General features: G+C 48.2%; 31 protein-coding genes and 3 pseudogenes (2 of these 34 cut by a window edge). 28 read left to right on the forward strand and 6 right to left on the reverse strand.

Going from position 1 to position 57,671, the window contains the following annotated elements:
* The 16 genes and pseudogenes from GQF01_RS00240 to GQF01_RS37025 form a co-directional block, all read left to right on the forward strand.
* On the forward strand, window positions 1-366 hold the final stretch of the coding sequence (locus GQF01_RS00240; protein WP_161404615.1) for a non-ribosomal peptide synthetase. It extends 5,532 nt beyond the left edge of the window; 366 of the gene's 5,898 nt are visible here — the last part of the coding sequence; the start codon falls outside the window, past its left edge; the stop codon is at window positions 364-366.
* Window positions 356-2,788, forward strand: coding sequence for a non-ribosomal peptide synthetase (locus GQF01_RS00245; RefSeq protein ID WP_268894307.1), 2,433 nt, complete (start codon window positions 356-358; stop codon window positions 2,786-2,788). The genes GQF01_RS00240 and GQF01_RS00245 overlap by 11 nt, the downstream gene beginning before the upstream one ends.
* A gap of 108 nt (window positions 2,789-2,896) precedes the next feature.
* Window positions 2,897-8,473 (forward strand): type I polyketide synthase, encoded by a 5,577-nt coding sequence (locus GQF01_RS00250; RefSeq protein WP_161404621.1) that lies wholly within the window; start codon window positions 2,897-2,899, stop codon window positions 8,471-8,473.
* A complete protein-coding gene (locus tag GQF01_RS00255; protein WP_161404624.1) occupies window positions 8,470-25,725 on the forward strand; it encodes a non-ribosomal peptide synthase/polyketide synthase in 17,256 nt (5,751 codons plus the stop codon). Before GQF01_RS00250 ends, GQF01_RS00255 begins: the two co-directional genes overlap by 4 nt.
* Before the next feature lie 73 nt (window positions 25,726-25,798).
* The gene (locus tag GQF01_RS00260) at window positions 25,799-26,311 is read left to right on the forward strand and encodes a MauE/DoxX family redox-associated membrane protein (protein ID WP_161404627.1); all 513 of its coding nucleotides are present in this window, start codon (window positions 25,799-25,801) and stop codon (window positions 26,309-26,311) included.
* A 14-nt stretch (window positions 26,312-26,325) separates the two neighbouring features.
* A complete protein-coding gene (locus GQF01_RS00265; protein WP_161404630.1) occupies window positions 26,326-26,847 on the forward strand; it encodes a thioredoxin domain-containing protein in 522 nt (173 codons plus the stop codon).
* Window positions 26,848-26,861: 14 nt separating this feature from the next.
* Window positions 26,862-28,154: an MFS transporter gene (locus GQF01_RS00270; protein WP_161404633.1), complete on the forward strand. Its 1,293-nt coding sequence runs from the start codon at window positions 26,862-26,864 to the stop codon at window positions 28,152-28,154.
* 34 nt (window positions 28,155-28,188) lie between these two features.
* Window positions 28,189-28,863, forward strand: a complete 675-nt coding sequence (locus GQF01_RS00275; RefSeq protein ID WP_161404636.1) for an MBL fold metallo-hydrolase — start codon at window positions 28,189-28,191, stop codon at window positions 28,861-28,863.
* A 232-nt stretch (window positions 28,864-29,095) separates the two neighbouring features.
* On the forward strand, window positions 29,096-29,797 hold the full coding sequence (gene sigK / locus GQF01_RS00280) for an RNA polymerase sporulation sigma factor SigK (protein ID WP_127452517.1): 702 nt from the start codon (window positions 29,096-29,098) through the stop codon (window positions 29,795-29,797).
* 70 nt (window positions 29,798-29,867) lie between these two features.
* A complete protein-coding gene (locus GQF01_RS00285) occupies window positions 29,868-30,542 on the forward strand; it encodes an ABC transporter ATP-binding protein (protein WP_161404639.1) in 675 nt (224 codons plus the stop codon).
* Window positions 30,543-30,719: 177 nt separating this feature from the next.
* A complete protein-coding gene (locus tag GQF01_RS00290; protein ID WP_161404642.1) occupies window positions 30,720-31,622 on the forward strand; it encodes a class I SAM-dependent methyltransferase in 903 nt (300 codons plus the stop codon).
* Between the two features lie 533 nt (window positions 31,623-32,155).
* Window positions 32,156-32,671: a GrpB family protein gene (locus GQF01_RS00295; RefSeq protein ID WP_161404645.1), complete on the forward strand. Its 516-nt coding sequence runs from the start codon at window positions 32,156-32,158 to the stop codon at window positions 32,669-32,671.
* Window positions 32,672-32,748: 77 nt separating this feature from the next.
* Complete coding sequence (locus GQF01_RS36135) at window positions 32,749-33,039, forward strand: hypothetical protein (protein ID WP_161404648.1); 291 nt, start codon at window positions 32,749-32,751, stop codon at window positions 33,037-33,039.
* 242 nt (window positions 33,040-33,281) lie between these two features.
* Window positions 33,282-33,700, forward strand: a pseudogene (locus GQF01_RS00305) (ABC transporter ATP-binding protein); the annotation flags it as partial.
* Between the two features lie 168 nt (window positions 33,701-33,868).
* A complete protein-coding gene (locus GQF01_RS00310; RefSeq protein WP_161404651.1) occupies window positions 33,869-34,402 on the forward strand; it encodes a DUF1572 family protein in 534 nt (177 codons plus the stop codon).
* Window positions 34,403-34,459: 57 nt separating this feature from the next.
* On the forward strand, window positions 34,460-34,606 hold the full coding sequence (locus GQF01_RS37025) for an Imm53 family immunity protein (RefSeq protein ID WP_407945380.1): 147 nt from the start codon (window positions 34,460-34,462) through the stop codon (window positions 34,604-34,606).
* 193 nt (window positions 34,607-34,799) lie between these two features.
* Here the strand turns inward: GQF01_RS37025 and GQF01_RS00320 are convergent, their stop codons facing one another.
* Complete coding sequence (locus tag GQF01_RS00320; protein ID WP_202555936.1) at window positions 34,800-35,699, reverse strand: LysR family transcriptional regulator; 900 nt, start codon at window positions 35,697-35,699, stop codon at window positions 34,800-34,802.
* Window positions 35,700-35,844: 145 nt separating this feature from the next.
* Here GQF01_RS00320 and GQF01_RS00325 point away from each other — a divergent pair, with 145 nt between their 5' ends.
* The 6 genes and pseudogenes from GQF01_RS00325 to GQF01_RS00345 all read left to right on the forward strand — a co-directional run bounded on the left by GQF01_RS00325 (window position 35,845) and on the right by GQF01_RS00345 (window position 42,523).
* Entirely contained in the window at window positions 35,845-37,077 is a 1,233-nt protein-coding gene (locus GQF01_RS00325; RefSeq protein ID WP_161404657.1) for an MFS transporter, read from the forward strand.
* Between the two features lie 412 nt (window positions 37,078-37,489).
* Window positions 37,490-38,173, forward strand: a complete 684-nt coding sequence (locus tag GQF01_RS00330) for a response regulator transcription factor (protein ID WP_161404660.1) — start codon at window positions 37,490-37,492, stop codon at window positions 38,171-38,173.
* 292 nt (window positions 38,174-38,465) lie between these two features.
* Window positions 38,466-38,696 (forward strand): annotated as a pseudogene (locus GQF01_RS37030) (histidine kinase dimerization/phospho-acceptor domain-containing protein); the annotation flags it as partial.
* Window positions 38,697-38,858: 162 nt separating this feature from the next.
* Window positions 38,859-39,176, forward strand: a pseudogene (locus GQF01_RS37035) (sensor histidine kinase); the annotation flags it as partial.
* A gap of 96 nt (window positions 39,177-39,272) precedes the next feature.
* Window positions 39,273-39,956: an ABC transporter ATP-binding protein gene (locus GQF01_RS00340; protein WP_161404666.1), complete on the forward strand. Its 684-nt coding sequence runs from the start codon at window positions 39,273-39,275 to the stop codon at window positions 39,954-39,956.
* Window positions 39,953-42,523, forward strand: coding sequence for an FtsX-like permease family protein (locus GQF01_RS00345; RefSeq protein WP_161404669.1), 2,571 nt, complete (start codon window positions 39,953-39,955; stop codon window positions 42,521-42,523). Before GQF01_RS00340 ends, GQF01_RS00345 begins: the two co-directional genes overlap by 4 nt.
* 267 nt (window positions 42,524-42,790) lie before the next feature.
* On the opposite strand, the gene GQF01_RS00350 is transcribed toward GQF01_RS00345, so the two are convergent.
* Together GQF01_RS00350 and GQF01_RS00355 are read right to left on the reverse strand one after the other, a co-directional pair.
* Complete coding sequence (locus GQF01_RS00350) at window positions 42,791-43,999, reverse strand: MFS transporter (RefSeq protein ID WP_161404672.1); 1,209 nt, start codon at window positions 43,997-43,999, stop codon at window positions 42,791-42,793.
* A gap of 120 nt (window positions 44,000-44,119) precedes the next feature.
* Window positions 44,120-44,881 carry an SDR family oxidoreductase gene (locus GQF01_RS00355; RefSeq protein ID WP_161404675.1) on the reverse strand — a complete coding sequence of 254 codons (762 nt, stop codon included), beginning with the start codon at window positions 44,879-44,881 and terminating at the stop codon, window positions 44,120-44,122.
* Window positions 44,882-45,106: 225 nt separating this feature from the next.
* On the opposite strand from GQF01_RS00355, the gene GQF01_RS00360 reads away from it, so the two are divergent.
* Complete coding sequence (locus tag GQF01_RS00360; RefSeq protein ID WP_161404678.1) at window positions 45,107-45,976, forward strand: helix-turn-helix transcriptional regulator; 870 nt, start codon at window positions 45,107-45,109, stop codon at window positions 45,974-45,976.
* Between the two features lie 311 nt (window positions 45,977-46,287).
* Here GQF01_RS00360 and GQF01_RS00365 read toward each other — a convergent pair whose 3' ends face one another.
* A complete protein-coding gene (locus GQF01_RS00365) occupies window positions 46,288-47,325 on the reverse strand; it encodes an aldo/keto reductase (RefSeq protein WP_161404681.1) in 1,038 nt (345 codons plus the stop codon).
* A 240-nt stretch (window positions 47,326-47,565) separates the two neighbouring features.
* Here GQF01_RS00365 and GQF01_RS00370 point away from each other — a divergent pair, with 240 nt between their 5' ends.
* Window positions 47,566-48,492 (forward strand): AraC family transcriptional regulator, encoded by a 927-nt coding sequence (locus tag GQF01_RS00370; RefSeq protein WP_161404684.1) that lies wholly within the window; start codon window positions 47,566-47,568, stop codon window positions 48,490-48,492.
* Window positions 48,493-48,737: 245 nt separating this feature from the next.
* Entirely contained in the window at window positions 48,738-49,328 is a 591-nt protein-coding gene (locus GQF01_RS00375) for an NAD(P)H-dependent oxidoreductase (RefSeq protein WP_161404686.1), read from the forward strand.
* 356 nt (window positions 49,329-49,684) lie between these two features.
* Here GQF01_RS00375 and GQF01_RS00380 read toward each other — a convergent pair whose 3' ends face one another.
* Window positions 49,685-50,185 carry a Rossmann-fold NAD(P)-binding domain-containing protein gene (locus tag GQF01_RS00380; RefSeq protein ID WP_235958662.1) on the reverse strand — a complete coding sequence of 167 codons (501 nt, stop codon included), beginning with the start codon at window positions 50,183-50,185 and terminating at the stop codon, window positions 49,685-49,687.
* Window positions 50,186-50,238: 53 nt separating this feature from the next.
* Between GQF01_RS00380 and GQF01_RS00385 the strand changes: the two genes are divergently transcribed.
* Window positions 50,239-50,598: an ABC transporter ATP-binding protein gene (locus GQF01_RS00385; protein ID WP_328803368.1), complete on the forward strand. Its 360-nt coding sequence runs from the start codon at window positions 50,239-50,241 to the stop codon at window positions 50,596-50,598.
* Between the two features lie 175 nt (window positions 50,599-50,773).
* Here the strand turns inward: GQF01_RS00385 and GQF01_RS00390 are convergent, their stop codons facing one another.
* Window positions 50,774-51,904, reverse strand: a complete 1,131-nt coding sequence (locus GQF01_RS00390) for a glycoside hydrolase family 88/105 protein (RefSeq protein ID WP_235958664.1) — start codon at window positions 51,902-51,904, stop codon at window positions 50,774-50,776.
* A gap of 149 nt (window positions 51,905-52,053) precedes the next feature.
* Here GQF01_RS00390 and GQF01_RS00395 point away from each other — a divergent pair, with 149 nt between their 5' ends.
* Both GQF01_RS00395 and GQF01_RS00400 read left to right on the forward strand, forming a co-directional pair.
* Complete coding sequence (locus GQF01_RS00395; RefSeq protein ID WP_161404690.1) at window positions 52,054-52,890, forward strand: AraC family transcriptional regulator; 837 nt, start codon at window positions 52,054-52,056, stop codon at window positions 52,888-52,890.
* Window positions 52,891-53,437: 547 nt separating this feature from the next.
* On the forward strand, window positions 53,438-57,671 hold the 5' portion of the coding sequence (locus GQF01_RS00400; RefSeq protein WP_161404692.1) for an S-layer homology domain-containing protein. The gene runs 2,369 nt beyond the window's last position; only the first 4,234 of its 6,603 coding nucleotides appear in the window; it begins with the start codon at window positions 53,438-53,440; its stop codon lies off the right edge, out of view.

The following is a 57,671-nucleotide window of genomic DNA, read 5'->3' on the forward strand; positions in this document are numbered from 1 at the left end:
TTGAAGGGAGATTTACTGCATCATCTGTTTGTGTTTGAGAATTATCCGCTTCATACGGGGGCGGATGGGCAAGCTGGCGAGGGTGAAGGGACAGTAGGGACAGTAGGGACAGTAGGGACAAAAGCGGCTGAAGCGGGATTTGTCATCCGCGACTTGGATCTGTTCGAGCAAACGAACTACGATTTCACGCTCGTGGTGATGCCGGAGGCTGAGCTGAAGATCNCTAACGTTGGCGGGGCATGTCACGCAGAGGCCGGAAGGGAAGCTCAGCGAGCTGGGCTTGCTGACAGAGGCGGAGCAGCGGGAAGCGGCCTCAGCTTTAAGCGCGATGGATGTTCCGTATGCGGACAACATGATGCTGGATGAACTGGTGAGCGAGCAGGCGAAGCGAACACCGGCGCAGATCGCGGTGATCCACGGCGAAGAGCAGATGAGCTACGCCGAGCTGGAGGACTGGTCGAACCGCTGGTCGCATCATCTGGCAGAGCGGGGCGTCCAGCCGGGCGACCGCGTCGGACTCAGTGTGCAGCGAGGCATGCTGTCTGTGATCGGAATGCTGGCGATCCTCAAGGCGGGGGCGGCTTATGTGCCGCTTGATCCCGAGGATCCGAAGGAGCGCAAGCAGGATGTGATGCGCCGTGCGGAGCTGGTGGCGGTGGTCACCGATGCGGAAGCGGACTTCGCAGACGAAGCGGTTGCGGTCGTGCGTCTGGATCACAGCGCGACCGCGCTGCGCTGCGCGAACAGTCGGCCTAAGGTGCAGCGGAGTTCGCGGGATTTGGCGTACATCATCTTCACCTCCGGCTCGACGGGCGTGCCCAAAGGCGTCATGATCGAGCATCATGCGGCTGNGTGGATCACGTCACTGAGCTTCGATCTGTCCGTGTACGACATTCTCGGCGTGCTGGCGGCCGGAGGCAGCGTGGTCGTTGCGCAGAAGGATGCTGTGCGCGACCCGCAGGAGCTGAAGAGACTGCTCGTGGCAGGGCGCATCACGCTGTGGGATTCGGTGCCGACAACGATGAGCTATTTGGTGCAGAGCATCGAGAATGAGGCTGAGGCGGCACCTTGGCAGCAAACCGATCTGCGGCTTGTCTTGGTCAGCGGGGACTGGATTCCGGTTAACCTAAAAGCACGCATGAGCGGGGTATTCCCGCAAGCGCAGCTCATTGGGCTTGGGGGCGCGACGGAGGCGACAGTCTGGTCGAACTACTATCCGATTCATACGGTAAGTGAGGAGCAGCGGAGCATTCCCTACGGGAAGCCGCTGGCGAACAATGTGTTCTATATCCTCGATCCGTTTGGCCTTCCGGTTCCTGACGGGGTGAGAGGGGAGCTGTTTATCGGGGGCGTCGGTGTGGCGCGAGGTTATGCGGGCGATCGTGACAAAACGGAGCTGGCGTTTGTGCCGAACCCGTTCCGTCCCGGTGAGAGCATGTACCGGACGGGCGATTTGGGACGGCTGATGCCAGATGGGAATATGGAGTTCCTTGGGCGCAAGGATCACCAAGTGAAGGTAAGGGGCTTCCGCGTAGAGCTGGGCGAAATCGAGTACTGGCTGAGACAGCACGCGGATATCGAAGAAGCGGTTGTGCTGTGCATCGATAGCGGAGGACGCGAGCAGCTGTGCGCGTATGTCGTGCCGACGCGTGACGTGGAAGCGGTGGAGGTCCGCGAGCATTTGGCGAAGCATCTGCCGGCCTATATGCTGCCGTCACATCTGCTGTGTATCCCAGCGCTGCCGCTGACGGCGAACGGCAAAATCGACCGCAAGGCGCTGCCGGCGCCGGAGTCGGTGCAGCGAGGAGCTGTGCTGGAGCCGCAAAGCGAAGTGGAGAAGCAGCTGACGGCGATTTGGCAGGAGGTGCTGGGCGTGAAGCAAATCAGCGTGGAAGACGACTTCTTCCTGCTTGGCGGGCACTCCTTGTTGGCGGCAACGCTGGTCGCGCGCCTAGCAGCGGAGACTGGCGTAGAGCTGCCGCTGCCGTTCATCTTCCGCTACCCGACGGTGGGGCAGCTGGCAGAGCGAATCGAAGAGATGCAACTCTTCCGTGGTGAGGCGGATACGCCAGTCACCTTGCTGCAGCAGGGCAGAGAAGGAACGATATTCTGCTTCCCTCCCGTAGCAGGCTACGGCTTTGAATATAAGGAATTGGCGATGCAGCTGACATCGCATACCTGGTATGCGTTCGATTTCATCACAGATTCGGATCTGTTACAAGCCTATGTGAAGTGGATCACGGAGCTGCAGGCAGAAGGGCCGTACGTGCTGCTTGGATATTCGGCTGGCGGCAATCTGGCGTATGAAGTGGGAAAAGAGCTTGAAGCGCAAGGACACGCAGTTTCTGGGATCGTAATCCTGGATGCTATGCGGCGGATGGAAGCGGAAGCAAAGACGCAGGAAGAGATTGAGCAGGAGACGGAAGAGCAGTTGAAGGCGGCGGAGAGCCGTTACGGCGAGATTGTGAAAGTGCCGTCGATCCGCAAGGAAGCGGCATTGCGAATGAATGCTTACCGGAGCTACCTGTACGGGTTGGTAAACGAAGGCAGTGTGAAGGCTCCCTTATATGTGATTACCTCGGAAGAGGAGAAATCGCGCGCGACGATGGAAGCTTATTCGGAACGACAAGTGGCGTCGTCATGGAGCGGAAGTAGTAGGGCAGAGCTCGTTCATTACACGGGCCACGGCTCTCATTTGAACATGCTGCAGGGCGTCGATTTGCAAAAAAATACCGATGTGCTGCTGGACTTGCTTGGAGCTTTCAAAGCTAGCTTTATAATTTGTTAACACTATTTGTATCCAATTTGGGATATATCGTGAGATTTCTGGATGGTTTATGCTTAAAAAAGAAGTCAAGAAAAAGATACGATAATATTTCTGTGGAGCGTGTGACGAATGAAGGAAACCAGAAACGATTTGGAACCCATTGCAGTTATTGGAATTGGATGTAGATTTCCAGGCGGAGTCAATAGTCCTGAAACCTATTGGAAATTGTTAACTGAAGGCGTAGATGCGATTTCCGAAGTTCCTTCTGATCGTTGGGATATTGAAACCTATTATGATCCAGACCGTTTCAAGAAAGGTAAAACCGTTTCAAAATGGGGAGGATTTCTAGATAAGATTGACCAATTCGACGTTGAATTTTTCGGCATGTCTCCCCGTGAAGCCGTAGGGCTTGATCCACAACAGCGTTTGCTGCTTAAAGCCAGCTGGGAAGCTTTAGAGGACGGCGGTCAAGTCCTTGAACGATTGGCTGGAAGCGATACAGGTGTATTTATCGGTGGTTTTACGCTTGATTATAAATTGCTTCAATTTACTGAGAACAACCGTCATTTAGTGGAGGCTCATACGGCTACAGGCTCCATGATGACCCTGCTGTCTAACCGGATTTCCTATGTATTTGATTTTCGTGGTCCCAGTGTGTCCCTAGATACGGCCTGCTCATCTTCTCTGGTTGCTGTTCATTTAGCTTGTCAAAGTTTGTGGAATGGTGAAACATCATTGGCTTTAGCTGGCGGAGCAAATGTCATGCTGAAGCCGGATTACACCATAGCGGAGTCAAAGGCTGGTATGCTGTCGCCAGACGGACGTTCCAAAGCATTTGATTCTAGCGCAAATGGCTATGTGCGTGGAGAAGGTGTCGGCGTTGTCGTATTAAAGCCATTATCGAAAGCATTGGCTGATGGAGATCATATTTATGCGTCAATCAAAGCAACGGCGGTTAACCAGGATGGACATTCCAATGGGCTTACTGTCCCGCGTGGTGAATCGCAAGAAGCGCTGCTGCGGCAGGCCTATTCCAGGGCAGGAATTGAACCGAGAGAAGTCCAGTACATGGAAGCGCATGGAACTGGCACGCCAGTGGGAGACCCGATTGAGGTTAATGCCTTGGGGAAAGTTCTTTCCACAGATCGTCCAGAAGGAAATAAATGCTTTATCGGATCCGTCAAAACAAACTTTGGTCATACGGAAGCGGCTGCTGGAATCGCTGGGTTAATCAAAACCGTACTCAGCATGAAGCATAAAGCTATTCCTCCACACCTTCACTTGAATGATCCCAACCCTCAAATAAGATTTGATCAGCATGCGCTGGAAGTTCCACGATCCCTTACACCATGGCCTAAGACAGAAGGCCCGGCTATTGCTGGCGTCAATTCCTTTGGTTTTGGGGGGACGAATGCTCACGTAGTCCTGCAAGAGGCTCCGCCTGCCACGATGGCTGTTCGGACGTATAAAGAGCAGTCCTATATTTTTCCGGCATCGGGCCGCAGCTTAGCAGCTCTTAAGGATGTCGCACGCAGTTATAAACAGTTTTTGGAACAAAATGACTCGCCGGAAGCATCATTTTTACATGATCTTTGCTATACGGGAAGCATGAGACGTACTCATCACGGTTACCGGCTTGCGGCTGTAACGAAATCCAAACGAGAGCTTACCGAGCAACTACAAGCATTTATTGAAGAAGGGTCTTATGCTGGTTTGAGCTATGTGCAGGAGATTCAGAATAATGATTTGATTCCGAATTCGTCCATTAATAAGCCTATTGTTTTTGTATATTCAGGAATGGGACCTCAGTGGTGGGCGATGGGACGGCAATTGCTCGAAAAGGAGCCTGTATTCCGTCAAGCAGTTGAAGAATGCGATCAGCTTCTGCAGCCTTATACGGGCTGGTCTTTACTAAACGAGCTATTAAAAGATGAAGAGCAGTCACTGATGGAAGAAACGGAGGTTGCCCAGCCAGCTATCTTCGCTCTGCAAGTAGGGCTCACAGCACTATGGCGCTCATGGGGAATCAAACCAGATGCTATCGTCGGACACAGCGCAGGCGAGGTAGCTGCTGCGTATGCGGCTGGTGTCTACTCAATCGAACAAGCAGCACTTGTTATTTACCATCGCAGCAGGCTGCAGCAGAAAACGACGGGTCTTGGCAGACTTGTCGCAGTAGGGCTATCCCCTGAGGAGATTCAACCTTTATTGCAAGGTTATGAAGACAGAGTATCTATTGCTGCTATTAACAGTCCTACATCTCTGACCTTAGTCGGCGATCCTATTGCGTTAGAGATGATCACCAAACCTCTGGAAGATAAGGGTGTATTCTGCCGTTATTTACGTGGAAAAGTGCCCTATCACAGTCATTATATGGAGCCGCTCAAGGAAGAGCTGATGGATTGTCTGAAAGATCTGTCTCCCCAAAACGTTGTCATACCGCTATACTCGACGGTTACTGGGGAACAAATCGATGGAGCGAGTTTAAACGCTGATTATTGGTGGAAAAACGTACGGAATCCAGTCTATTTCGCTGCTTCTATCCAAGAGCTTCTGAAAGCCGATTATTCTGTTTTTGTTGAAATCAGCCCGCACCCCGTGTTGATTAATTCTATTGTTGAAACGATGAGGAATGCCAATAAAAAGGGTGTTGTTATCACATCGCTGCGCCGGAATGAAGATGAAAAGGTGAAGATGCTGGAAGCGCTGGGCCAGCTGTACACTACAGGTTATCCGGTCGATTGGAAGCTCTTTTATCCGGATGCAGGCAAGTACGAGAAGCTTCCAACTTATCCTTGGCAGCGCGAGCGCTATTGGCAGGAATCGGAAGCTTCTGAGCAGGAGAGATTGGGTTATAAGGTCCATCCTCTCTTAGGTCGCCAAATCTCTTCCCCACTGCCAACCTGGGAAGTAGAAGTGAATACAACGCATTTGACATATTTGAATGACCATAGAATTCAGGGTGCAGTCGTATTCCCGGGTGCTGCTTACGCCGAGATGGGCTGGGCAGCGGCTAGAGAAGTGTATAAGGATGCGGCATCCATTTTGGCTGCTGACAATGTCCAATTTCGCAAAGCGTTGTTCATACCAGACGGTGAAACGGTCATCCTCCGGCTCATCTTTAATCCGAAAGATGGAGAATTCAATATTTATAGTGCTTCCCGCAGAGAAACTAAGGATTGGACGCTGCATGCATCAGGCAAATTGGTGGTCCAGACGAAGAATAAGCAACAGCAAATCCCTTTATTAGAAATTAAATCACGCTGTAGTGCGAAAATTGAGAGTGAGGAGTGCTATCAGCAATTCCGCACACTTGGTTTGGAATACGGAGAGACTTTTAGAGGGATTGATGAACTATGGCAGGGCTTCGACGAAGCCGTTGCGAAGGTGTCCATACCTGCTGATCTGCTCCATGAGGTTGATAAGTACAACATTCATCCTGCGGTGCTTGATTTATGTTTCCAGGTGCTTGCTGCTGCATTGCCTTTCACTTCCGATGATCAAACGGAAACGGTTTATATGCCAACAGGTGTTAATGAAACCTTCTCTTATGAGAAAGTCAAGCCTGAGATGTGGATCTACGCTCGTATTATTAGTCAAACCGAGTCCATATTAATTGGTGATATCTTTTTAATGGATGAGCAAGGTCATGTGATTTTTGAAATTAATAAATGTCATGCGAGATCATTGAAAGAGCAATCCGGCGGTAAGAGCATATCAAAAGAGCAGTCATTCTACGATATGCAGTGGCAGCCTCAGCAATTAGACCAGGCTGAGAGGGTCGAAGCCAAGGAGCTTAAACAAGGTAAATGGCTGATCTTTGCCGATCAAGGCGGCGTAGGCCAAAGTATAGCAAAGCTGCTAGTTGAACGCGGTGAGTCGTACGTTATGATTTACCCGGGAGAAAGTTTCTGCAAATCGGAACAATCCGATGAATACCAGATTCAAACCTCTCATGTTGAGCAATTCCGCAAGCTGATCATGGAAACAGCAGGAGCGGACTTGCAGTTAAAAGGTATCATTCATCTATGGAATCTCGATGCGGAGTCTATGGAGCAGGCCACATTGAAGTCCATTCGCGAGGCCGAGCTTCTGGGCAGCATCTCTGTCCTGCATCTTGTTCAAACCGTAGCTGAGGTGAATTGGAGAACGAATCCACGGCTGTGGATTATTACCCGAAATGCGCAAAGCGTTGTTGAACATAATAGTCCAGTACAAGTACTGCAGGCGCCAGTTTGGGGCTTGGGTAAAGTTATTCATCAGCAAGAGCACAGGGATATCGGCGGCGGCATGATTGATTTGGATAGTGCGCCAGCTTCCAATGAAGCCGAATGCATACTGGATGAAATAACTGGGGCCAGCAGGGAAGATCAGATCGCCTTCCGTCAAGAAACACGGTACGTTGCCAAGCTGATGGAAAGAACGGATATCGCTTTGCCGATTCCTCCGATTTTACGCATGGATGGCAGCTACTTGATTACAGGCGGATTCGGGGCGCTTGGCTTATTGATTGCTAAGTGGCTGGTAGAGCATGGCGCGCGTCATTTGATTCTGATGGGGCGTCAAACTTTACCGGAGCGTCATCAGTGGAACCAAGTGCCGCAGGATAGTCCAGTGGCTGCTCGTATTCAGGCAGTAAAAGAACTGGAACAGCTTGGCGCTTTCATTCATGTGGCAGCCGTCGATGTGAGCGATGAGATGAGCTTGTCCGCTTATATCGAAGAATATCAGCAAGAGAATTGGCCAGAGATTCGGGGAGTTATCCATTCGGCAGGCGTTGCTCATCCCAAAATTCTGTTGCGGGTAGAACAGCAAGAATTCAGTCAAATAATGGAGCCCAAAATGATAGGCTCATGGAATTTGCATAAGCAATTTGAGCATAAATCACTGGACTTCTTTGTATTATTCTCATCGATCGCTTCTGTCGTTGTATCTACGGGACAAGGCAGCTATTCAGCTGCAAATGCTTTTCTGGATGGCTTAGCTCATTATCGTAAAGCGATTGGATTGCCTGCTGTAAGCATTAACTGGGGACCGTGGGGACAGGTCGGAATGGCTACACAGCTGGATCTGCTGCAATATTTCATACATCGTGGCTTCTACCCGATGACAAACGATCAAGGTTTGGAAGCCTTTGGGTACTTGCTTGGACAAAAAGTGGCGCAAGCGACTGTGGTCGGTGCAGACTGGCCAGTGGTTGCGGAAGTTAATTTTCCGTTAGGGCTTGAACCGACTATGCTTTCTGTTGTTGTTTCCCAAGGAAAGGTGGATTCGGGCGCAGGGTCTTCCGATGCGGAGCAGCAGAAGGATCTGCTTGAAGAACTTTTAGCGATTGAGAATGAAGTTGACCGGCGTGATCAAATGATTTCATATTTACAGGATATGGCGGCGATCGTACTTCGCTTGAATCGTTCCAAGTTGTCCTCTGAGCAAACGCTTAGTCATCTTGGCTTGGATTCTATGATGGCAATTGAATTGAAGAATCGTATGGATAACGCTTTTAAAGTAAATATCACGATTGTCGATCTTTTAAAGGGACCTAGCATTGCTCAACTGGCTGATCAAGTACTAGTTCAGATGATCGAACAGCCTGTCGCCAATATAAATGAAGAAACGGCTGAGGTCATTCAAGATCTGGAGAATTATTCGAGTGAACAGCTAATGGCATTGCTTCAGGAAGTTGCTGCAGGGGGAGAAAAAGAGTGAGTGATTTCAAAAGAAAATTCGATGGACTTTCACCGGAAAATAAAGCTCATGTTATTGAACTTATGAAAAAGAAAGCACGCGCTGAGCTGGAAGCTTCTATTCCAGTTCAGTCACGGGATTCGAATGAATTCCCGCTTTCCTTCCAGCAGCAGCGCCTGTGGCTGTTAAATGAAATGGAGTCGGGAAATCCGTTCTATAATGTACCCAGCAGTTTCCGATTGAAAGGTGAACTGCACCTTAACGCTTTGCAAAAGAGTTTGAACGAAATGAGCAAGCGTCATGAAATTTTACGAACAAGGTTTGTAGTTGGAGAAGGAGGGCAGCCTGTTCAACAGGTTGCTCCTCTGTATGCCATGACGCTGGATATAATTGACTTAACTCACGTTGAACAGCATGAAGCCCAGCATGAAGCACACCGCTGTATTCGGGAACAATGTCTTCGACCTTTTGATTTGAAAGAAGTGCCTTGGCGGGTAGCGCTTGTCAAGCTTAATGAAATAGAGAGTATTCTTGTTTTGAATATGCATCATACGATTTTTGACGGCTGGTCTTTACAGGTATTCATGCAAGAGTTGCTGACGATTTACGACGCTTTTGCCAAAGGGCTTCCTTCACCACTTGCGGGGCAAACGATTCAGTATGGTGATTATGCTTGCTGGCAGCGTCAATTGTATCAGGAAGAGGCTTTAAGGGAGCAGTTTGTGTATTGGGAGCAAAAGCTGCAGCATGTTCCGGTTGTGGAACTGCCTGGCGATCATCCCCGCCCTGCCGTACAGACCTTTGCTGGTGCATGCCATACGATCATTGTGCCAAAGCCATTATATGATTCACTTAGAGAATTGAGCCGAAGCGAAGGGTCCACTTTGTTTGCGGTCCTTTTGTGTGCTTTTAACCTATTACTTTATCGGTATACCTCTCAGGAGGATATTACGGTGGGCACACCTGTTCTTGGGCGTAACCGCAAAGAATTGGAAGGTCTGATCGGGGTATTCATGAATATTCTGGTTCTCCGCACGGATTTGACCGGTAATCCAAGCTTTCAAACACTTTTACATAAAGTTCGCTCCGAAGCCTTAGATGCATTCAGCAATCAGGATGTTCCTTTCGACAGTCTAGTGGCCCGCTTGCAGCCAAGCCGCTCGTTAAGCCATAGTCCATTATTTCAGATTATGTTTGCCTTACACAGTTTTCTTCCGGCAATGAAGCTCCCTGGTCTAGAACTGGATTATATGCATCTGGACAGCGGCACTTCTAAATACGATTTATCTTTGGAAATTTATGAGCGCTCTGAGGGCATGTTATGCAATTTTGAGTATAATACCGATATTTTTGATGCAGAACGTATAGAACGAATGGGATCGCATTTTTATGCCTTGTTAGAAAGCCTTGTCGCTAATCCCGCACAGCGGATTATGGATTGGGATTCGGCTGAGCTGCTAAGCGAGCAGGAAAAGAAGCAAATTCTCGAGCAATTTAACGATACTAAAGTCGAGTTCCCACAAGGTGTATCGATTCATCAGTTATTCGAGGAACAAACAGCGCGCACGCCAGAGCGCCTGGCAGTGATCCATGAGCATACGCAGCTGACATACCGTGAGCTGAATGAAAGAGTGAACCGATTGGCCTGGACCCTGCGCCAGAAGGGAATCGGAGCGAACGATGTCGTGGGCGTATGCGCTGAGCGCTCACCTAAGATGATTGTGGGTATCTTAGCAATCCTTAAAGCTGGGGGCGCGTATGTGCCGATGACACCGGATTTGCCGGAAGGCCGCCTGGCTTACATGCTGGCGGACAGCGGAGCGAAGCTGGTGCTGACAGAGCGCCGATTGGCGGAGAAGCTGGGCAGTGTTGCGCCGGACATTCTTTGCTTAGATGAAGAGAGCACTTATGCCGAGGATAGCGCCAACTTGCCGGAGACGGCTGATGGAATTAATGACCGAGCACTAGCGTACATCATCTATACGTCGGGCTCAACCGGTCAGCCAAAAGGCGTTATGGTGGAGCATGCCTCTGTCGTGAACCTGTTATATGCGCTGCAAGTGGAATATCCGCTGTTGCCCGAGGATCGTTTCTTGCTGAAAACGACCTTCACCTTCGACGTATCGGTGCCGGAGCTGTTCGGGGGCTTCCTGACGGGAGCGGCGCTGGTCATCCTGCCTGACGGTCAAGAGAAAGATCCAGAAGCGATCGCGCATACGATTCGTGAACACAATGTGACGCACATTAACTTTGTGCCATCGATGCTGCGTGCTTTCTTGCAGATGCAGCCCGGTGGCTCGATGTCGGGACTGAAGTATGTGTTTGCAGCGGGCGAGGCTTTGGCGCCGGATTTGGTGCAAAGCTTCTATCGCCAAATGGATGGAGCTGAATTGATTAACATATACGGTCCGACGGAAGGTACCGTGTATGCGACGGGTGAGAGATTGCGCGCCGATACGAGCGTGGTTCGTGTACCGATTGGCCGTCCGCTATCTAACGTGCGGGCGTATGTGATCGACACAGCCGGTCATCTGCAGCCTGTTGGCATTGCTGGGGAACTGTGTCTGGCTGGGGCTGGTCTAGCAAGAGGATACGTTAATCAGCCGGAGCTGACGGCGGAGAAGTTTACCCGAAGCCTGACTACTGGGGAGCGAATGTACTGCACGGGCGATCTGGTGCGCTGGCTGCCAGACGGCAGCATCGAGTATTTGGGGCGGATGGATCATCAGGTGAAAATTCGCGGGTACCGCATCGAGCTTGGAGAGATCGAAGCGGCTCTGCTGCAGCTGGAAGCCGTCCGCGAGGCGACGGTTATCGACCGTGAGGAAGGCGGGGAGCGAATCCTGTGCGCCTACGTTACAGCATCGCGCGAACTGACGGTATCCGGATTGCGTGCGGAGCTGTCGCAGAGCTTGCCGTCCTACATGATACCGGCAGCGTTCGTGCAGCTGGAGCGATTGCCGCTGACGACCAGCGGCAAAATCGACCGTAAAGCGTTGCCTGCGCCGGACAAGAGCAGCCTTAGCACTGGTGTGACTTACGTAGCTCCAGTAACGCCGCTGCAAACAGAGCTGGCTGGCATCTGGCAGGACGTGCTCGGCGTGAAGCAGGTCGGGATTCACGATAACTTCTTTGACCTTGGCGGCCACTCGCTGAAAGCAACACTGTTAGTTTCACGCATGCATAAACAGCTGGATATTCAGGTCCCGCTGCGCGACGTGTTCCGCTATCCGACAATTGAAGCGCTAGCCGCTGCCATGCAGGAGATGCAGGCGAGTGCCTATACGGCGATTAAGCCGGCTGAGCCAAGAGAAGCGTATCCCGTCACGTCGCAGCAAAAACGGTTGTATGTGCTCCAACAGCTCGAAGGCGCAGAGACGAGCTACAACATGCCGGCTGTGCTGGAGGTGCAGGGCAGCATCGACCGCCAGCGCTTCGAGCAAGCGCTGAATGCTCTCGTGGCGCGCCACGAAGCGCTGCGGACGTCGTTTGAGCTGGTGGGCGGCGAAGCCGTGCAGCGGATTCATCCGACCGTGGAGCTTTCGGTGCGCTATATGCAAGCCAGCGAAGAGGAAGTCGCTGAGCAGATTGCAGGCTTTGTGCGCGCGTTCGATATTAGCCAAGCCCCGCTGATGCGTGTGGGAATGATGACACTAACAGAAGATCGTCACCTACTGCTGTTCGATATGCATCACATCATCTCCGACGGGATGACGCTGAATGTGCTGATCGGCGATTGGCTCCGGCTGTATGAAGGGCAGACACTCTCTCCGCTGAAGCTGCAGTATAAGGACTATGCCTGCTGGCAGCAGGAGCTGGTGGAACAAGGCGCACTGCAGAAGCAGGAAGCGTACTGGTTGGAGCAGCTTTCGGGTGAATTGCCGCTGCTGGATGTACCCGCCGACTTTGCGAGGCCGTCTATCCGCAGTTTTGAGGGAGACAGCGTGCGCTTTACCGTGGACAAGCTGCTAACCGAGCAGTTGACGAAGCTAGCCAAAGAAAGCGGAGCGACGTTATATATGGTGCTGTTTGCGGCGTATTCCACCTTCCTGTCACGCCTCAGCGGTCAGGAGGAAGTGTTGGTCGGCTCTCCGATTGCCGGAAGACCGCATGCAGATCTGGAACCAATCGCTGGGATGTTCGTGAACACGTTAGTGCTGCGGACTCGTCCGTCAGGTTGGTTAACCTTCGTGGATTATGTCCAACAAGTCAAACAAACAGCGCTGGCAGCTTTCGAGCATCAGGACTATTCGTTCGAGCTTCTGGTGGATAAGGTGGCGACACATCGGGATTTAAGACGGAATCCGTTGTTTGACGCAATGTTCGTGCTGCAAAACATGGAGCTCCAGCAGCTGCAGACGACAGAATTCCGTTTAAAAGAGACGACTTATACACATCAAGTGTCTAAATTTGATCTAACCTTAACGGTAACGCAGAAGCAAGATGAACTTGATTGTACGTTCGAGTACAGCACGGCGCTGTTCCAGCGGGACACAATCGAGCGATGGGCTGGACATTTCATGACTCTCGTGCAAAGCGTAACGCTTCATCCGCGTGTCACACTTGATTCGGCGAAGCTTATGAGCGATCAGGATAAAGAGACGATTATCGAGCAGTTTAACGATACAGCAGCAGAGTTCCCGCAGGGGGTATCGGTTCATCAGTTATTCGAGGAACAAGCAGCACGCACGTCGGAGCGCCTAGCGGTGATTCATGAGCATGCGCAGCTGACGTACCGGGAGCTGAACGAAAGAGCGAACCGATTGGCCTGGACGCTGAGGCAGAAGGGTATCGGAGCGAACGATGTCGTGGGCGTATGCGCTGAGCGTTCCCCGCACATGCTGACAGGCATCCTGGCGATCCTGAAAGCAGGCGGCGCGTATGTGCCGATGACACCGGATTTGCCGGAAGGCCGCCTGGCTTACATGCTGGCGGACAGCGGAGCGAAGCTGGTGCTGACAGAGCGTCGATTGGCGGAGAAGCTGGGCAGCGAAGCGCTGGACATCCTTTGCCTGGATGAGGAGAGCTCCTACGCTGATGATAGCTCCAACTTGCCGGAGACGGCGAGCGGAGTCAATGAAGGGGCACTAGCGTTCATCATCTATACGTCGGGCTCAACCGGTCAGCCAAAAGGCGTTATGGTAGGGCATGCCTCCGTCGTTAACCTGCTGTATGCGCTGCAATCAGAATATCCGCTGTTGCCCGAGGATCGTTTTCTACTGAAAACGACCTTCACCTTCGACGTATCGGTGCCAGAGCTGTTCGGAGGTTTCCTGACGGGAGCAGCGCTGGTCATCCTGCCTGACGGTCAGGAGAAAGACCCGGAAGCGATCGCGCATACGATTCGTGAACACAATGTGACGCACATTAACTTTGTGCCATCAATGCTGCGTGCTTTCTTGCAGATGCAGCCCGGTGGCTCGATGTCGGGACTGAAGTATGTGTTTGCAGCGGGCGAGGCTTTGGCGCCGGATTTGGTGCAAAGCTTCTATCGCCAAATGGATGGAGCGGAATTGATTAACATATACGGTCCGACGGAAGGCACCGTGTATGCGACGGGTGAGCGATTGCGCGCCGATACGAGCATGGTTCGTGTACCGATTGGTCGTCCGCTGGCTAACGTGCGGGCGTACGTAATCGACGCAGCTGGCAACTTGCAGCCAGTTGGCATTGCTGGGGAACTATGTCTGGCTGGCGCTGGCCTAGCAAGAGGATACGTTAATCAGCCGGAGCTGACGGCGGAGAAGTTCACCCAGAGCTTGGTTACCGGGGAGCGGATGTACCGCACGGGCGATCTGGTACGCTGGCTGCCTGACGGCAGCATCGAGTATCTGGGGCGCATGGATCATCAAGTGAAAATTCGTGGGTACCGCATCGAGCTCGGCGAGATCGAAGCGGCCTTGCTGCAGCTGGAAGCCGTTCGCGAGGCGACGGTCATCGACCGTGAGGAAGACGGGGAGCGAATCCTATGCGCCTATATCACAGCATCGCGCGAGCTTACGGTATCCGGGCTGCGTGCGGAGCTGTCGCAGAGCTTGCCGTCCTACATGATCCCGGCAGCGTTCGTGCAGCTGGAGCAATTTCCACTGACGACCAGCGGTAAAATCGATCGCAAAGCGCTGCCTGCGCCGGACGAGAGCAGCCTTAATACCGGCGTGACTTACGCAGCACCGGAAACACCGCTGCAAGCGGAGCTGGCTGTCATCTGGCAGGACGTGCTTGGCGTGAAGCAGGTTGGGATTCACGATAACTTCTTCGACCTTGGCGGCCACTCGCTGAAAGCGACGCTGTTAGTTTCACGCATGCACAAGCAGCTGGATATTCAGGTCCCGCTGCGCGACGTGTTCCGCTATCCGACGATTGAAGCGCTGGCTGCTGCCATGCAGGAGATGCAGGCCAGTGCCTATACAGCGATTAAGCCGGCTGAGCCAAGAGACACGTATCCCGTCACATCGCAGCAAAAACGGCTGTACGTGCTGCAGCAGCTCGAAGGCGCAGAGACGAGCTATAACATGCCGGCTGTACTGGAGGTGCAGGGCAGCATGGATCGCCAGCGCTTTGAGCAAGCGCTGAACGCACTCGTAGCGCGCCACGAAGCGCTGCGGACGTCGTTTGAGCTGGTAGACGGCGAAGCCGTGCAGCGGATTCATCCGACCGTGGAGCTTTTGGTGCGCTATATGCAAGCCAGCGAAACGGAAGTCGCTGAGCAGATTGCCGGATTTGTGCGCGCGTTCGATATTAGCCAAGCCCCGCTGATGCGCGTGGGTCTAATGACAATAACGGAAGATCGTCACATTTTGCTGTTCGATATGCATCACATCATCTCCGACGGGATGACGCTGAATCTGCTGATCAGCGATTGGCTGCGGCTGTATGAAGGGCAGACGCTCTCCCCGCTGAAGCTGCAGTATAAGGACTACGCGTGCTGGCAGCAGGAGCTGGTGGAGCAAGGTGCATTGCAGAAGCAGGAAGCGTACTGGCTGGAGCAGCTGTCAGGTGAACTGCCGCTGCTGGATGTACCCGTTGACCATGCAAGGCCGTCTATCCGCAGCTTTGAGGGAGACAGTGTACGCTTTACCGTGGACAAGCTGCTAACCGAACAGCTGACGAAGCTGGCCAAAGAAAGCGGAGCCACGCTATATATGGTGCTGCTCGCAGCGTATTCCGCCTTCCTTTCGCGCCTCAGCGGTCAGGAAGAGATCATGGTCGGCTCTCCGATTGCCGGAAGACCGCATGCGGATCTGGAGCCCATCGCGGGAATTTTCATGAATACGTTAGTACTCAGAACCCGCCCGGAGAAACAACTGACCTTTGCCGATTACTTGCAGGAAGTCAAACAAACAGCCATGTCGGCCTTTGAGCATCAGGATTATCCGTTTGAGCTTTTGGTGGATAAGGTGGCGGCGCACAGAGAATTAAGTCGCAATCCACTGTTCGACGTGATGCTAATGCTGCAAAATATGGGCAACCAACGTATAGAAACCAAAGATTTCCGGAAAAGTTTGGTGGAATATAACCATCCAGTTTCCAAGTTTGACCTGACATTAATAGCTGTGGAAACAGATGAAGGCTTGGATTGCACGTTTGAATATTGTACAGCACTGTTCCGTCGGGACACGATTGAACGTTGGGTCGGACATTGGACAAGGCTGCTGCAATGCGTTGCCTTAACGCCAACAATTCAGCTTTCATCGATCAATATCCTGAGCGAGCAGGAAAGATTGCAGCTGTTGTGGCAGTTTAACGATACGGAAGTTGACTATCCCCGTGAACGCTTATTGCAGCAATTGTTGGAAGAGCAAGCGGAACGCTCGCCTGATCGGATAGCAGTCATATTTGAGGAGCGGCAACTGACTTATCGCCAATTGAATGAAGAAGCGAATCGTCTTGCCCGCACACTGCGTGACAGAGGGATCGGCCGAGATTGTACAGTCGGTATGTTGATGGATCGTTCTCCGGAGATGCTGGCTGGCATTATTGCTATTTTGAAAGCCGGTGGTGCTTATGTACCGATCATGCCAGATCTTCCTGAAGAGCGAATCGCCTATATATTGTCAGATAGCGGTGCCAAGCTGGTGCTTACTGAGCGCCATTTGGCGGATAAACTAGACGGTGCTGCTGTGGAGATCCTCTTCATCGAGGACAAAGCGAATTATCAGGAGGACGGGTCAAACCTGACTCTTGCTGTTGGAACTGATGGTACATCGCTTGCCTATATCATATACACATCGGGCTCAACAGGGCTGCCAAAAGGCGTGATGATTGAGCATACATCAGTGGTCAACTTCTTGTTGGCGTTGCAAGCAGAATATCCGTTGCAGTCGGAAGAACGCTTCATGTCGCGATCGACCTATACGTTTGACGTTTCCATACCAGAACTGTTCATCGGGTTTCTTGAAGGTGCAGCGCTAGTGATACAACCTGAAGGGAAGGAAAAAAATCCGGAGGCACTCGCTCAAGCGATTAGTCTGCATCAGGTGACGCATATCCAGTTTGTGCCGTCGATGCTAAAAGCATTTTTACAATCGGGGGAGTTCCTGGAGCAGCTCTCCACACTTAAATATGTGTTCAACGTAGGAGAGGCAATTAAATCGGAATTAGTAAGGGAATTTTATAGCCTGCTGCCGGGAGTGAAATTAGTAAATCTGTATGGGCCTACGGAAGCAACCATTTATGCGACAACGGAGTGGCTGTCTCCTACACTGTCTGGGGCAAATATACCTATTGGCCAACCGTTAAACAATATGCGTGCTTATGTGCTGGATAGCGCTCAAATGCTGCAGCCCATTGGTATTGCGGGCGAGTTATGTCTGGCTGGTGTCGGTGTTGCCAGGGGCTATTTCAATCGCGTAGAGCTGACAGCGGAGAAATTTATAGTAGATCCGTTCAAGCCTGAAGAGCGTATGTACCGTACTGGCGATTTGGCTCGCTGGCTGCCTGATGGGACCCTGGAGTACATGGGGCGTATGGATTATCAGGTCAAAGTTCGAGGCTATAGAATTGAGCTAGGGGAGATTGAATCAAAACTTCTGGCATTTGAAAATATTAATGAAGCGGTTGTAATGGCACGCGATGGCGAAGATGGGGAAAGCTATCTGTGCGCCTATGTAACCTCGGATGATGAACTAGCGGGACACGGCTTGCGTGCGGCATTGGTACGTGTTTTGCCGCACTATATGGTGCCGACATATTTCGTGCAAATGGAGAAAATGCCGTTAACCGCAAACGGAAAAACGGACCGTAAAGCACTGCCTGCGCCCGAAGACAACAGTCTTAGCATCGGCTTGACTTATGAGGCTCCAGCTACGCCGCTGCAAGAGCAGCTGGCAGAGATTTGGCAGGACATATTAGAGATACGGCCTGTTGGTATTCACGATAACTTTTTTGATCTAGGTGGTCATTCATTAAAAGCTACACAACTGATTTCACGCATCCATAAGCAGCTTGACATTCAGGTTCCGCTGCGTGATTTGTTCCGGCATTCGACGATTAAAGAGCTGGCAATTGCTATGGGTGACATGCAAAAGCATGTATATGCAGAGATTCCGGTCGCAGAGCGGAGAGACGTATACCCCGTCACCTCACAGCAAAAAAGACTGTATGTTCTTCAGCAGCTTGGAGATGGCGAGACCAACTACAATATGCCAGCTGTCATGGAAGTGCACGGAAGGCTGGACCGGAGTCGGTTCGAACATGCGCTGAGCGATCTGGCTGCGCGTCATGAAGCGTTGAGGACCTCGTTTGAGCTGGTGGAAGAGGAAGTCGTGCAGTGGATTCATCCAATGGCAGAGCTCAATGTGATGTATTCGCAAGCAAGCAAAGAAGAAGCGGTTGAACGAATTTCTACCTTTGTGCAGCCATTCGATCTGCGTCAGGCACCACTATTAAGAGTGGGCCTCATATCGGTTGCTGAAGACAAGCATTTGCTGCTCTTTGATATGCATCACATTATTTCTGATGGAATCACCCTGAATATCTTGATCCGCGATTGGATGAAGCTATATGAGGGTATGGAGCTTCCGGCACTAAGATTGCAGTACAAAGACTACGCCTGCTGGCAACAAGAGTTGTTGAACCAAGAGACAATGAACAAGCAGGAAGCGTACTGGCTGGATCAGCTGTCGGGAGAGCTGCCGCAGTTAGAGCTGCCTGCAGATTACACGAGACCGGCCGTCCGAGGCTCCAAGGGAGATCGTGTACGTTTTACGCTTGATAGTGTCCTGACCAAGCAACTGCATACCTTGTCCCTGGAAACAGAAACAACCTTGTATATGGTGCTGCTGGCTGCGTTTAGTGCCTTCCTATCACGAATATCGGGCCAGGAAGAAATTAACGTAGGATCACCTGTCGGGGGTAGACCGGTTGAGGACTTGGAGCCAATCGCGGGAATGTTCGTAAATACGCTGGTGCTGCGCACACGTCCGGCAAGCCGGCTGACATTCGCAGATTATGTGCGAAGCGTGAAGCAAACGGCGCTTGCGGCTTTCGAGCATCAGGATTATCCATTCGAGCTGTTGGTGGATAAAGTGAGCACTTATCGAGATTTAAGCAGGAATCCGTTATTTGATGTGATGTTCGTGCTGCAGAACATAAACATGCAGGAACTGCAAACAGAAGACTTCTTCATGAAAGAAGCGGCATATAGGCATGAGATAGCGAAGTTCGACTTGACGCTGGCAGCTGTGGAAATACAGAATGGCATCGACTTTACACTGGAATACAGCACGGACTTATTTCATCGTGAAACGGTCGAGCGATGGGCACAATGGCTGACTCGCTTACTTAGAACCGTTACGGCCGAACCTGACCTAGCGCTATCTGATATTGATCTGATCGACGAAGACGAAAGAAATCAAATCCTCGAACAATTTGTTGTGAAAAAAGCGGATTACCCGCGCGAAGAGACGCTGTCCGGCTTATTCGAGGCTTGCGTGGCGGAGGGGCCAGAGCGCATAGCGGTTGTAGGGGAAAGCAGCCGCCTGACTTACGGCGAGCTGAATCGCCGAGCGAATCAGCTCGCAAGGAAGCTGCGGGAAGAAGGCGTAGGCAAGGATGTTCGGGTCGCGCTGCTGATGGAGCGCTCGCCGGAGATGCTCGTTGGCATCCTTGCGGTACTGAAGGCAGGCGGCGCGTATGTGCCGATTGATCCCGACTATCCGCTGGAGCGGATTCGCTATATCGTTGGCGACAGCAGCGCAGCTGTGCTATTGTCGGACCGCGCGCTGTCCGCGGATGAGCAGGAGGGACTGCTGTCTGAGCAGCAGCTCGTGCGACTGGTCACGACTGCAGATAGTGACTTGGCGGCGCGTTCAGGCGAAAATCTGCCAGCGGTCCATGGTCCAGACAGCCTGGCGTACGTGCTGTACACGTCGGGAACGACGGGCGTGCCTAAGGGCGTGATGATCGAGCACCGGAACGTCGTGCAGCTTCTGCTGAATGATCAGCTGCTGTTTGCGTTTGGAGCCGAGGATGTATGGAGCGTGTTCCATGCGTACGGCTTTGATTTCTCGGTCTGGGAAATGTACGGGGCGCTGCTGTATGGCGGACGCTGTGTAATCGTACCAAAAGCGGTCGCGCAAAGTCCGGCCGCCTTCCTGGAGCTGCTGATCGCCGAAGGGGTTACGGTGCTGAACCAGACACCGACGGCGTTCTATGGTCTGATCCGGGAAGCGTGCGAAGGATCGAAGGGATTGCAGCAGCCCAAGCTGGCCGTCAGGTATGTGATCTTCGGAGGCGAAGCACTGCAGCCGCAGATGCTGAAGCCATGGAAAGCGGCGTACCCAGAGATTACGCTGGTGAACATGTACGGGATTACGGAAACGACGGTGCATGTGACGTATAAGGAAATAACGGAAGCGGAGATGGCTGTGAAGCAGAGTGTGATCGGTCTCCCGCTGCCGACGGTTACAGGCTATGTGATGGACAGCGCCAGGCGGCTTGTGCCAATTGGCGTAGCTGGAGAGCTATACGTAGGCGGAGACGGCGTTGCGCGCGGTTATTTAAACCGCGATGAACTGACCGAGGAGCGGTTCGTGACCAATCCGTACAGGCCGCAAGAGCGGTTGTACCGGTCCGGCGACTTAATGAAGCGCCGGGCAGATGGCGAGCTGGAATACCTGGGCCGGATTGACCATCAGGTCAAAATTCGCGGTCACCGGATTGAGATTGGCGAAGTGGAGCATCGTCTGCTCAGCCATCTTTTCGTGCAGGAAGCGACGGTCCTTGCCCAGGAGCTTCAGGGACAGACCGAGCTGTGCGCCTATGTTGTGCTGAGGGAAGACGTGACGATCGGCGAGCTGCGGACACATATGCAAGAGGGACTTCCGGCTTATATGGTGCCATCGCATTATATCCGCCTAGAGCAGATTCCTTTGACTGTAAACGGCAAAATCGATCGCAAAGCGCTGCCTGCGCCGGACGGGAGCAACCTTACTACCGGTGTGACTTACGCAGCACCGGAAACGCCGCTGCAAGCGGAACTGGCCGATATCTGGCAGGACGTGCTCGGTGTGAAGCAGGTGGGGATTCACGATAACTTCTTCGATCTTGGCGGCCACTCGCTGAAAGCGACGCTGTTAGTTTCACGCATGCATAAGCAGCTGGATATCCTGGTTCCGCTGCGCGACGTATTCCGCTATCCGACGATTGAAGCGCTGGCGGCTGCCATGCAGGAGATGCAGGCGGTTGCGTATCTGGCAATTAAGCCGGCTAAGCCAAGAGACACGTATCCCGTCACATCGCAGCAAAAACGGCTGTACGTGCTCCAGCAGCTCGAAGGCGCAGAGACGAGCTACAACATGCCGGCTGTGCTGGAGGTGCAGGGCAGCATCGATCGCCAGCGCTTCGAGCAAGCGCTGAATGCTCTCGTAGCGCGCCACGATGCGCTGCGGACGTCGTTTGAGCTGGTGGACGGCGAAGCCGTGCAGCGGATTCATCCGACCGTGGAGCTTTCGGTGCGCTATATGCAAGCCAGCGAAGCCGAAGCGGCTGAGCAGATTGCAGGCTTTGTGCGCGCATTCGATATAAGTCAAGCCCCGCTGATGCGTGTGGGTTTGATGACACTAACAGAAGATCGTCACCTATTGCTGTTCGATATGCATCACATCATCTCGGATGGGATGACGCTGAATGTGCTGATCGGCGACTGGCTCCGGCTGTATGAAGGGCAGACGCTGTCCCCGCTGAAGCTGCAGTATAAGGACTACGCCTGCTGGCAGCAGGAGCTGGCTGAGCAAGGCGCACTGCAGAAGCAGGAAGCGTACTGGCTGGAGCAGCTGTCAGGTGAACTGCCGCTGCTGGATATACCCGTTGACCATGCAAGGCCGTCTATCCGCAGCTTTGAGGGGGACAGCGTGCGCTTTACCGTGGACAAGCTGCTAACCGAACAGCTGACGAAGCTGGCCAAAGAAAGCGGGGCCACGCTATATATGGTGCTGCTTGCGGCGTATTCCGCCTTCCTTTCTCGCCTCAGTGGTCAGGAGGAAATGTTGGTCGGCTCTCCGATTGCCGGAAGACCGCATGCGGATCTGGAACCGATCGCGGGAATGTTCGTGAACACGCTGGTACTGCGGACTCGTCCATCAGGGCAGTTGACCTTCGTGGATTATGTCGAGCAGGTCAAGCAAACGGCGCTGGCGGCCTTTGAGCATCAGGACTATCCATTTGAGAGGATTGTCGAGAAGGTGGCGACAATCCGTGACGTCAGCCGGAATCCGTTGTTTGACGCGATGTTCGTGTTGCAGAATATGGAGCAGCAGCATTTGCAGACGGCAGAATTCCGTTTAAATGAGATGGATTATCGACATCAAGTGTCTAAGTTTGATCTGACGTTGACGGTAACGCAGAGGCAAGATGAGCTTGAATGTATTTTCGAGTACAGCAAGGCTTTGTTTCAGGGGGAAACGATAGAGCGGTGGGTTGGACACTTCATGAACCTGATGCAAAGCGTAACGATTTATCCGAGTCTTACGCTTGATTCAGCTAAACTCATGAGCGACCAGGATAAAGAGCAGGTTACCCAGCAGTTTAACGACACAGCAGCCGGCAATCCGCAGAATAAAACAATCCATCAGCTGTTCGAAGAACAGGCGGAACGCTCGCCAGAAGCTGTCGCCCTGCTGTTCGAAGATACCGAGATTACCTACGCGGAGCTGAACCGGCGGGCCGATAAGCTGGCGCATCGTCTGCGGCTGGAGGGAATGGGCAAAGGCGATTTTGTTGGCGTCTTGATGGAACGTTCGCCGCATATGGTCATTGCGACGCTCGGCATTCTGAAAGCCGGGGCCGCCTATGTTCCGCTGGATTCGGCCTTGCCTCAGGCGCGGCTTGTGCGGGTCCTCTCAGCGGTACAGATGAGAGGGTTGGTGACTGTAACGACGCAGAGCGATTTAGCCTGGCAGCTTGTGCAGGCTTCAGCGCTGGAGACCGTCATTACCCTCGATGCACAGCAGGATGTAGGCATCGAGCCTGAACGGTCGGCCGTAGATGAGTGGACGGTACAGCCGGATGACGTGGCGTATACGATTTTCACCTCCGGTTCCACAGGCACGCCGAAAGGGGTTGTCGTCACCCACCGTCCTGTGATCAACCTGATACACTGGCTCAACGAAAGCTACGCGATAAGTCCGGCGGATCGCATCTTGTTTATTACATCGTTGAGCTTCGACTTGTCGGTCTATGACATGTTCGGGATGCTCGCTGCGGGCGGTTCCATTCGAATTGTAGAGGACAAAGATGTGCGCGATCCGCAGCGGCTGCTGCAGATGATGCATGAGGAACCGATTACGATATGGGATTCAGCGCCAGCAGCGCTGGCCCAGTTGGAGCCGTTCTTCGCACAACGAGGGACGATGCCAGACGAAAGCAATCTTCGCTTGGTGCTGCTGAGCGGGGACTGGATTCCGCTTACATTGCCTGTTCGGCTTCAGCGGACATTCCCAGGCGTGCAGATCATCGGAATGGGCGGAGCTACGGAAGCGACAATCTGGTCGAACTATTACGAGATCGGCGAGATTGATCCTGCATGGACGAGCATTCCGTATGGGCGCCCGATCCACAATGCGCGTTACTATATCCTGGATGCACAGCTGGAACCAGTGCCGATCGGGGTTCCCGGAGATTTATATATTGGTGGCGAATGTTTGGCCGAAGGTTACATCGGCGACGAGGAGCTGACGGCGAGGAAGTTTACGGTGGATCCGTTTAGCAGCAGATCGGGTGCAAGGATGTACCATACGGGAGACCGGGCCCGCTGGAAGTCTGACGGGCAGATGGAGTTCCTGGGCCGGATCGACCATCAGGTGAAGATCCGGGGCTATCGGATCGAGCTGGGCGAAATTCAAGCGGCTCTGCTGAAGCATCCGGAGATTCAGGCTGCGGTTGCCGTGGTTCGCGAGAGCGAAGCTGGCCAGAAAACGATATGCGCGTATGTGATAGCCGAGCGGGAGCTGGCGGTTGCCGAGCTGCGTGAATTTCTTGCCAGCGAGCTGCCAGGTTACATGATTCCGTCCTATTTCATGAGACTGGAGTCGCTGTCGGTGACAGCCAACGGTAAATTGGATGCCAAAGCGCTGCCTGCGCCTCCGAGTGAAGTGAATACGGGCGCGGCTTATGAGGAGCCTCGCAATGAAACGGAAGCGAAGCTGTCTCAGATTTGGCAGGATGTGCTGCGCATGGAGCGAGTAGGCATCCATGATCCGTTCTTTCATCTGGGCGGTGATTCGATTAAGGCGATCCAGGTCATCTACCGGTTGAGCAATGAGGGAATGAAGCTGGAGATCCGCGATTTCTTCCAATATCCGACGATCGCGCAGCTGAGCTTGCATGTGAAGGCGGAAGCGGTGGCAGCGGAGCAAGGGACAATCGAAGGCGAAGTGGCGCTGACGGCCATCCAGATGTGGTTCTTCGAGCAGTATGGAAGAGAGGCGCATTTCAATCAGGCGCTGATGCTGCACAGCCGGGAGCGGCTGGAGGAAGCGGCGCTCAGACGCACCTTCGAGCAGCTGATCCGGCACCATGACGCGCTGCGGCTTGTATTTTCAGCCAGCGGCCAAATCCATCGCGGAGCGGACGAGCCTTCCATGGAGCTTCACCGCTTCGATTTCCGGGGGACGTCCCATGTGAATGAGCGGATTGAAGCGGAGGCGAGCCAGCTGCAGAGCGGAATGAATCTGGCGGAAGGCCCGCTGGTGCGGTTAGGTCTGTTCCATACCGATCAGGGGGACCACCTGCTGATCGTCATTCATCACCTGCTCATCGACGGCGTCTCCTGGCGCATCCTGCTGGAGGATTTTGCGAGCGTCTATCGGCAAGCCCTATCCGGAGAAGAACTTCGCTTGGGAGCGAAGACGCATCCGTACCGGGATTGGTCGATCGGCCTTCACCGCTATGCGCAAAGCGCGGAACTGCTGAAGGAGAAGGCGTACTGGCGGCAGCTTGAGAGCCGCCCGGTAGAGGCGCTTCCGAAGGATGTTCAGCTCGTGGAGCGAAGCGGCAGGCCAAGCGAGACGGTGCGGATCAACTGGTCGGCAGAGATGACAGAGAAGCTGGTGAAGGAAACAGGCAAAGCATACAACACCGATATGGATGTGACGCTGCTGACGGCACTGGCGCTGGCGATGGAGGCGTGGACCGGAAGGAAAGAAGTGCTGGTGCAGCTGGAGGGGCACGGCCGTGAAGCGATTATGCCGGAGCTGAACGTCAGCCGGACTGTAGGCTGGTTTACCTCGATGTATCCGGTGCGGCTGGAGATGCATGGAAGCGACAATCTGGGTTATCAGATCAAATCAGTGAAGGAGAGCCTGCGCCAGGTTCCAAATAAAGGGACAGGCTATGGCCTATTGAAGTACTTGACGCCTCCTGAACTCAAAGAAGATCTGAACTTTACCCTGCAGCCGCAGATCAGCTTTAACTATTTAGGCCAATTGGAGCTGGATGAAGAAGCAGCGAACAACGGCTGGAAAGTATCTGAGCTATCTGCCGGGTCTACAGTCAATCCCGATGCGCCGATGCCTTTTGCTTTTAATATCAATGCGTCCATTCAATCTAACCAGTTGGAGATGTCAATCGAATATAATTCACAAGAATATGAGCAAAGCTCGATAAGCAAGTTGGCGGAGCTGTTTAGTCTTCAACTGGCTAAGGTAATGGAGCACTGCTTGAGCCAGACAACCATCGAGCTGACACCAAGCGACCTTGGCTACAGCAAGCTGGGCATTGCAGAGCTGGATGAGTTATTAGAAGAAATAGCAGTCGGATTGGACGATATCGAATAAACAGTCTATTTAAACTATGCGGAATGGGGCGATATGGGCGTATCGTCCCCATCTTCAAAATGAGGATAATTATATGCAAACACTAGTATCATCTATCCAAATTGGATTATGCCTGCTTTTTCTAATTTCAGCTGTCATGAAGCTGATTGATCTGAGTACTTTTGTTGACCTAGTCCAGAAATATGAAGTGCTTCCGTCCCGTCTTTCAACACTTTATGGGTATACGGCGCCCGTTATAGAACTGGCCGCCGGGTTCATGCTGCTTTTTGCAGTCACCTACTATCTTGGAGCGGTCATTATTTTACTGCTGCTCTTAAGCTTTGGGTACGCAGTACAGACCGCCATTCAAAAGGAAAAGGATATTTCCTGCGGCTGCTACGGCAAATGGCTCGATTCGCAAGCCGACAAGTTTACACTAATCAAAATTTTCATACTGATTCTGATCGATGCGTTACTTTTTGTCATACATCCGGCTGATAACCCATTTTCATTACCTTCGCTTGTATTCGGAGCCGTCGGGACCGTCATCTTTCTAGTCATGCAAATACTTTGGAATTACAACCAACAAAACATGAAACTATTTTGAATGGGGATGAAACAATGGAGAACTTCACTTTTTATTCAACGATTCTGATATGGCTAATTTTAATACCTGTTATTTATTTTATTGTATTGATTATTCGTCAAATGAACGTGATCTATCTTTATGCAATGTCAAATTCCGGCATTCCGGTTGGTGTGGAGATACCTACTTTTGAAGAGAAGTCCATGTTGACAAAATCGAATATCACAAATACCGCGTTTCAAGATAAGCCGACGCTTATTGCTTTTGTCTCGCCTTCCTGCAAAAGATGTAAGGCTTTATTGGCCGACTGGAATGAAGCCTATGATTTATATCATGATAAGTACAATTTTTTGTTAATTGGCTATGGCAAGGAAGAGCAATTCAATAAGATTGTACAGAATTACAAGATTAAAAGTGAATTCATCGTAAGCAAGTCTTTATTCGAGAAGTTGAAAAGTAAATTGGTCGCTTTTGCTTATTTTATCGATGCGAACGGTGTTGTGAGAAGAAAAGGCTTGTGCGAAAACATGCAGGAAATTAAAAGCCTCATCGGATAGAACATGTCATATAGATGAAGCAGAAAGAAGGTAGGCTGATCTTGAAAGTTCTTTTTGTTAACCGGACCTTCCGCAACATGCTGATCGCTTCCGTTGCCTCTCAGCTTGGCACTATCATTGGTAATATCGCGTTTGCTTTTTACTTGCTCGATCGTTACATTAATATGCCTATTTACGCGATACTGGCGGAACTTATGTATTCATTGCCAACCTTGGTCGTATTTTTTATTGTGGGCGTTGTGGCGGATCGGTTTGATCGCAAAAAAATTGCCGAGAACACAGGCTGGATTCGTGCAGGCCTGACTTTACTTCTGATTCTGTTTATTTACTTGAACTATCTTCCAGTGGTATTTGCAATTTTGTTTATTAGAAGTGCCGTTGCCAAGTTTTTCTCTCCGGCCGAAGTAAGTCTGCTGCAAGGAGTACTCAATAAAGAAGAGTATTTGCTGGCAACGGGGTTGTTTCAAATGATTTTTGGGGTTTTTATGCTGTTTGGCGTAAGCTTAGGGGGGATCGCCTATACCTTCCTGGGTGTTATTGGAGCGCTTTGCCTGGATGTTGCGGGGTTTATCGTCTCAGCGACCCTCATGCGCTTAAGTAATATTCATATAGATATCCGCTTGCCTAACGGGAGGACCAGGCTTCAGGATATTCGTCTGAGCATGGTAATTGGCGATTTCAAAGAGGGGCTTCTGTACATTTTGAAAAACCGTTTACTGTTATCTATTATTTGTGGCTATTTCATTCTTGGTTTTTTTAATGGATTCTTCTCCGTACTGCCGATGCTCACGATGAAATACAAGCTGGCACCAGACGATTATAAGCAGTTCGCTTCATTATTTGCTATTTTTCTAGGAATTGGCTTCCTAGTAGGCAGCATGGTCATAAGTTCATTTATCAAAAAAGTGAAGCCGTACAGAATCATCATTATTGGTTTAATGATTTCCGGCGTCATGGTGGGTGCACTGGGTACGATTCAGAATGTATGGACTTATTTGATCATCGTTTTTCTAGCAGGTACTGTATTCGCCCCGTTGAATATTGCTGTAGGGGGATGGGTTCAGGAGTTGATCGATAAGACGTTCATGGGTCGTGTAACGGCCTGGGTCGATCCGCTTATGATGCTTGCGCATTCGGCAGCTCTCAGTGGAGTCGCCTTTTTCTACCCCAAAGTGATTGGACTTGAGTATTTGTATTACAGTGCGGGGATCGCGTTGCTGTTAATTTCACTGATGTATGCATTGACCTTGCCTCTATTAGTAAGGGAAAAAGAGCAATCTGAAACATCACTTCCAGCAACAGGATGAGAGAGATTCAATACCGACTGCAAGGGGGAAGTACATGGAAACGGGTTATCAAGTCTATACGCTTCGAGTAAGCTCAGGGAAAATGATTAACTACTGTTATATTCTGGTGGATGCTAAGAGTCAAGAAGCAGCTATTATTGATCCGGCATGGGAGCTGGACAAAATCACCACTCAATTGGAAGCCCTTGGTGTCAATTTGAAATTCATCTTGCTAACACATTCACATAATGATCATGTAGATCTGGTCCATGCGCTGATTCCCAAATATCAACCCAGCGTATATATGTCTCGCATAGAAAGCGAATATTATGAGTATGATTGCGATTCATTGATAAGGTTCGAGGATAAAGATTGTATCCAATTAGGTGAAACAACGATTACATGTTTAGTGACACCTGGTCATACAAAAGGCAGCTCTTGCTTTCTGTTGTCAGACGACATATTTACAGGTGATACCGTGTTTATCGAGGGCTGCGGCATGTGTGAAGGCGCCGGGGCATCGCCGGATGATTTGTTCGAAAGTGTTCAAAAAATTAAAGGAATAGCAGAGAAACACGTTCGCGTATACCCTGGACATTCCTTTGGGAAAGAACCAGGCTACTCGATGACCTATTTGTCAACCTATAACATTTACTTTCAATTAGACAAAGAAGATTTCATCAACTTTCGAATGAGGAAAAATCAGAAGGTACTATACAGCTTTGTATAACTGATCACTATTGCCTTGTAAAATCAATCCGTATCCTTTATTGGTGCGGATTTTTTGGACTTTTGGCGGACTCTTCCAGATAACACAGATGAGTTAGCTTCAACAGATGAATTCAAGTAACTTACTCCGTACATGCACTTCTAGGCACAAACCCACATACACTAATACTAATCTTGAAAGCGGAGGCTTCAGAAGCATTTATGATCCGCAAACATCAAAGGGGGTGGCTGGAGTGCCTGGGATTTTCAGTGCGATTGCTGTGTTAATCAAGCAGTTAACATTACTTGTATCCTACGTCAAAAATAATGCGTTTCCACAACCTTTAACGGAAGAAGAAGAAGAAAAACATCTTAGACTGATGGCCGAAGGCAATGATTATTCTAGAAATAAATTGATTGAACACAATTTGAGGCTTGTTGCGCATATAGTCAAAAAATTCGACAACACCGGAGAAGATCTGGAGGATTTGATCTCGATTGGAACGATCGGCTTGATCAAAGCCATCGAGTCGTTTTCCCCGAACAAAGGGACAAAGCTGGCAACGTTTGCGGCACGTTGTATCGAGAACGAAATACTTATGCATCTGCGTTCGTTGAAAAAGACGAGGAAAGATGTGTCCTTGCATGACCCCATCGGAACGGACAAAGAGGGGAATGAGATTACTTTGATTGACATCCTCGGTACGGAAGCTGACGATGTCGTGGATAAGGTTCAACTAAAGATAGAGAAAAGCAAAATATATCGGAATTTAGAGATCTTGGACGATCGCGAGAAGGAAGTTGTTGTCGGGCGATTCGGACTAGAGCTAGGCGGGGAAGAGCGGACGCAGCGGGAGATAGCGAAGGAGTTGGGCATTAGCCGCTCCTATGTGTCGCGGATTGAGAAGCGGGCGCTGATGAAGCTGTATCATGAGTTTTATAAGGCGAAGCGGTAAGCGTTAGGTCGGCCAGTTGGAGAAGTCGCATACTTCATTTATTTGGTTTCAGATAATGGAGGCGAAGAGGATGACCTTAATCCAGATTGAGCATGTGAGTAAGAGCTACGTGATGGGCGGGGAAATGATTCGTGCGTTGGACGATGTTTCGTTAGATATTGATCACGGCGAGTTCGTGGCGATCATGGGACCGTCGGGGTCGGGGAAATCGACGCTGATGAACATTTTGGGCTGTTTGGATGTTGCGGATGGTGGTGATTATGTGCTGGACGGAAAGGCCATTAATCGGCTCAAAGATGCCCAGCTGGCTGAAATAAGGAATCGGAAGATCGGATTCGTCTTTCAGAGCTTTAATCTACTGCCAAGACTGAATGCGTATGAAAACGTGGAGCTGCCGCTTATTTATCGAGGGATGAGTAGAAAAGAGCGGGAGCCGCTTGTCATGAAAGCGCTGGAGGCGGTGGATATCGTGGAACGCAGGAAGCATCTGCCGTCTGAGCTTTCTGGCGGGCAGCAGCAACGAGTTGCGATTGCCCGGACATTGGCGGGCGATCCAGCTATTATCCTGGCGGATGAGCCTACAGGTGCGCTGGATTCGAAGACGAGTGCGGAGATTTTGGAGATTTTTAAGAGGCTGAATGAGCAGGGCAGAACGATTGTGTTGATTACGCATGATATGGCTATTGCTCAGCAGGCGAAGCGGGTTGTGTATTTTCGGGATGGGAAGTTGAGTGAGGTTGGATAAGATGAGACCGGGACCCTAAGGGGTTCCGGTTTTTGGTTTTGTTAATATGGCCTTGGGATTAAACTAACTGGCAGGTTACTTCAAAAGAAATCGTACAGGAATCAGTTTTTGTAAATAAATAAAAATCACCGCGTAACTTTAATAAACAAACAGAGTCTCAATCTATGGAAGTTTAAAATGGTGGCGGCTACCAGTGCGGCCAGCGTATCAAAGGCATATAAATTCTCTCAATTAGCTTTAAATAAAATAGATAAAGGGGTTATGGATTTGAAAGATGAAGTGTATTTATATAATCATGCAAGATGGGAGTCGTTGGCCAAATCAGATGCTCTTTTCGCTCGTCCTTATCTTGATCTTAATAAAGAGTCCGCGCGTGATTATTTAGGTCTAGATCGAATGGGCATCAAGGATGAACTGACAGGAAAGAACGTTCTTTGTTTGGCAAGTGGAGGTGGACAGCAATCAGCGGCATTCGCTTTGTTGGGAGCTAATGTCTCAGTTCTGGATATTTCACATACTCAATTAGAGCGAGATAAGGCGGCTGCTGAGCATTATGGAGTTGATGTTAATGTTTTTCAAGGTGATATGCGCGATTTATCTTGCTTCTCAAAGCAATCATTTGATGTAGTTTGGCAGCCATACTCTCTTACATTTGTTCCAGACTCACGAGTTGTTTTTCATGAGATATCTCGAATTATAAAAAAAGGCGGATTTTATCATCTAATGTGCGCTAATCCATTCTTCTCTGGACTTTCACATGAGGACTGGAATGGTAGTGGTTATATATTAAAAAATCCGTATAAAGATGAAACGCTCACATCTTATCCAGATCAAGATTGGGTGTATGATCGGTTGAAATCCCCAGAAAAAATTCAAGAGCCAAGAGAGTATACGCAAACGTTGAGTAGGATCATGAACAGCTTAATAAAGGAACAGTTTGTACTAGCCTATTTTTCTGAGATAAAAAGTAATTATCCTGGGGACTTGCCTGGGAGTTGGGGACATTTTACTGACATAGCGCCACCTTGGCTTGAATTTATTTGGTACTATCATCCTAATTTTTTGACTGGAGGTAAGTGATTCAACTAACGGGAGAACGATACTTCAATGACATCAGGTTACCGATAAGCTAAACTCGTATTTTTTTTGAGATAGTTGTTAAAATAAAAAGAGAAACGAGGCTTATGAAATGGCAATTTGTTTGGAATTTGAATTAGTTACAATAAGGGGGACTGTTGCAGAGTATAGATTTGGAAATTGCTTGAGGGAATTAAATGGAGCGTTTGAAGTGGATCTCCCAAAGTTGATTAGTGGCGAAACTTCTATGAACACTCCGATGGATGAAGTAGTTAAACTAAAGAACGATACCCAAATACAATCTATGGCGAATCGGGTGTTCGGAAAAATATATAAACATTATCTTGAACATCACGAGTACCTTTCTAAGGGCGGGTACTACGCATAGTTGATTAACCTAACGAAAGAACGTTAGTGAAATAATCAGGAAGCAGATCGCCAGGACCGGCATCTGCTTCTTTTCCGTTGAAGTAACGGGCAGGTTACTTCCAATATCTGTTATAATTATTATGAATATTTTTTAGGAGGATGAGGCGATGCTTGGTCTACCGAAAGGGGAAGTTTATCTGATTCCTTGGACAAATGAGTGGGTAACTGAATTTAGGAATGAAAGTGAAAAAATTAAATCTGAACTCGACGAACTTGTCCTAGCAGTTCACCATATTGGGAGTACAGCGGTAAAGAACTTATCGGCTAAGCCAATAATTGATATCGCAATCGAACTGAATGAATATCAACTCGGCAAACAGTGCGTTCAGGGTTTGAAACGACTTGGTTATGAATATAAAGGAACAGATATACTGCCGGATAGGTATTACTTTAGCAAAGGGGAGCCAAGGACTCATCAGATACACATGTTCCAAACGGGTAATCACTATCTGATAAAGCAACTTGCATTCCGGGATTATTTAATAAAAGACAATGAGGCATTGAATGAATATCAGACATTAAAAGAGACGCTTTCCAGAAAACATCAAACTGATAAAATTACTTATTCTCATGAAAAAACGGAATTTATAAACATTATTATGGAGAAGTTAGGATTCAACTAATGGGAACAACGGTACAATTATTAGGAGGTTGATGGTAAATAGATAAGGACTTAAAAAAGAAATTATCCGATGAGTATGTGAGGGATTTCCTGGAGCTAAGAGTAATTATTAATAAACTAGACCCTCTTGGCTTAATCCGGGGCGGAGCTCCAGATAATGAACATGATAATGTAACACAGAAACTTATTAGGTGCTTGTACAACTATAAATTAGAGAATGTGAGAGATTTATTGATTGATTGTTATGATGAATACGGATTCAACGGAAGGAGCATTCAGGAAGAATATAAAGATAGTTTTAACAAGAAAATTGAGGGCATATACAATTTAGTCGAAGATTGGTATCTCAATAAATATAAAGAGCGTTGAGCTAACGGTGAACGTTAGTTCAATGTAAATATGGAGCAGACCACCACGGTAACTGCTCCATATTTTTATGTTTTAACTCTTATATATCTTCAGTTTCATTCCCCATCCTTACCAAACCAGAACTTCGAGAAAGTAAATTTAGAGATACAACTCCCAAGCTCATCATAACCGCCAATACGGAAATCGTCCTTCATTTGATTATCAATAATCGTGTGAGACTATCATGAATGGTTTAGTTTTCGAAGATCGGCTTCGTTTTCCAGAGCTTTAATTTGCTACCTCGGCTTAATGCGTATGAGAACGTGGAGCTGCCGCTTATTTACAGGGGCATGAGTAAACGTGAAAGGGAGCCGCTTGTCATGCAGGCCTTGGAAGCGGTTGACTTAGTGGAACGCAGGAAGCATCTGCCTTCGGAGCTTTCTGGCGGGCAGCAGCAGCGTGTTGCGATTGCCCGGACATTGGCGGGCGATCCGGCGATTATACTGGCAGATGGCCTATCGGTGCGCTGGATTCGAAGACGAGTGCGGAGATTTTGGAGATTTTTAAGAGGCTGAATGAGCAGGGCAGGACGATTGTTTTGATTACGCATGAACTGGCGATTGCGCAGCAGGCGAAGCGGGTTGTGTATTTTCGGGATGGGAAGTTGAGTGAGATTAGGTAGGATGAAGGCCGGGACTCCGATGGGGTTCCGGTTTCTTATTTTTTGTTATTATGGCCTTGGGATTAAGCTAACGGGAGATTAGTTAAAGGTAAACACTCTTAATTAAGAGAAATATTATAAAAATGATATGTACACTTTTATCAAATAAATGGCAAAGGGGGAAATGTCGTGTTAGACCTGACAAAGAACGTACTCGAAGACATGAACAAACAGCTTGATCGAATCATAAAGAGCATAAACCAACTGGATAATGATATGATTTGGAAAAAGATGAAGGTTTCCATGAACAGTATTGGTAACCTTTGCTTACATTTAGCAGGAAACGAGTATCAGAACCTCATAAGTGCAATCGGGAACAAACCTCTCATTCGGGAGCGCTCTCGAGAATTTAATTCTGATGGTGGCATATCGAAAGAAGAATTGAGTAGTCTTCTTTTGAGGACACGGTCTGAATCGGCAAGTATATTATCAGTTTTGTCCGAGGAGGATTTAAAAAGGGAAGTTATAATTCGCTATGACTTGGATGATTGGAACAGAATGCTCCGGGTTAACGCTTTAGAAGAGGAAACCTATGAAGTGAGAGTAATCAGCCGACTTCTTGTTCAAGTAGCGGCTCACTACGGATACCATGCAGGGCAAATTGTACTGCTCTCTAAATTATTAAAAGATTCGAATGAACACATAACAGGACAGTATCATTGATCATTAATTGAACTATCATGGGAACTCTCGTTCTATAATTTACTTTCTCGAAACGAAATTTTCAATCGCCTTCAAATAGAGCGTACAGAAACTGACTGGTTAATATGTAGAGTTGAGGACCAAACATTTATGGGAAGTGGAGGAGTCTTTAATCTGGATGAAATAATAGAAATTATTAAAAATTGGGTAGCTTCAATTAAATGATATTTAATTCACCCTCCTTCAACTAAGGAAAACAATAGCTGAATAAGTATAGCAACTAAAAGGGAGCTGCCGAGGTAGCTCCTTCGCCTTTTTCACCGTTATGACCGTTAAGGTTAACCCAATCATAAAAAATTTGTTGAGGTAAGAGAGGGAGTGTTGATGAGAATGTGAGTCTATCCCCTCATGGAATACCTCAACCTAGATACTTTTCTGCATAACGCAAAAAAATATCGGCTGCCGGCGTGAGATAACGTCCCTCGAAGGAAAAGATTGCCACGGAACGAGATAGAGGAGGATCCAGTGGGATAATCGATATAGATGGCCCTGGTGTCTCTGCCATGAGCCTAGGGAGTATCGAAATCCCGAGGCCTTCTGCCACCAATATCCGCGGAGAAGCGCATTCATAGGTAATGCTTGGCTCAAAACCCTCCCTGATGCACGCCGCATATATAAGTGAACGTAACCTAGATCCCTCTTTAAAAGATACAAACGATTCTTCCCTTAATTCCCGGATAGAAACCGCTTTATGCTTCTCCAATGGATGACCCTTAGCAACGGCAAGAACTAACTCGTCAATATACAGTGATTTCGCACAAATTCCAGACGGAGGATTTGAATCTTCCAACTGTGGGAAATATTTATCATCCCTTTCATGTGCAAGAGCGAGATCCAATTCGCCCTTCTTAAGTGCCTCAAGAAGCGATCTGGTTGTATTCTCCCTTATAAATACTTTAATCCCCGGAAACTCAATCCCGAAGGTTGCCAGCATTCGCGGTAGTCTGGTTTGCACTACGGATTCTAGCGCACCTACAGTTACCTTCCCAGTTGGCTGGTTGTTGAATCCTTTAGCGGAATCTTTGGCCCGTTCCGCCTCCGCTAATGTTTTTTCTGCACCAATAAAAAATATCTTTCCTGCCTCAGTAAGCGTTACACCGCGGGCAGAGCGGTTAAACAGCCTTACACCAAGTTCTCGTTCCAAGTTTTTGATTTGCTGCGAGAGCGCCGGTTGGGCGACTTTCAGCCGTTCAGCCGCTCGTGTTAAATTGTTCAATCTCGCGACTTCAACGAAGTAAGCTAATTGTCTAAACTCCATATCTCCGAGATCACCTAATTTTCCAAGATATAAGTAAATCATATTGCTACAATAACATATATGTCTTTTTCTTATCAATTTAGCTGTAGTAAAGTAAACATCAACAAAAGTACAGTTTGATTTTCTTGGGAATGGAGGTTAAAAGATGAAACTGGCAATCATGAGAAGATGGTATTACGGATGGAATATTGTCATTGTCACATCATTGATCACCATGCTGACGGTGGGCACACGTCTTGGAGCAGGGCCCTTTTTTAATCCGATGTTAATCAGTTTAGGGATAAGTCGTACACTTCTGTCTTCTATTTTTGCTATAAGTATGATCGTGTACGGGATTGGTATGCCTATAGCCGGTTATCTGGTCGATAAACTCGGAACTCGATTTGTTTTGTTATCAGGAGCAGTCATGATAGCGATCTCAACGGTTTTGGCGGTCTGTTCGAATGAACCAGTAAGCTTTACGTTTGCTTATAGTATTCTGTTGTCCTTAGGCCTTTCGTTTACAAGTCCGATTGCTGTAACTCCTATTGTAAGCAAGTGGTTTACAAGGCAAAGGGGAAAGGCGCTCTTTTATTTGTCTACTGGTTCGATGGGAGGGATCGCAATAATGACTCCAATTTTTACATTCGCAATTGAATGGGTTGGATGGAAGACAACGATGTTGTTGTTAGCAGGTTTATTTCTAATTTTGATTGCAGCCTCTACATTGCTACTAAGTGACGATGCTCCAGTTAACACAGACCTGCTTCCCGGACAAATCATGATGAATCGAAACGATCTTTCGGCACCAATGATATCACTTGATAAATGGACCGATGCCCTCGCAACACGCCCTTTTTGGTATATTACTTTTGGTCTTTTCGCATGCGGCTTCAGTATGAATTTATTAGGTTCTCACGGTGTTCCGATGTTGATGGATCATGGTTTTAATGAGCATACGTCTTCTTTAAGTATTGGGTTACTCGGGTTGGTTGCTATGATTAGCAGTGTTTTCTTAGGAAATCTTTCCGACAATATTTCGAAACGGTTTATGCTTTCGAGCATATATATTTTTCGCGGAGCAGAATTTCTTCTAATTGTACTGATCATGTCAGAATGGCAATTGTACTTGGTGTCGGCTTTCGGGGGGCTTGTATGGGCGGGAAGTACGGCGCTTTCATCCGCTATTCTAGGAACTATGTATGGGCTCCGATGGTTGGGTATTTTATACGGTTGGAGTTATTTCATTCATCAAATAGGAGGGGCAGTTGGTGTCTATACTGCCGGTTGGGGATATGAGTTTTTTGGAACACATCTCTTTGCCTTTGGGACAGCGGCCGGCTTATCAGCGCTTGCAGGATTTGTATGTCTGCGGTTGCCCGCGTATAACAGAATTTAAATGGTTTGTCATAAAGAAACTTCCATACTTAGACCTGTTTGGAAGAACAAGATTGACAGAAGTGGTTATGATGAAAGATGCAACATGGAAGATGACGAGCGTATAAAAGAGATATTATGGAATAATAAAACGTATGGCTTAACGGATTACTATCCAAAAATGGATATGAAATATCAGTTTCGATTAAAAAATCGACAGTCTATGACTGACGATTTTTTCTACTAATTAACATGAAGAATAGCTATGAATCCAAGTGCCAGATACATTAGTGCAGAGAATAATAAAAGCTTTTGATTTAGCCACGTCCATATCAACTCCTACAAGAAGAAGTTTAAATAAATTGGGTAATTCTGTACGATACGATGTTGAATTATAAATCGTTTACTAAAATACAGATCGGGATGATGATTCAATGAGCATTCTACTAGTGGAAGATGATAAAACTATTGCATCTGGACTCGAGTATTCCCTACAGCAGGATCAGTTTTCCACGGTTCTTTGCCATGATGTTGAAACTGCAAAAAGGGTGTTAGAGACGCATATAAATCAGTTTGAATTATGTCTGATTGACTTGTCTCTACCGGACGGAAGCGGATATGAAATATGTAAGTTAGTGAAAGAGCAAAGTGATATTCCCGTTATATTCTTGACTGCCATTGATGATGAAGTCAATGTTGTGATGGGACTTGATATGGGGGCAGATGATTATATTACGAAGCCTTTTCGTATTCGTGAATTGCTCTCCCGAATAAAGTCTGTTTTGCGCAGATACCATAAGCAGCCGCTAGCCAAACCAATAATTGAAATAGATTCAGTCCGTATTAATACACTGGAGGGCAAGGTATATAAACATAGCGATGAAATTTCAGTAACTGCGTTAGAGTATCGTTTATTATTGATTTTTGCTAACCATATCGGGCAGATCCTCTCGAGAAATCAGCTGTTGGAACAAATTTGGGATGTTGCAGGGGATTTCGTCAATGACAATACGTTAACTGTTTACATAAAAAGATTGAGAGAAAAACTAGAGGATGACCCGAAAGATCCAAGGTTTATTAAAACCATTCGCGGTTTAGGCTACAAGGTAGGTGAGTAGTATGCTGCGCAATCGTGAGATACGCTTCGTGTTAATGCTCATGTGTACGGTAAGTCTAATCGTACTTGCGGAGGCGGCTTTTTTTTCATCCGTTTCCGTGGTGTTCGTTCTAATCACTTCAGTTTTACTTATTGGATGCAGTCTTGTATTCACAAGATTGCGTTATCTAGAGGTAGAGAAGTTATCTAGTTATTTACGGCAAATTAGCAGTGGTAACTATTCCCTTGATGTCCGCGATAATCGTGAAGGCGAATTTAGTATTTTGAAAAATACGATTTATAAAGTAACCGTGATGTTATCGGAACAGCGTACACTTTTGCAAAAAGACAAGATTTATCTTACAGACGCGATTTCGGATATCTCCCATCAGCTCAAAACACCACTAACGTCCATGATGGTCATGGCCGATTTATTAGACGACACGAAGCTTCCTGAAGCTAAAAGAAAAGAATTCACACGTAATATTCGTATTCAACTCGAACGGTTGGATTGGCTTGTTTCTTCTCTATTAAAGCTTTCCAAAATTGATGCAGGTACCGTACAGTTCAAGAAAGATCAAGTTCTGGTAGCAGAACTTATTCATAAAGCATTGCAGCCCGTTCTCATTCCTATTGATATTAAAGAACAAACAATTTCAATAACAGGTGAAGACAACGTCTCTTTTGTTGGAGATCTAAATTGGACAACGGAAGCTGTAATTAATATTTTGAAAAATAGTGTGGAACATACCTATGAAGGTGGAACAATCGTGATTTCTTTTTCAGAAAACCTGCTATATACAGAAATTGTAATTAAGGATAATGGTAAGGGTATTCCCAAAGAAGAGATTCCTTTTATTTTTAAACGTTTTCATAAAGGCAAGGGCGCTGGGGAGAGCAGTATCGGCATTGGTCTCTCGATGGTTCACAGCATTATTATGAAGCAGAACGGTACGATTGAGGTTCAGAGTGAGCTCCATAAGGGAACACAATTTCAAATACGTTTTTACAAGCAAATCGTGTAACGAAGGTACGATGACTAAATTGTCACTCTGAAGTCACTTGAAAGTCACTCTGGGCAGATATACTAAATCCATCGGCAAACGAGTGGAGGGTTTACAATGGAGATTTTAAAAATAGAACATCTGTCCAAAGTATACGGAAAAGGTGACACCGCGGTAAAAGCGCTTGATGACGTTTCTTTCACCGTGGAAAAAGGAGAATTCGTGGCCATCATCGGTCCGTCTGGCTCGGGGAAATCAACACTTTTGCATATGCTGGGCGGAGTGGATAGGCCAACAAGCGGAAAAGTGTTTGTAGATAATACCGACATGTATCGTTTGAATGAAACACAATTAGCTATCTTTAGAAGAAGACAAATTGGCTTGATTTATCAGTTTTATAACCTGCTACCTATCCTAACGGTAGAAGAGAATATGAAGCTGCCACTGTTACTTGATGAACATAAGGTAGACCAGAAGCAATTTGATGAAATTGTGAGAACGTTAAATTTGCAAAATCGCTTGAACCATCTGCCGAATCAGCTCTCCGGCGGTCAACAGCAGCGGGTCTCAATCGGCAGAGCGCTGATGAACCAACCGGCTATTATACTGGCGGACGAACCAACCGGTAATTTGGACAGCAAAAACGGCAATGAAATTATTGATTTGTTGAAAATGTTTAATAGAACCTTTCATCAAACACTGATTATTATTACCCATGATGAACGAATTGCTCTGCAGGCTGATAGGATTATTGGCATAGAAGATGGAAGGATTTCCACGGATGAGGTTATCCGCCCATGAACATCATCAATAAACTAACGCTAAGACATTTAATGAAGAATAAAAAACAAACGCTCGTAACCATGATTGGGGTTATTATATCAGTGGCGATGGTGACGGCGGTTACAACGCTCGGTTCCTCCTTTTTGGGACTAATGCAAAAGCAAACGATTGTAGATAATGGTGAATGGCATGTTATTTATAATAACGTCAACAAAGTTCAGCTTGAAGCAATCAAGCATGATGCTGCAACCAAAGAATTGATTATTTCAAAAGATCACGGCTTTGCTCTATTGCAAGGAAGCCAAAATATCAACAAGCCTTACTTGTTCATTAAAGCGTATAATGCACAAGGTTTTATGAACTTCCCCGTTGAATTGAGCCAGGGGCGTCTGCCTCAACAAGCGAATGAGGTCGTCATTTCGGAAGCCATCGCGACGAACGCCAAAGTCACCTACAAGATTGGCGATCGTTTAACCTTTGACGTTGGTCAACGATTGAATAATGCAGATCCAAGTGATATAGACCTTTTTCAAAATGATCAATTAAGATTTAATAATGGTAGCAGTACGGAGACCTTAACCCACACCACAACCGAGTCGTATACCGTAGTAGGCTTTATTAAACGGCCTGTATGGGAGCAGGCATGGGCGCCAGGTTATACCGTCATTACCTATGTAGACGAAAGTATGATGGGAATAAACAAAACCGTTGATGCGAGTGTTGTCCTTAAGAAAGTTAATAACGCAGTATTTACCCATGCGAAAGACTTGGCCAAGACAAACGACATCAACACATTTAAAACAAATGATACTTTATTACGCTATTATGGCGTTATGGGTGGCGGATTAGGCAAAACCTATAACTCGCTTTTAGTCATTGTCATGCTGGTTATTGTTGTGGGCTCGATCTCATTAATCTACAATGCGTTTGCTATTTCCGTCTCGGAACGGTCACGTTATCTAGGGATGTTATCGAGTGTTGGTGCAACAAAAAGGCAAAAGAGAAATTCGGTGTTTTTTGAAGGAGCGATCATTGGCCTTATTAGCATCCCCTTAGGCATCATCTGTGGACTGATCGGAATTGGCATTACCTTTCTATTCGTTAACGCTATGCTCGAAGGCGCACTTGGCGTCACTGAAAAACTATCGGTGATCATCACCCCTTTATCGCTCACCATGGCCTGTGTGATATCGATCATCACTATTTTTATTTCAACGTATCTCCCAGCCCAGAAAGCTTCTAAGATTTCTGCTATCGATGCCATCCGGCAAACAACAGATATTAAACTGACAGGTAGAGCTGTGAAAACGTCGAAGCTAGTCCAACGGTTATTCGGCATTGAAGCGGAGTTTGGATTGAAAAATTTAAAAAGAAACAAACGCAGGTATTATGCAACGATATGGTCACTTGTGATTAGCATCGTCTTGTTCTTATCCGTGTCCTTCTTCACTTCTAACCTGCAAAGATCACTGGGTATCTCACAAAAAGGTTATAATTATGATGTTGGTGTATACAAGGAGGGTGAAGATCTAACGATAGACGAGCGATTGTTGAAATCAATTGTGTCGTTAGATGGCGTTACCGAGTATAGCTTGATCCAACGGATGAATGATGGCTTCACTTGGGTTAACGGAGAGACCATCCCGACAAATGTGCAAAATTATTTGACACATCAAAATGGTTTGTACAAATACAATCTAACCGTAAATGCATTAAGTGATGAGAAGCTGCAAGCCTATGCCAAGCAAATCGGGGCAGACTATACGAAGCTAGTGAATACTGATCACCCTACCGCAATTATTATTGATGCCACCGCGTATAGTGATGAAAAAGACAAATTTATTGAAACCAACGGAATTGGGGCCAAAGTTGGTGAAATACTTGATCTCGTCTTCACGGATGTTAATGAGAAAGAAACAATCAATAAGGTAGAGCTTGCCGCGGTGACAGATCAATTTCCAATGGGAATCGTGCGAGGCAGCTTTCAATTAAATCTTGTCGTCTCTGAGCTGGTCTTCGATAAATTATTGAAAAGAAACAAGGATATCCAAGCGTATTCAGGAATTTATCTGAATAGTAAAGATCCTTTAAAAACACAGCAGGACATTGAAGAAATGAAGAGTAATCTCTCTGTCATGAATTTATTCCAAGATAGAAAACGCTCTGAACAAAAGATCACATTAATCTCCGTGTTTGTTTATGGCTTTGTCGCTTTAATCACGGCGGTTTCGATCGCGAACATTTTCAATACGATCTCGACAAGTATTGCACTTCGCAAACGTGAGTTTGCAATGCTGCGCTCAGTGGGAATGACGCCGAAAAGTTTGAATAAAATGCTGAATTATGAAAGCATATTTTATGGCATCAAGGCGCTGAGCTACGGGCTTCCGATTAGCGGAGTGATTATGGTGTTGATCTACCGATCTTTCATGCATAGTTTTTCATATGGCTTCATATTGCCATGGACGAGTATGCTATATGTCATTGTTGCCGTATTTGTTATGGTGAGCCTGTCGATGTTTTACGCTAGTGTAAAAGTAAAGAACGCTAACATTATTGATGTGTTGAAGCAAGAGAATATATAGAAAATGATATCCAGTATGCTTAATAACCCAGCCATCCTAAATACGGATAGTTGGGTCTCGAATATGAACAGTCATTTTTAGTTTTTATTTTAAAGGTAAATGCTGGTGTTGTTTTCCTGCAGCTAATAAAATAGGCCAACCAGTTTATTTTGGTTGACCTAAAATTCTTTGTGGAATTTTCTCTGAGTATTGCGACTTGCAAATACTTTGTCACTCAATAACTGCCGAGATGAGTTGGCTTTTGAAATCATCTCGGCATGAAACGGTTTAAGCTGAAATACGCGATATTTCTTCTGCTTGCTGGTTATCGTGGTGCGATTGAGATTGAGATCTTATTCTGCGGAACATGACGGCAGTGGTCACAGCGGCTACTGCAATAGAAGAAGCAGCGATCCATGTGATGGCGTTCAACGAAATATTGTCGATGACAACGCCTCCGATCCCAGCCCCCGCAGCCATCGCAAGTTGCAACACGGAGGTGTTGAGGCCAAGCATGATACCGGATGCCTTTGGAGACAATGTAATTAGATAATATTGTTGGGTTGGAGCGGATGACCAGGAGAAGAACGACCAGAGCATCAGCAATGAGAAAACAAGGAAGGTTCCGGTGCCTGAGGCCGCCGATAACAAGATTAGCATCACCATATTTAATATCATCCCACCGGTTAATGTCCTAGCTACACCCCAGCGATCAGTGCTGAATCCCCCTGCCTTTGAGCCGATAAGACTAGCGATACCATATGCGAACAGGGCTGCACTAACCCATCTCTCGTTCATCCCGACAACTTCAAGCAGATAAGGCGACAAGTACGTGAAGGCAATGGCATAACCCAGTATCCAGAAGAACGTGATTGCTAGCGCCAGAGCAATTCGAGGTCTTTTCACCATTGCCAGTTGCTTGGATAAGGGTACAGGTTCATCCCCTTCCATCGGCGGGATCGACCGAGCTACAACGGGTAGACCGATAATGGAAAGCAGAGCAATGCCGACGAAGATCAGCTTCCAGTCGTATGAGGCTGCGATTATGCGGCCAATTGGCACACCTAAAATTAGCGATGCGCTTATTCCCATGAGCACGATCGCTATTGCACCACCCTGTTTATTTGGAGCAGCCAACTTAGAGGCTACGGTAAGGGATGTCACCACAAAAACACCTGTTCCAAGTGCCATAATTACCCTTGCCAGAATCATAAATCCGTAACCCGGCAAAATCACCATAAGTACATTACCGACAATAATAAGACCAAGCGAGTAAAGGAGCAAGTCGCGTCGGTTGAGCCGGGTTGTGATTGCCATCATAATGGGCGTACCTAAGGCGTAAGCCAGCGAGAAGGCCGTTATTAATTGGCCAGCTGCGGATAACGACACTCCAACATCTTCAGCAACTTTATCTAAAATGCCCGCGATCATGTATTCGGATGTACCGATCAGAAAGCTAACCGCGGCAAGCATATATATTTTCCAGTATTGTCTCATGGTTGATCATATCCCTCAGTTTAATTTGTTTTTTATTGAGAAGTAGGTGACTGCCATCGGGATGGCAGTCACCTACTCTTATCCATTTCCATTAACAAAATAAAATTTAATCTTTGCAGCTTACCAAGGTAGTTCAGTATCCAAATGAATGAATTTACCTGTTGGGCCATCTGCAGGCAAAGTAGCGAGCCGCACGCTTGTCCTTGCGCCATCTGTCACATCTGTGTCAGCGTATTTGCCGCCTAGCTCTGTTTTAACCCAGCCCGGGTGGGCTGAATTCACTTTAATTGGCGTCTCCCTCAGTTCATGCGCAAGTTGGATGGTAAAGCTATTCACTGCTGCTTTCGAAGCGTTGTAAGCTAGTAGCTTTAAATCGTATATAGGTGAAGCGGGATCCGCTTGGAGCGTAAGAGAACCAAGTATACTTGATAAATTTACGATTCTGGCGGCAGGCGCTTTGCGAAGCAACGGAAGAAGAAGTTGTGTAAGCTCAACCTGTGCGAAGAAGTTGGCGTCGAACGTTTGGCGCAGAACCTCCGAAGAAATAGCGGTTGTATTGTTCATTGGGGCAAGATGCTCGATCTCTAGCTGAACGCCTGCGTTGTTAATAAGCATGTCGAGTTTCCCATAGTGCTGATCAAAGTAAGCATAAGCTCCCCGGCGGTCATCCGTACTCGTAATATCGAGCGTTAGAACTTCTGCTTGAATCCCTTCGGTGAGAAGCTCTCCCTTCACTTCTTCACCTTTAGTCCGATTACGAGTTCCGATGACCACTATTGCGCCTAGTCTTCCAAGTTCGCGCGCTGTCTCTAGGCCAATCCCCCGGTTACCTCCCGTGATAAAAGCCACTTTGCCTTCAAGATATTTATCGTTTGTTGTCATTATCATTCTCCTCCTTGTTGTTTCGTGCAAGAACATCATAATACGATTATTCATAATGAGGCAGTACCGCGTTTATTGTGCAATTACCGATGCTACAACTCCTGAACCTAGTACTAGGACTACCACTCTATTGATCAGGATTCTGAGTTGAATCAGTCAAAGTTTGCTTTTTGCCGCAGAAAGAGGAAAATAGTAAAAAGACAACGACTCGGGAGGAATCAAGTCATGAGTGAAGATATGCGCCGCAAGGAGCTTGCTGATTTTCTAAAAAACCGCCGTCAAAGATTAGCTCCAGAAGCGGTCGGCTTACCCGCACCAAGCGGTGTCCGTCGCCGCTCTAGAGGGCTACGCCGTGAAGAAGTGGCTACGCTTGCCGGAATTTCACTGCATTGGTATACCGCGATGGAGCAAGGTCGAGATATTCGGGTGTCTGACAGCGTCCTGGAAAGCTTGGCACGAACGCTTCAGTTGCAGCAGGATGAAAGGGCACATTTATTTATGCTGGCCAACCGTAACGTACCGCTGGAGACTTCATCAGAAGCGTCCCCGACTCTGCAATCAGACCCCGAATTGGATCTAATCGTAAACCAATTCGGAGAAATGCCCGTTTACGCGATAGATGGGCAATGGAATCTGATGACTTGGAATAAGGCGGCAGAAGAACTGTTTGGCGGATTTCGTCATTCCTGCAAAAAGAGTGGAAAGAAAAATTTTATTTGGCTGCTATTTACTGATCCAGAATTACGGGGCAGATTTGTGGACTGGGAGACATCGGCCGCCAAGCTGGTCGCTGCATTTCGAACAGCTTATGCCCGACGAATGGAAAATCCCTGTGTGAGTTCGATCGTCGAAGATTTGGGAAATGCCAGCGCGGAATTTACGGAGATGTGGAAACGTCACGATGTCAGGTGTCTGCGCGAAAATCTATTTCCCCTAACTCACCCGGCCGTAAGTGAAATTAATTTGCTGTCTAACGCCTTTTATGCTGCTGAGAGAGAGGATGTCACGCTGGTCGTTTACACACCCGCGACTGCGATCGACGCAGAAAGGTTGAATAAGCTTCAGGAGAAGATTGAAGTCCATGGTGCCGTGTAGTCCGGCGCAATATTTGACGTTCACCATGGCGAATGAGATAAAATTACGTCATTATAATCCATCCAAATATCCATTTTTTGCGTTGTTTTATTCGCCATTTTACTCCGCACTGCCTTAAGCGAACAATAAAGCGATAGACTACAGAAGGAGGTTAGCGTGTCAATGTGCTATCAAATCTCCTTTCTTCAGGGCTGTGAGGGCTATCTCACGACCTAATCCCGGAGAACTAAAATGAAAACGGCAGCCCATTAAGGGCCGCCGTTTTCTCGGTTATTGAAGGGATAAATTCCGAAATGGAATCATTTTGAACCTTATTGATGCCCGGCCGATTCCAGTCTGCCGTTCTTTTGGTATTCAACCATCCAACCCGGATATTCTGGCGGCAGGGCGCTAACCTCGTCGAGACGCCGAATTTCTTCGTCGGTCAGCTCCAGATCCGCGGCGGCCAAGTTGGCCCCGAGCTGATCAAGGCGCTTCGCGCCGACGAGAACGGAGGTTACGACCTGCCTGGTCAGCAGCCAGGCCAAAGCAATACTTGCGGGGTTTGTCCCATGCGCTTCCGCAATGGGTTTAACGGTGTCGATAATGTTCCAAGCGCGTTCCTTGTCCACGATCGGAAAATCTGTTGCCGACCGGCGCGAATCCTCCGCTTTCTGATTGTGACGGTCGTAACGGCCGGACAGCAGACCGCCGGCTAGCGGGCTCCAAACCAGCAGCCCCATTTTTTTCGCTTCCAGCATCGGCCCCAGCTCGCGCTCCAAATCGCGGCCGGCAAGCGAATAATAAGCTTGAAGCGTTTCAAAGCGGGCTATATTTTTCTGATTCGAAATACCGAGAGCATCCGCGATCTTCCAGGCATGCCAATTGGATACGCCAATGTACCGAACTTTCCCTTGCCTGATCAGATCGTCCAGCGCCCGCAGCGTTTCTTCCACAGGGGTCAAGAAATCGTCGGCATGGATTTGGTATAGGTCGATATAATCGGTTTGAAGCCGCTTCAAGCTGGCTTCTACGCCATCCATGATATGGCCTCTCGAAGCCCCCACATCGTTACGGCCCTGACCAACCCGCATGGCTACTTTGGTAGCCACGACGACGTCTTTTCGCGCGATCCCCAGATTGCGGAATGACTGACCGAGCGTGATTTCACTGTCGCCGCTTCCGTAAACATCGGCCGTATCGAAGAAATTGATGCCGATATCAACGCTCTTTTTTACCATTTGATCGGCTTCCTCCTGCCCGACGGCCCCGACGACTTTATGATTCCCTTGTCCACTGCTGAAGGTCATGGCCCCTAATGCGAGCCGCGAAACCAGCAGTCCCGTATTGCCAAGCTGTTTATACTCCATTTGGAATAACCTCCTTGTTTCTATATGAACGTGAACTCACCCGGGACAGAACTCGATGCGCATCCGTTTATTCTTTTCCCGGATACCCGTTATTATCCGGCAGAACCGCTAGAAAGGATAGTTCAATCTTCCGGTAATTTCTGCCTAATCGTCCTGAAGGCGAGCTTCATTGCTTTTCCGATTTTCGCATGTTTAAATATTTTCTAAGATGACAAATCGAAGAGGAGAAGGAAAAAAGCAATGAATAACCGCCAGACAGACGCAAAAGAGACACTTGACCGGCTATTGGCTTCCTGTTTAAAAATCCCTTTGGCTTCGGGCGCTTCGCGGACGGCGATCCCGTTTCTTGCCGTGTTAAAGGAAAGCGGTCCTACTTTGTTATCCCATGGCGTTCTCAAGCCTTCCCTTTGTATCGTTCTGCAAGGAAGGAAGAGGCTGCAGATAGGGGCTAAAGAAATAGAATATACGGCAGGAGATTTTCTTTCCGCAAGCATAGATATGCCGGTCAACGGTCAGGTGACGATCGCTTCGTCCCAATCGCCATATATCGCCTTACGGATTGATCTTACCCCGGGCGAAGTGGCTGCCGTCGCATCGGAAGCCAACTTGGATCTCCGTCCGGAAACGGGATTGCAACCGGGTCTCTTCGTAGGGAAGCCCTGCTTGGAGGTGCTTGAAGGTTTTGAGAAGCTTCTCCGTCTATCGTTGGACGCCCGGGCTGCCGAATACCTCGCTCCGGCCATCAAGCGGGAAATTATTTATCGCTTGTTGGACGGCGAAGAAGGGCCGCTCTTTTACAAAAACATGTTATTACATCAAGATGCTTCCGGGATCGGGAAAGTGATCGACTGGATCAAGGGTAACTTCGACAGTCCCTTAACGATCGAGGAACTGGCCGAGCTCGGGAATATGAGCATCTCAAATTTGCACTATAAATTCAAAGAAGTAACCTCCATGGCTCCTCTGCAGTACCAAAAGCGGCTTCGGCTGCAGGAAGCGCGCAGGCTTCTGCTTGATGGCGCCAACGTAACGGAAACGGCGCTGCAGGTCGGTTACCAGAGCTCAACGCAATTTAGCCGCGAGTACAAGAGATTGTTCGGTCTTTCGCCGCTGAGACATATTCGGGTTACTATCCATGAAGGCGGTCTGCCCCCGCGGAAAGGGTAATGCCGGATGGACAGTTAGCCGCTTCGAATCGGCGCGTTTTCCAAATCGTTTCTGACAGACGATCGATCGGCTGCTGTTCTCAACTAAAGAGCAGCCATATGGAACAAAATGGAAGGATTCTAACGAGTGCTGTCGAATATACATGGATGATTACTTAGATTATTTGGAGGTGAATAGATCATGCTCACATCGTTTGAACATGATTTAGAAATGTTGAAAAATAATGTGATTGGAGGTCATATGGAATGAAGCATCTTGTAGTCTATGCCCATCCAGAACCTGAAAGTTTTAATCGTGCTATATTGGAAACCACGATCACTGTATTGAAACAAAACGGTCATGAGGTTAATGTGCGTGATTTGTATTCGCTCAATTTCCAACCTGTGCTAAAACCAGAGGATACGGCTGCTATGAGAGCTGGACACACTCCGCAGGATATTAAAACGGAACAGGAATTTATCACCCAAGCGGACGCAATTACATTTATTTATCCAATCTGGTGGACGGGGCTCCCCGCTATCCTTAAAGGTTATGTTGACCGTGTGTACTCTTACGGCTTTGCCTATAGTGTTGGTGAATCAGGCATCATTAAAATGCTGACAGGTAAGAAAGGTTTTATTATCAATACACACGGTACTCCTCAAGAGATTTACAATGAGATTGGTATGACCGATGGATTGAAAATCACGTCTGATATTGGTATCTTTGACTTCGTTGGTATTGAGCCAGTAGGACATTTATTATTTGGTAGTATCGGGTTCCTCGATGACGAATCGTATTACAAAGGGCTGCTAAAGGAAGTTGAAAACAAGGTTGATTCACTATTTCCACAATGAATTCAAACCACATAAGTGTATAGGCTGCCAAACACAGGCAGCCTGTTTTATTAATTTGGATTCATTATTTTTCTTTAGAAGAAATTAATTTATTGAGCTAACGCAGAACGATACCACAATGATACAGCCTGTCGAAGCGGATTCGGCAGGCTGTTAACGGGCCTGTTTTCGGTTGTTAGTCAAAGTGGAAACATTTTTTGATTTCAAAATGAAGAAGTCACCAGAGCGGTCCTACTTATTAAAATTGTTGACTTATGATGCACAATATAGTCCAGCCAGATACTATTAGCTTAAGTAGTAGGAATTATAGGGGGGCCCAAGCAGCCATTTATGACTTAAGGTACGCCATCCTTTTTTTATGCAAAATAATGTCCTTTTTCGAGATCAGCAATCAATCCGGGTTGCATCGGTATCCAGCCCAGAAGCTCCCTTGTTGCCAGGCTTGCTTGCGTAGTGTTATACAAGCTGGTGATGTCTAATGCCGCAATTCTGCCAAGAAAGCCGAAATGGGCGGTTGCTTTTTCAGGTGTTATGCTGACCGCCGGCACGTTCAATTGCCGCGCGATGACCGCGGCGATCTCTCGGAGCGAAATGCCTTCATCGCCGGCGCCAAGCAGGCGTGAGCCCGCCGGGGCGATTTCCAGCGCCAGACGGTACAGGACCGCAGCATCCAGGCGATGAACTGCCGGCCAGTGGTTCGTTCCGTCGCCGATGTAGGCGGCGAAGCCCTTCGCCCGGGCGATGTTGATCATCATTGGCACAAAGCCCTTATCACCTGCACCGTGCACGGATGGTGCAAGCGAGACGATTGATGCCCGAATACCCCGATCTGCCATTTCGAGCACTGCATGATCCACAGTATGTCCATTTGCGTGAGCCGTGGTAATGAACGGCTTTCCGGAGCCTTCGAGTGGAGCTGCCGCTTATTTATCGAGGGATGAGTAGAAAAGAGCGGGAGCCGCTTGTCATGAAAGCGCTGGAAGCGGTGGATATCGTGGAACGCAGGAAGCATCTGCCGTCTGAGCTTTCTGGCGGGCAGCAGCAACGAGTTGCGATTGCCCGGACATTGGCGGGCGATCCAGCCATTATCCTGGCGGATGAGCCTACCGGTGCGCTGGATTCGAAGACGAGTGCGGAGATTTTGGAGATTTTTAAGAGGTTGAATGAGCAGGGCAGGACGATCGTTTTGATTACGCATGATCTGGCTATTGCTCAGAAGGCGAAGCGGGTTGTGTATTTTCGGGATGGGAAGTTGAGTGAGGTTGGATAGGATGAGGACCGGGACTCCGTTGGGGTTCCGGTTTTTAATATCCACTCTTATTTAGCCATTCAATAGCAGGGAGGACAGTCGAATTATCGTCGGCCTGTCCTTTCCTTATCATAGGAATGCCTCAATTCTCTTTTACGCCTGATTCGCTGTAAGAAAGGATTTGAAATTATTCATTTTATTGATATTTGACTAGGCTCATTTCGACACACATGAGAATAAATGCGCCTGCGCCATGCAAATCATTTTCGCTAGTCGGACGGGCGATATAGTGGGCGTAGTCCCCAATCCCTGTACCGATGCAGATCTGGCCGATGATCACATGACCGTTCTCGTCGAACTTCAGCGTATCAATTACCCCTTGATAGCCTTTCCAGGCATAATCCAAATACTTTGCGTCCAGATAGCCTAACCGTACTGCTTTCGCAATGGCATGAACGTACAAGGCTGTACAGGAGCTTTCCAGCCAATTATCTTCCATATCACCCTTGTCAACAACTTGATACCACAGACCTGTGGCGGTATCTTGATAGTGTGTTAAGGCGATGAGCAGGTTTTGAAGGATGTTAGTGAGTTGTGCTTTATCCTTATGGTTCTCAGGGAGGTATTCGAACATCTCAAGCAAAGCGACAGGGTACCAGCCGATTGCGCGACCCCAGAACTCCGGTGCCAAGCCTGTAGCAGGGTCAGCCCAAGCAGCACTTTTGGTTTCATCCCAACCGTGGTATAACAGGCCTGTGTTAGAGTCCTTGGTATGCTTCTCCATCAAAATCGCTTGGTAGGTCATCATGTCAAAATATTCACTCTCACCGAAGATCTTGCCGAATTGAACGGCAATCGGTCCAGCCATATACAACCCGTCCAGCCACATTTGATTCGGATAATGTCCCTTATGCCAGAATCCGCCGGATGGATTAGTTCTCCATGATTTTAAAAGAGGTACTAGTGTGTACAGAGCTTCTTTATACCGCTCATCGCCTGTTTGTTCTAACAAGTTAAAGAGAAGTACACCAGGTTGAATATCATCCAGTTCGTCTGGGTTGTACTTCTTAATGCTACCGTCCGTAAGTACCTGGCTGTCCACCCACCGTTTAATATAGTCATAATATTTATTATTTTTGGTTTCTCGCCAGCACTTCTCCATTCCTGAAAGAAAGACGCCTTGATGATAGTGGAACCTATCCGGTGGTAAATATTCAGGCTCAAATTTGACCATTAATGCCTCGCAGGCCTTCTCTGCCCATTGAATGGGGGTTCGTGCCTCTTTTTCTGTATGTTTGGTCTGCATATTAGCTTCTGAAGAACTCATTTGGTTCATTCCTCCTTCTCGTAATAAGTCTATCTTAGCAAAGGAATATGTACATTTTTTGCTGAAACTATTTCATTCTTCTTATATCTTGTAGTAAATAAATAGTGGCGTATAATAAATGGCAAATCGAATGAAAGGAAGAGCACAAAATGGGCGATTTTCAATTCGATAACCGAGAAGGTACCTTCTCGGTATCTTATAGGAAAGCATTGAGTCATCATATGCCGATCAGTCACTTTCATAGTACATTTGAAGTCTTCTATTTGATATCCGGCAAACGGGAATTCTTTATTAAGGATAGAACGATCGTGATCAACGAGGGGGATGTCATCATTATCTCTCCGAATATTTTGCATAGGACAACCAATACGGAAATGCCTAAGCATGAACGGCTCATCGTGAATATTCATGAGAACTATATGGCCTCGGTGAATGCTTTGTATAGAGACATTTTGCAACCGATGTTTGAAAATGAGTATCTCATTGTGAAATGTTCTCTATATGATAAGCTTGCCATCGAGGCGCTTGGGCAAAGTATCAGGCAGGAGATGCAGGAGAAGAAGATGGGCTTCGAAATGTATGCACAGACTTTGGTGCTGCAGATGCTCATGATTTGCTGCCGGCATGTCATAAAAAACAGCATAGAAACGATGGAATCTCCTAGCTCCATGCATGAAAGAATCTCGGAAGTTGTCCGTTATATCAACAATTACTATATGCAGGAGTTATCGCTTCATCTGCTTGCAGAGAAATTTTATGTTAGCCCTTATTATTTAAGTCGTTTTTTTAAAGAAGCGACAGGTTTTACGTTCGTGGAGTATTTGAACAGTGTCAGGGTCAAGGAGGCAAAGAAGCTTCTTGAACGAACCTCCATGAAAGTCAGCCTGATTGGCAAGAAAGTCGGCTTCGGTAGTGTTACACATTTCGGGCGTGTATTTAAGTCAGTTACGAGACATGCCCCGTTATATTACAGAAAGAATAAGTAGTGTTAGTAAAATCTATGGATATGATATCCATCTTCGGTTTCAAGGGAGTGTCAGAAATAGCTAAAATCAAGCTATTTTCCGACACTCCCTTTTTGGTGCGCACCGTATATCTATGTTCTTGGCTGTTGGAGTTTTTTCAGTTATTGAGATTGTCAAGATACAGCATCGTATACCAGGTAATCATTAGGGGAGGGATTCTGGTATGTGGATTACATTTAGTAGGTTCTCAAGCTGTCCGGATCGCAATCTGTTCCATATGGATCAAGGTTAATAAATGTATATTGTTTGCAATGAACTAGCCCAATATATTTATCCATGTAAGTGTTTTCATTATTCCTGAGAAGGGGGATGCTGTTGCTCGTTATTAGTTCATTGATCGAATCGAAAAAATCGATTGCAGGGAGTCTTTACACGAAGAGGCTTTCACTGAAGAAGCGTGCAAATACCACTCTGGTGTTTGCAATGCTTGCCGCCTTTTTTTCAAAGTGTTTATTACTGTGGGTGTGAAGTGCAGCCATCAAAGTATATCAGAATAAGAGGTGTATGTATGATTAAAGCAAAGAGAGTAGTCAACTTTCTGATCAGCGTTCTTCTTGTGATAAGCATGTTACCAACAATCGCGTTTGCTGAGAAAGGCGACGATGTCGCTGAGTCCACAAGGGCTGTGACCACAGGTACTATGCGCTCAGGTACTTGGTTTGAAACCGCTTACGCCACTTGGGCAGGTAAATCGGTTAGCGGATACCGGGCTTACGTCAGAACTTTGGGCGCTTATGACTGGAGAGATAACAGCCCAATCGCAGGCTGGCTTAAGGATTGGAAAGAAGTGGACGCTCAGCTTATCCGTAAGGTGGATCCAGCCCGCAACATCTGGCGTGTGGATATTCCTGGTCTTCCCAGAGGAGAATACGAAATCCAAGTTAGGGCGACTGACGGCATGACGGTTCTTCACACATTCACTGAACTTGAAACGTGGTCTTTCCCGCGTAATGGTGCAGCGTTTGTGCCTTCCAACGCAAATACTTTCGAAGGAAGCCACAATTTTGCTCTCAATGGGGCCATAGGCGGATATTTGCCGGATGGCAGAGAGGATCCCAGTGCTAAAATAATCTATGTAACCCATGAAAATATGGGGGAAACCCTTCCAGCGAATGTATTTTCAGCAAATAGAGGATCTACTGCAAATGCGAGAACACCTCTTGTCATTCGCTTCTTAGGTACTGTCGGCTCTTTTAAAACGGTCAACTCAACTGTTGCCAATTCCGGCACGGTAGGACCTCCGGGGTTAAACGCCAACCGTATGATTCAGGTCGGCCAGGGCAACGGCAATGTAACCTTGGAAGGCATTGGCCCCGACGCGACGATCTTCGGCTGGGGGATAAGCACCAGCGGCGCCCACAACGTGGTATTCAGCAACCTCCACTTCGACCAGTGGTTTGACGACGCCATAGAGATTAATGGCACCAGTACGACTGTAAGGGCTTCCAACGTATGGGTGCATAACACTACGTTTGGATACGGGCAGAACAAGCATCTCGCTCTGAATCAAGACCCTGACCAGGCGAAGGGTGATGGCGCAACAGACATAACCAATCACGCGAGGAATTATACGGTTTCTTACAATAAATATGTCGAAAGCAGCAAGGTCTTGCTGATTGGCGGCGGCACCACTTCAATGAGCAATCACTATGGAACCATCGATCACAACTGGTTCGATGGCTCTGCGGAAAGGACCCCCCGTGTGCGCAACGGCAGGATTCACGTGTTTAACAACCTGTATGAAGATGTCCAGGGGACCGTATATCATAATCAGCTCTTGGACAGAAGCACGGGCTATGGGATTGGCGCGGCCCACAATTCCACCGTATGGGCGGAAGGTAATGTCTTTGAAAACGTCAATTTCCCATTCCTTAGAAGCCGCCAGGGCCATGCGAGGGGCTCTCAAGCTATTGATTATATGCCCGGGCCCGGCGAAACCAGCACCGCTAACGCCGGATTTAACCATTTCTTTGGAGACGCTCCCGGCTTTATTATCGCCAAAGAGGATGTAACGGACGGCGACTTCCCTAGTAGTATAGCTGGCTTTAGAAATACCTCAGATTATATGTCCGGTCTTACAGATCAAGGCCTTCAGGACCTTAAGACTGCTGTTCTAAGCCTCCAGCCAAATGTTCTTGATGAAGCTTCTCAGGAGAACTTTGATCCGAAACTGGACATTGGTGTTGTGGTTGCTGCGGGTTCGACCACTACGAATCCGGCTATGACGACCAATCCACCTGCGCAATTGGATTGGTCGTTTAGACCAACTGGTAGTGTCGTATGGCCAACAGGAACCCCGGAACAAGTGGAAGCATTGAAACACGAGATTGAGACCTATTCCGGCGCACAGCCTGCATTGGCTCCTGATTCAGCTCCTGCGACTCCTGCGATTTCAGGCGTCAAAATCAACGACGAAGTGCGTTCTGCTTTCAGCGACGCTGCTGGTACATTTATACCTTCACCTGGCAAGATTGTTGTCTACAAAGATACCTTTACAATTGATTGGGTTTCCAATGATGTTGCGACAGACCACTATGAAATTCAGTGGGATAAGGGAAGTAACAACTGGGAAACAATTGGAACCGTTGAAGCGAGTTCCAGACCAACTACCTTTATCACTCAGAATATTGACCAATTCGCCAACTTTAAAGCGATTTTGGCACAGGCAGACAGTAGGGAGGCAACATATGCCTTTAGGGTAAAGGCGGTCAATTCCTTTGGAGAAAGTGATTGGTCTACTATCTATGCGATAAGAGGTGATGACCAGTTGGTAACGTTTGACACCGACGGCGGTAGCGCGGTCGATCCGCAACGCGTGCATGTCGGCGACTCCATCACAGTTCCAGTACGTCCTAAAAAGGACGGTTGGGTTTTTGTGGGCTGGTACACGGATAAAAACACCAGCGTCCATATGTGGGACTTTTTGAATGAAAAAGTAGCCGGTTCTATGGTGCTGCACGCAAAGTGGGTCCAGGTGGACGAGAAGCATCGCCTGCTGAACGCCTACGCCTCAGCTGAAGAGCTTGAAAGTCCTTACGTCGCGGCAACGCTGCAGACCTTGGGAACGCTTTCCACAAACCAGCGCGAGCTGACGCTGCCTGAAGGCACGACGGTGTACGTTGCCCCAGGCGTGTACTGGACGGACTTGACCTATCGGGAAGGCGGCGTGATTGCAGGTCCGAATATCGGCCTCAGCATTTTGGGGGAAAACATCTCTCTCATCGGCCTTACCGATGATGCTACAAACACGATCATCGCCGGTAACCGAGGCGAGGGGGGCGAGACCGGCTTAGGCGCGAGCGGCAGCTGGTATTCGCTTGGCATCTCCTCAGGCTTCCACAGCGAGAACATCACAATCGCCAACTACGCACAGGAGGATTTGGTTTACCCGCGCGATCCTTCACAAAATATAAAGAAGCGCATAGACTCCAAAAACCACGCCGAGGTTTTAACGAGAGCCAACGGCACGGGTGCGCCAGACAAGCTGTATTTTAAAAACACGCGATTCGTTGGCTATTTGAACATGATGCTTGGCCTTGCGCCAACTCGTGCGTATTTCTTAGACAGCTTTCTCCAATTAACAGACGACTCTATTTTCGCCGGTGGTGTCAATGTGTACGAGAACAGTACCTTTCACTTCTTCGGCAATCACCCGTCCGTCAGCGGCGCCGGTAACGGTGGCATCAACGTCCTGCTGGGTAGCAAAATCGTCGGTATGCCGCAAATGACCAGTACGGATGTTTACCTTGCCAAGCAGTCCAACGCTATCGGCCCTAACGCGAACGGTATCTTTGCCATCATCGATACCCAGTTCACCGGCCGGATCGAATCTGTCGAGTGGGAAAACGTGGTGCGCGAGGACGCCCGCCATTTTGTGTCGAACAACACAATCGGCGAAGGACATACGCCGCTCGTAATTAGCCCGTCCCAGCCGCAAACCTCTGTCACGCTTACTGGGAACGCCCTTAACGCTTTCAAGGTCGGCGAGGAATACAACGTGTATAACCTCCTAAAGGGTAATGACGGTTGGGACCCTAAAGGCCAGTACAATGCTGAGTGGGTGCCTTACGCCCACCTGCCATATCGATTCTTAGTCGGCGCAACGGGTAAAACCATGTATTCCGACAAAACAGACAACACCAACAGGGCTGTTTTGACTCCCGCCCCAGCTCCGGCGGATTCCGTCGATGTAAAAAATACCGTTTGGTCGTACGATACCAATCTTTTGGACGGCACGGTCGACGCTGCGACTGGCGTAATTACACTAACCGCCAAGCCCAACAATACGGGCGCTATTGTTAAGACGATTGTGACAGGCACGCTTCCGAGCGGTATCTCGGGAGGCGCGACGCTGTACATCCGCCCGACGGCTGTCCCCGCGCCCGTAGTTACGGCGCCCGCAATCGATATCAGCGAGAACCTTGCATCGCTCAGCTACACGCTGAATCAGCTCGGATACAAGGATACCTCCGTCATCGAATGGTACCGCGAGATGGGGCCCGATACTACAAACGGCATTCATATCGGCACGATGCGCAACGACGCTAACGGATTCTTCGTAGACGAACCATATAAAAACTACGCTGTTAATAAGTATGACGTAGGTTACTATCTGCGCGCCGTTATCACACCGAAGTACGAGTTCAGCTCCGCCGGCGCCCCCATCACGATATACACCAAGCGTGCGGTCACGACGGACGACGTAACGGAAACGTCGTTGTACACTGACTTTAAAAATTTGT

Origin of the sequence: Paenibacillus silvestris (assembly GCF_009882985.1) — a bacterium.
Classification (GTDB): domain Bacteria; phylum Bacillota; class Bacilli; order Paenibacillales; family NBRC-103111; genus Paenibacillus_E; species Paenibacillus_E silvestris.

What these genes read in the sequence shown, in the direction of transcription:
- GQF01_RS00250 (WP_161404621.1), top strand. Translation starts at nt 2,897, where the DNA reads ATGAAGGAAACCAGAAACGATTTGGAACCCATTGCAGTTATTGGAATT.
- GQF01_RS00260 (WP_161404627.1), top strand. Translation starts at nt 25,799, where the DNA reads ATGCAAACACTAGTATCATCTATCCAAATTGGATTATGCCTGCTTTTT.
- GQF01_RS00265 (WP_161404630.1), top strand. Translation starts at nt 26,326, where the DNA reads ATGGAGAACTTCACTTTTTATTCAACGATTCTGATATGGCTAATTTTA.
- GQF01_RS00270 (WP_161404633.1), top strand. Translation starts at nt 26,862, where the DNA reads ATGAAGCAGAAAGAAGGTAGGCTGATCTTGAAAGTTCTTTTTGTTAAC.
- GQF01_RS00275 (WP_161404636.1), top strand. Translation starts at nt 28,189, where the DNA reads ATGGAAACGGGTTATCAAGTCTATACGCTTCGAGTAAGCTCAGGGAAA.
- GQF01_RS00285 (WP_161404639.1), top strand. Translation starts at nt 29,868, where the DNA reads ATGACCTTAATCCAGATTGAGCATGTGAGTAAGAGCTACGTGATGGGC.
- GQF01_RS00290 (WP_161404642.1), top strand. Translation starts at nt 30,720, where the DNA reads ATGGTGGCGGCTACCAGTGCGGCCAGCGTATCAAAGGCATATAAATTC.
- GQF01_RS00295 (WP_161404645.1), top strand. Translation starts at nt 32,156, where the DNA reads ATGCTTGGTCTACCGAAAGGGGAAGTTTATCTGATTCCTTGGACAAAT.
- GQF01_RS00320 (WP_202555936.1), bottom strand. Translation starts at nt 35,699, where the DNA reads ATGGAGTTTAGACAATTAGCTTACTTCGTTGAAGTCGCGAGATTGAAC.
- GQF01_RS00325 (WP_161404657.1), top strand. Translation starts at nt 35,845, where the DNA reads ATGAAACTGGCAATCATGAGAAGATGGTATTACGGATGGAATATTGTC.
- GQF01_RS00330 (WP_161404660.1), top strand. Translation starts at nt 37,490, where the DNA reads ATGAGCATTCTACTAGTGGAAGATGATAAAACTATTGCATCTGGACTC.
- GQF01_RS00340 (WP_161404666.1), top strand. Translation starts at nt 39,273, where the DNA reads ATGGAGATTTTAAAAATAGAACATCTGTCCAAAGTATACGGAAAAGGT.
- GQF01_RS00345 (WP_161404669.1), top strand. Translation starts at nt 39,953, where the DNA reads ATGAACATCATCAATAAACTAACGCTAAGACATTTAATGAAGAATAAA.
- GQF01_RS00350 (WP_161404672.1), bottom strand. Translation starts at nt 43,999, where the DNA reads ATGAGACAATACTGGAAAATATATATGCTTGCCGCGGTTAGCTTTCTG.
- GQF01_RS00355 (WP_161404675.1), bottom strand. Translation starts at nt 44,881, where the DNA reads ATGACAACAAACGATAAATATCTTGAAGGCAAAGTGGCTTTTATCACG.
- GQF01_RS00360 (WP_161404678.1), top strand. Translation starts at nt 45,107, where the DNA reads ATGAGTGAAGATATGCGCCGCAAGGAGCTTGCTGATTTTCTAAAAAAC.
- GQF01_RS00365 (WP_161404681.1), bottom strand. Translation starts at nt 47,325, where the DNA reads ATGGAGTATAAACAGCTTGGCAATACGGGACTGCTGGTTTCGCGGCTC.
- GQF01_RS00370 (WP_161404684.1), top strand. Translation starts at nt 47,566, where the DNA reads ATGAATAACCGCCAGACAGACGCAAAAGAGACACTTGACCGGCTATTG.
- GQF01_RS00375 (WP_161404686.1), top strand. Translation starts at nt 48,738, where the DNA reads ATGAAGCATCTTGTAGTCTATGCCCATCCAGAACCTGAAAGTTTTAAT.
- GQF01_RS00390 (WP_235958664.1), bottom strand. Translation starts at nt 51,904, where the DNA reads ATGAGTTCTTCAGAAGCTAATATGCAGACCAAACATACAGAAAAAGAG.
- GQF01_RS00395 (WP_161404690.1), top strand. Translation starts at nt 52,054, where the DNA reads ATGGGCGATTTTCAATTCGATAACCGAGAAGGTACCTTCTCGGTATCT.